Source organism: Paenibacillus popilliae ATCC 14706, assembly GCF_000315235.1.
GTDB lineage: Bacteria > Bacillota > Bacilli > Paenibacillales > Paenibacillaceae > Paenibacillus_B > Paenibacillus_B popilliae.
Window position 1 is genome coordinate 1 of the sequence record NZ_BALG01000289.1, and the last position, 57,671, is coordinate 57,671.

The 57,671-nt window shown below is 55.1% G+C and carries 52 protein-coding genes, 1 other RNA gene and 2 pseudogenes (1 of these 55 running past the window's edge); 25 read left to right on the forward strand and 30 right to left on the reverse strand.

Features of this window, described 5'->3' with window-relative positions:
- Positions 1-151 precede the first annotated feature (151 nt).
- Together PPOP_RS24565 and PPOP_RS16145 are read left to right on the forward strand one after the other, a co-directional pair.
- Positions 152-1,329 (forward strand): annotated as a pseudogene (locus PPOP_RS24565) (MFS transporter).
- 199 nt (positions 1,330-1,528) lie between these two features.
- Positions 1,529-2,959: an RsmB/NOP family class I SAM-dependent RNA methyltransferase gene (locus PPOP_RS16145; protein ID WP_006287705.1), complete on the forward strand. Its 1,431-nt coding sequence runs from the start codon at positions 1,529-1,531 to the stop codon at positions 2,957-2,959.
- 126 nt (positions 2,960-3,085) lie between these two features.
- Here the strand turns inward: PPOP_RS16145 and PPOP_RS16150 are convergent, their stop codons facing one another.
- Entirely contained in the window at positions 3,086-3,679 is a 594-nt protein-coding gene (locus PPOP_RS16150) for a hypothetical protein (RefSeq protein WP_006287706.1), read from the reverse strand.
- A gap of 245 nt (positions 3,680-3,924) precedes the next feature.
- On the opposite strand from PPOP_RS16150, the gene PPOP_RS20980 reads away from it, so the two are divergent.
- Positions 3,925-4,017 carry a sporulation protein YjcZ gene (locus PPOP_RS20980; protein ID WP_093471081.1) on the forward strand — a complete coding sequence of 31 codons (93 nt, stop codon included), beginning with the start codon at positions 3,925-3,927 and terminating at the stop codon, positions 4,015-4,017.
- A 70-nt stretch (positions 4,018-4,087) separates the two neighbouring features.
- Here the strand turns inward: PPOP_RS20980 and PPOP_RS16155 are convergent, their stop codons facing one another.
- Together PPOP_RS16155 and PPOP_RS16160 are read right to left on the reverse strand one after the other, a co-directional pair.
- Positions 4,088-4,900, reverse strand: coding sequence for a Cof-type HAD-IIB family hydrolase (locus PPOP_RS16155; protein ID WP_006287707.1), 813 nt, complete (start codon positions 4,898-4,900; stop codon positions 4,088-4,090).
- 26 nt (positions 4,901-4,926) lie between these two features.
- Complete coding sequence (locus PPOP_RS16160) at positions 4,927-5,679, reverse strand: pseudouridine synthase (RefSeq protein WP_006287708.1); 753 nt, start codon at positions 5,677-5,679, stop codon at positions 4,927-4,929.
- Positions 5,680-5,961: 282 nt separating this feature from the next.
- On the opposite strand from PPOP_RS16160, the gene PPOP_RS16165 reads away from it, so the two are divergent.
- From PPOP_RS16165 to PPOP_RS16175, 3 genes are read left to right on the forward strand one after another with little or no spacing between them, the layout of a single operon-like run.
- Entirely contained in the window at positions 5,962-6,687 is a 726-nt protein-coding gene (locus PPOP_RS16165; RefSeq protein WP_006287709.1) for an ABC transporter ATP-binding protein, read from the forward strand.
- Complete coding sequence (locus tag PPOP_RS16170; RefSeq protein ID WP_006287710.1) at positions 6,684-8,048, forward strand: ABC transporter permease; 1,365 nt, start codon at positions 6,684-6,686, stop codon at positions 8,046-8,048. The genes PPOP_RS16165 and PPOP_RS16170 overlap by 4 nt, the downstream gene beginning before the upstream one ends.
- 44 nt (positions 8,049-8,092) lie before the next feature.
- Positions 8,093-9,175 carry an efflux RND transporter periplasmic adaptor subunit gene (locus PPOP_RS16175; RefSeq protein ID WP_006287711.1) on the forward strand — a complete coding sequence of 361 codons (1,083 nt, stop codon included), beginning with the start codon at positions 8,093-8,095 and terminating at the stop codon, positions 9,173-9,175.
- A 267-nt stretch (positions 9,176-9,442) separates the two neighbouring features.
- On the opposite strand, the gene yjbM is transcribed toward PPOP_RS16175, so the two are convergent.
- Together yjbM and PPOP_RS16185 are read right to left on the reverse strand one after the other, a co-directional pair.
- On the reverse strand, positions 9,443-10,252 hold the full coding sequence (yjbM, locus tag PPOP_RS16180) for a GTP diphosphokinase (protein ID WP_006287712.1): 810 nt from the start codon (positions 10,250-10,252) through the stop codon (positions 9,443-9,445).
- 66 nt (positions 10,253-10,318) lie between these two features.
- Positions 10,319-11,413 (reverse strand): quinone-dependent dihydroorotate dehydrogenase, encoded by a 1,095-nt coding sequence (locus tag PPOP_RS16185; protein WP_199898988.1) that lies wholly within the window; start codon positions 11,411-11,413, stop codon positions 10,319-10,321.
- Between the two features lie 256 nt (positions 11,414-11,669).
- Here PPOP_RS16185 and PPOP_RS25195 point away from each other — a divergent pair, with 256 nt between their 5' ends.
- On the forward strand, positions 11,670-11,801 hold the full coding sequence (locus tag PPOP_RS25195) for a hypothetical protein (RefSeq protein WP_267879083.1): 132 nt from the start codon (positions 11,670-11,672) through the stop codon (positions 11,799-11,801).
- A 363-nt stretch (positions 11,802-12,164) separates the two neighbouring features.
- On the opposite strand, the gene PPOP_RS16190 is transcribed toward PPOP_RS25195, so the two are convergent.
- The 6 genes from PPOP_RS16190 to PPOP_RS16215 all read right to left on the reverse strand — a co-directional run bounded on the left by PPOP_RS16190 (position 12,165) and on the right by PPOP_RS16215 (position 21,119).
- Entirely contained in the window at positions 12,165-13,586 is a 1,422-nt protein-coding gene (locus PPOP_RS16190; RefSeq protein WP_006287714.1) for a L,D-transpeptidase, read from the reverse strand.
- 48 nt (positions 13,587-13,634) lie between these two features.
- Positions 13,635-15,362 (reverse strand): stalk domain-containing protein, encoded by a 1,728-nt coding sequence (locus tag PPOP_RS16195; protein ID WP_006287715.1) that lies wholly within the window; start codon positions 15,360-15,362, stop codon positions 13,635-13,637.
- 17 nt (positions 15,363-15,379) lie between these two features.
- A complete protein-coding gene (locus PPOP_RS16200; RefSeq protein WP_006287716.1) occupies positions 15,380-17,311 on the reverse strand; it encodes a FecR domain-containing protein in 1,932 nt (643 codons plus the stop codon).
- Positions 17,312-17,375: 64 nt separating this feature from the next.
- A complete protein-coding gene (locus PPOP_RS16205) occupies positions 17,376-19,259 on the reverse strand; it encodes a CHASE2 domain-containing protein (protein WP_006287717.1) in 1,884 nt (627 codons plus the stop codon).
- 249 nt (positions 19,260-19,508) lie between these two features.
- Positions 19,509-19,742 carry a ferredoxin gene (locus PPOP_RS16210; RefSeq protein WP_006287718.1) on the reverse strand — a complete coding sequence of 78 codons (234 nt, stop codon included), beginning with the start codon at positions 19,740-19,742 and terminating at the stop codon, positions 19,509-19,511.
- A 75-nt stretch (positions 19,743-19,817) separates the two neighbouring features.
- A complete protein-coding gene (locus tag PPOP_RS16215; protein WP_006287719.1) occupies positions 19,818-21,119 on the reverse strand; it encodes a DNA polymerase IV in 1,302 nt (433 codons plus the stop codon).
- A gap of 400 nt (positions 21,120-21,519) precedes the next feature.
- On the opposite strand from PPOP_RS16215, the pseudogene PPOP_RS24570 reads away from it, so the two are divergent.
- Positions 21,520-21,672: pseudogene (locus PPOP_RS24570) on the forward strand (alpha-isopropylmalate synthase regulatory domain-containing protein); the annotation flags it as partial.
- A gap of 47 nt (positions 21,673-21,719) precedes the next feature.
- Here PPOP_RS24570 and PPOP_RS16220 read toward each other — a convergent pair.
- A complete protein-coding gene (locus tag PPOP_RS16220) occupies positions 21,720-22,283 on the reverse strand; it encodes a TlpA family protein disulfide reductase (protein ID WP_006287720.1) in 564 nt (187 codons plus the stop codon).
- Positions 22,284-22,496: 213 nt separating this feature from the next.
- Here PPOP_RS16220 and PPOP_RS16225 point away from each other — a divergent pair, with 213 nt between their 5' ends.
- Both PPOP_RS16225 and PPOP_RS16230 read left to right on the forward strand, forming a co-directional pair.
- Entirely contained in the window at positions 22,497-23,705 is a 1,209-nt protein-coding gene (locus PPOP_RS16225; RefSeq protein ID WP_042229362.1) for an MFS transporter, read from the forward strand.
- Positions 23,706-24,076: 371 nt separating this feature from the next.
- Positions 24,077-24,760: a zinc metallopeptidase gene (locus tag PPOP_RS16230; protein ID WP_042229364.1), complete on the forward strand. Its 684-nt coding sequence runs from the start codon at positions 24,077-24,079 to the stop codon at positions 24,758-24,760.
- Between the two features lie 88 nt (positions 24,761-24,848).
- Here PPOP_RS16230 and gltC read toward each other — a convergent pair whose 3' ends face one another.
- Both gltC and PPOP_RS16240 read right to left on the reverse strand, forming a co-directional pair.
- Entirely contained in the window at positions 24,849-25,799 is a 951-nt protein-coding gene (gene gltC, locus PPOP_RS16235; RefSeq protein WP_042229366.1) for a glutamate biosynthesis transcriptional regulator GltC, read from the reverse strand.
- A 55-nt stretch (positions 25,800-25,854) separates the two neighbouring features.
- A complete protein-coding gene (locus tag PPOP_RS16240; protein ID WP_042229368.1) occupies positions 25,855-26,454 on the reverse strand; it encodes a rhomboid family intramembrane serine protease in 600 nt (199 codons plus the stop codon).
- Between the two features lie 170 nt (positions 26,455-26,624).
- Between PPOP_RS16240 and tpx the strand changes: the two genes are divergently transcribed.
- On the forward strand, positions 26,625-27,137 hold the full coding sequence (gene tpx / locus PPOP_RS16245) for a thiol peroxidase (RefSeq protein WP_042229370.1): 513 nt from the start codon (positions 26,625-26,627) through the stop codon (positions 27,135-27,137).
- A 101-nt stretch (positions 27,138-27,238) separates the two neighbouring features.
- On the opposite strand, the gene PPOP_RS16250 is transcribed toward tpx, so the two are convergent.
- From PPOP_RS16250 to PPOP_RS16255, 3 genes are all read right to left on the reverse strand, one after another.
- Positions 27,239-27,631, reverse strand: coding sequence for a DUF1499 domain-containing protein (locus PPOP_RS16250; RefSeq protein ID WP_006287726.1), 393 nt, complete (start codon positions 27,629-27,631; stop codon positions 27,239-27,241).
- A gap of 152 nt (positions 27,632-27,783) precedes the next feature.
- Positions 27,784-27,965: non-coding RNA, 6S RNA (gene ssrS / locus PPOP_RS20990), on the reverse strand.
- A 101-nt stretch (positions 27,966-28,066) separates the two neighbouring features.
- Positions 28,067-28,897: a YesL family protein gene (locus PPOP_RS16255; RefSeq protein WP_042229372.1), complete on the reverse strand. Its 831-nt coding sequence runs from the start codon at positions 28,895-28,897 to the stop codon at positions 28,067-28,069.
- Positions 28,898-29,089: 192 nt separating this feature from the next.
- Between PPOP_RS16255 and PPOP_RS20995 the strand changes: the two genes are divergently transcribed.
- Positions 29,090-29,191, forward strand: coding sequence for a sporulation protein YjcZ (locus tag PPOP_RS20995; protein WP_093471082.1), 102 nt, complete (start codon positions 29,090-29,092; stop codon positions 29,189-29,191).
- A 147-nt stretch (positions 29,192-29,338) separates the two neighbouring features.
- Complete coding sequence (locus PPOP_RS22915) at positions 29,339-29,491, forward strand: hypothetical protein (RefSeq protein ID WP_159101851.1); 153 nt, start codon at positions 29,339-29,341, stop codon at positions 29,489-29,491.
- A gap of 113 nt (positions 29,492-29,604) precedes the next feature.
- On the opposite strand, the gene cshA is transcribed toward PPOP_RS22915, so the two are convergent.
- Complete coding sequence (gene cshA, locus PPOP_RS16260; RefSeq protein ID WP_042229374.1) at positions 29,605-31,149, reverse strand: degradosome RNA helicase CshA; 1,545 nt, start codon at positions 31,147-31,149, stop codon at positions 29,605-29,607.
- A gap of 270 nt (positions 31,150-31,419) precedes the next feature.
- Between cshA and PPOP_RS16265 the strand changes: the two genes are divergently transcribed.
- A complete protein-coding gene (locus tag PPOP_RS16265) occupies positions 31,420-32,247 on the forward strand; it encodes a YitT family protein (protein ID WP_006287730.1) in 828 nt (275 codons plus the stop codon).
- A gap of 316 nt (positions 32,248-32,563) precedes the next feature.
- Here PPOP_RS16265 and pfkA read toward each other — a convergent pair whose 3' ends face one another.
- Positions 32,564-33,535, reverse strand: a complete 972-nt coding sequence (gene pfkA, locus PPOP_RS16270) for a 6-phosphofructokinase (RefSeq protein WP_006287731.1) — start codon at positions 33,533-33,535, stop codon at positions 32,564-32,566.
- A gap of 11 nt (positions 33,536-33,546) precedes the next feature.
- Complete coding sequence (locus tag PPOP_RS16275; protein WP_006287732.1) at positions 33,547-34,590, reverse strand: tetraprenyl-beta-curcumene synthase family protein; 1,044 nt, start codon at positions 34,588-34,590, stop codon at positions 33,547-33,549.
- A 320-nt stretch (positions 34,591-34,910) separates the two neighbouring features.
- Between PPOP_RS16275 and PPOP_RS16280 the strand changes: the two genes are divergently transcribed.
- Entirely contained in the window at positions 34,911-36,104 is a 1,194-nt protein-coding gene (locus PPOP_RS16280) for an MFS transporter (RefSeq protein ID WP_042229379.1), read from the forward strand.
- Positions 36,105-36,275: 171 nt separating this feature from the next.
- Positions 36,276-36,926, forward strand: a complete 651-nt coding sequence (locus PPOP_RS16285) for a nitroreductase family protein (RefSeq protein ID WP_006287734.1) — start codon at positions 36,276-36,278, stop codon at positions 36,924-36,926.
- Positions 36,927-37,114: 188 nt separating this feature from the next.
- Here PPOP_RS16285 and PPOP_RS16290 read toward each other — a convergent pair whose 3' ends face one another.
- Entirely contained in the window at positions 37,115-37,360 is a 246-nt protein-coding gene (locus tag PPOP_RS16290; protein ID WP_006287735.1) for a cold shock domain-containing protein, read from the reverse strand.
- Between the two features lie 156 nt (positions 37,361-37,516).
- Between PPOP_RS16290 and PPOP_RS16295 the strand changes: the two genes are divergently transcribed.
- From PPOP_RS16295 to PPOP_RS16320, 6 genes are all read left to right on the forward strand, one after another.
- Complete coding sequence (locus PPOP_RS16295) at positions 37,517-37,750, forward strand: hypothetical protein (protein WP_006287736.1); 234 nt, start codon at positions 37,517-37,519, stop codon at positions 37,748-37,750.
- Positions 37,751-37,801: 51 nt separating this feature from the next.
- The gene (locus PPOP_RS16300; RefSeq protein ID WP_006287737.1) at positions 37,802-37,981 is read left to right on the forward strand and encodes a hypothetical protein; all 180 of its coding nucleotides are present in this window, start codon (positions 37,802-37,804) and stop codon (positions 37,979-37,981) included.
- Between the two features lie 294 nt (positions 37,982-38,275).
- A complete protein-coding gene (gene pepF, locus PPOP_RS16305) occupies positions 38,276-40,072 on the forward strand; it encodes an oligoendopeptidase F (protein WP_006287738.1) in 1,797 nt (598 codons plus the stop codon).
- Between the two features lie 195 nt (positions 40,073-40,267).
- Entirely contained in the window at positions 40,268-40,615 is a 348-nt protein-coding gene (locus tag PPOP_RS16310; RefSeq protein WP_006287739.1) for a LapA family protein, read from the forward strand.
- Between the two features lie 60 nt (positions 40,616-40,675).
- Positions 40,676-41,752 carry a M42 family metallopeptidase gene (locus PPOP_RS16315; RefSeq protein ID WP_006287740.1) on the forward strand — a complete coding sequence of 359 codons (1,077 nt, stop codon included), beginning with the start codon at positions 40,676-40,678 and terminating at the stop codon, positions 41,750-41,752.
- Between the two features lie 152 nt (positions 41,753-41,904).
- Positions 41,905-42,915, forward strand: a complete 1,011-nt coding sequence (locus PPOP_RS16320; RefSeq protein WP_006287741.1) for an acrylyl-CoA reductase family protein — start codon at positions 41,905-41,907, stop codon at positions 42,913-42,915.
- A gap of 212 nt (positions 42,916-43,127) precedes the next feature.
- Here PPOP_RS16320 and PPOP_RS16325 read toward each other — a convergent pair whose 3' ends face one another.
- From PPOP_RS16325 to hemE, 6 genes are all read right to left on the reverse strand, one after another.
- Positions 43,128-45,056 (reverse strand): ABC-F family ATP-binding cassette domain-containing protein, encoded by a 1,929-nt coding sequence (locus PPOP_RS16325; protein WP_042229397.1) that lies wholly within the window; start codon positions 45,054-45,056, stop codon positions 43,128-43,130.
- Between the two features lie 166 nt (positions 45,057-45,222).
- Positions 45,223-46,059, reverse strand: a complete 837-nt coding sequence (locus PPOP_RS16330; protein ID WP_042229400.1) for a DUF92 domain-containing protein — start codon at positions 46,057-46,059, stop codon at positions 45,223-45,225.
- A gap of 100 nt (positions 46,060-46,159) precedes the next feature.
- Positions 46,160-47,524, reverse strand: a complete 1,365-nt coding sequence (locus PPOP_RS16335; RefSeq protein WP_234399875.1) for a CapA family protein — start codon at positions 47,522-47,524, stop codon at positions 46,160-46,162.
- A 115-nt stretch (positions 47,525-47,639) separates the two neighbouring features.
- Positions 47,640-49,124 carry a protoporphyrinogen oxidase gene (gene hemG, locus PPOP_RS16340; RefSeq protein ID WP_006287745.1) on the reverse strand — a complete coding sequence of 495 codons (1,485 nt, stop codon included), beginning with the start codon at positions 49,122-49,124 and terminating at the stop codon, positions 47,640-47,642.
- Positions 49,125-49,139: 15 nt separating this feature from the next.
- Entirely contained in the window at positions 49,140-50,111 is a 972-nt protein-coding gene (hemH, locus tag PPOP_RS16345; RefSeq protein ID WP_006287746.1) for a ferrochelatase, read from the reverse strand.
- 26 nt (positions 50,112-50,137) lie between these two features.
- Positions 50,138-51,196 (reverse strand): uroporphyrinogen decarboxylase, encoded by a 1,059-nt coding sequence (gene hemE, locus PPOP_RS16350; protein ID WP_006287747.1) that lies wholly within the window; start codon positions 51,194-51,196, stop codon positions 50,138-50,140.
- Positions 51,197-51,558: 362 nt separating this feature from the next.
- Here hemE and PPOP_RS16355 point away from each other — a divergent pair, with 362 nt between their 5' ends.
- Positions 51,559-52,770: an MFS transporter gene (locus tag PPOP_RS16355; RefSeq protein WP_006287748.1), complete on the forward strand. Its 1,212-nt coding sequence runs from the start codon at positions 51,559-51,561 to the stop codon at positions 52,768-52,770.
- Between the two features lie 43 nt (positions 52,771-52,813).
- Here the strand turns inward: PPOP_RS16355 and PPOP_RS16360 are convergent, their stop codons facing one another.
- From PPOP_RS16360 to PPOP_RS16370, 3 genes are all read right to left on the reverse strand, one after another.
- Positions 52,814-54,157 carry a sodium-dependent transporter gene (locus PPOP_RS16360; protein WP_006287749.1) on the reverse strand — a complete coding sequence of 448 codons (1,344 nt, stop codon included), beginning with the start codon at positions 54,155-54,157 and terminating at the stop codon, positions 52,814-52,816.
- A 41-nt stretch (positions 54,158-54,198) separates the two neighbouring features.
- A complete protein-coding gene (locus PPOP_RS16365) occupies positions 54,199-55,545 on the reverse strand; it encodes a sodium-dependent transporter (RefSeq protein WP_042229386.1) in 1,347 nt (448 codons plus the stop codon).
- 98 nt (positions 55,546-55,643) lie between these two features.
- Complete coding sequence (locus PPOP_RS16370) at positions 55,644-56,279, reverse strand: O-methyltransferase (protein ID WP_042229388.1); 636 nt, start codon at positions 56,277-56,279, stop codon at positions 55,644-55,646.
- A 98-nt stretch (positions 56,280-56,377) separates the two neighbouring features.
- Between PPOP_RS16370 and PPOP_RS16375 the strand changes: the two genes are divergently transcribed.
- Together PPOP_RS16375 and PPOP_RS16380 are read left to right on the forward strand one after the other, a co-directional pair.
- On the forward strand, positions 56,378-57,544 hold the full coding sequence (locus PPOP_RS16375; RefSeq protein WP_042229391.1) for a THUMP domain-containing class I SAM-dependent RNA methyltransferase: 1,167 nt from the start codon (positions 56,378-56,380) through the stop codon (positions 57,542-57,544).
- 119 nt (positions 57,545-57,663) lie between these two features.
- Positions 57,664-57,671, forward strand: partial view of an LTA synthase family protein gene (locus PPOP_RS16380; RefSeq protein WP_006287753.1) — the beginning only. The gene runs 1,975 nt beyond the window's last position; only the first 8 of its 1,983 coding nucleotides appear in the window; it begins with the start codon at positions 57,664-57,666; its stop codon lies beyond the right edge, outside the window.

Sequence of the window (57,671 nt, forward strand, 5' to 3'; positions counted from 1 at the left end):
TCGGTTCGTTTGTAAGGGTACAAACATTTTACCGAGTTGGCGGCTTTTTTTCTATTCTTAAATTGTATTTTGTTGGTTAATCAACAGGCCTGAAGTGCTAGAATAAATTAACTAAAAACAATAACATTAATAAACTTGGGGATTTATATATATGAAAAATTTAATCTACTTTGTAAATAAATGTTCTATCTCTTTCTTTGCTTACTTTGGCTCATTTGCTGTTGTATTACCTTTATCAGGCTTATATTTAAGTATGAATAACTTTAATGAGAGGGAAATAGGGCTTATTTTAGGGATTGCGATATTATCGAGAATACTTGGACCACTTACTTTCCCTATATTGAGTTTCAAATCAAAGAATGTATTCCATGTTGTTTATTTTCAATGTATTCTACTTCTTTCCAGCTCATTGTTAGGTGTGTTTTCAAGCGGGAAAGTGCTAACAACAATTGCATTGTCTTTGACAAATATTTTTTGGATATCGATACTCCCTAGTCTAGAAACATTAGCATTAACAGTTTTAAAAGATAACATGGAAAAGTATTCGAAAATCAGAATGTGGGGAAGCGTAGGTTTTATCCTGATTTCCGTAACTCTGAGTGAAATTATGATGAAAGCTGGTTCTAACTGGTTTTGGTATGTACTTATCCTGATGAATCTAACTTTGATTTTCTCCTTGAAAAGTTTGAACAACTTTGAAGTTATTAGAGAATCTTCTTCAAAAATCAGTTCTCCTTTAATTGAAAAAAAGTTGATATTATACTTCATTGTGTTCTTCTTATTTGAGTTAAGTCATGCCCCATACCATGGTTTTTTTCAATTCTATTGGTAAATGAAGGCTATTCAGGATTTGAGGTAGGCTCTCTTATCGCTTTGGCAGTAATTTGTGAAATAATCGCGTTTGGGAAGGCATTTTTTCTACTGAATAAATACAGTACTGATAAATTACTAATCGCTTGCGCAGCTGCAGCTGCTCTAAGGTGGGTGATAATGGAACTGTTCACTTCGAACATTATTTTGATTATCTTTGCTCAATTGCTACATGCACTAACCTTTGCAGTTGTACATGTATGTTCTATGAAAGTAATAAGTGAGAATTTTGACGAAGCTACAATTGCCAGAAACCAAACAACATATACGCTGTTTACAATGGGCCTTGGTGCTGCGGCAGGTTCATATTTAGCAGGGCAACTTTGGAATGCATCAGGAAATGAGATTAGTTCATTTATAAGTGTCGGGGCTTTTAGTTGCATTGTCATCATTGCAATAATGACTATCAAAGGAATTACCCAACATCGACATCCAAGGTCGAGAGATAAAGCATGTTGAGCAGCGCTTCATCCGAAGGGAAGATGCTCTTGCCTTTGGTCACCTTTATGAGCGGCTTTTTCTTGCCAGTGATGACTACGTTGGGTAATAATGATGACGTAGTTCGTAAAGGTGATCTCCCTCCGTGAATAGGAAAGAACCAACTCATAACCTGTTAACACCTTTTCGAAACCCATTTCTTATACAAGGAGTTCATGCGATGTCAATATCACTGCCTGATGAATTGCCTCTGGCATATCAAGAACAGATGAAGCGCCAATTCGAAGCGGACGGCGAGCCGTTCGAGCCTTTCCTCGACAGCTACAAGGAGCCTCGGACCTATGGCCTGCGCGTTCAACCCGGGAAATGGAGCCGGCATAAGACGGCCCGCCGGAATGCGGCCGCCCTCTTCGCGCTGGAGCCTGTCCCGTGGTGCTCGGAAGGATATTACTATGAAGAATCAGCCCGGCCCGGGAAGCATCCCTACCATCATACGGGTTTGTATTACATTCAGGAACCGTCCGCCATGTCCGCCGCCGGGCTGCTCGATCCGCAGCCGGGCGAGTTCGTGCTGGATCTGGCTGCGGCTCCTGGAGGCAAGGCGACGCAGATCGCCGGGAGGATGAAGGGCGAAGGACTGCTTATCGCCAACGAGATCCATCCGCAGAGAGCCAAAATATTGGCTGAAAATATGGAACGAATGGGCATCGTCAACTGCATCGTGACCCAGGCGGATCCGCATGCGTTGCCCGAGCGCTTCCCATACCGCTTCGATCGCATTATGCTGGACGCGCCCTGCTCGGGGGAAGGGATGTTCCGCAAAGATCCGGAAGCGGTTAAGGAATGGTCGCCCGAGCATGTGGAGGCATGCGCGCTCCGGCAGCAAGATATTATCCGGGCGGCTGTCCGCATGCTTCGGCCGGGAGGAAGCCTCGTCTATTCTACCTGCACCTTCAATCGCCGGGAGAACGAGGACATTATCGCCTATTGGCTGAAGACGTATCCCGAATTCAAGCTGGTGCACATGGAACGGCTCTGGCCGCACCGCCATCGGGGCGAAGGTCATTTCGTCGCGCTCTTGAAGAAATCTCCCGCCGCGCCAGACTCGGCGGTCGGAGCGGCCATGGCGCAATCGGGCCGCCGCAGCGGCCGCAAGCGCAAAGCCTCTATCGGATCGAATGCGGCGGCAGCCGCCTTCAGGCAGTATGCCGAATGGGCCCGCGAGCATCTGCCCGGTCTGGAACTTCCGCCAGGGAGGCCGCTGCTATTCGGAGACGAGCTATACTACGTTCCCGATGCTCACCCTGGAGCGCGGACGCTGCTTGACGACGCTGCCGTATTTTCCGGGCTGCGCCTGCCTCGCCCCGGACTTCATCTCGCGCATATGCGCAAGAACCGAATCGAACCGGCCCATGCGCTGGCGATGGCCTGCGCCGCCGCAGATCAGGCCGCGCTCCGCTTCGACGCCGCCGCGGACGATCCGCGGATTGCCGCTTATCTGCGCGGCGAGCCGATCGCGTTGAACCCAGAACAAGGCGCCGCCCAAGGCTGGACTCTCGTCGCGGTCGACGGACTGCCGATGGGCTGGGGCAAAGCGTCGGACGGCATGATCAAAAACCATCTTCCCAAAGGCCTCCGCTCGCCCAGGTAAGCAAAGGCTTGTCTGTCGCTGTTTGGCATGCCGCCCATTACGGTTCCTCTCGCCTTTGAGGGCCATTTGCTGTCTCGTCAAGCATGAACTCCCGCCCAACACAAAAATACCGTTACCCTTTCAGCTTCAAATGCCCCTCGGGAGCTTTCTCACTGCAAGGGTAACGGTTACCCCTGCCCGTTGGACGCGGTCCACGATCAATTCGTCAATCATCTCATTATGGAACATCATCGTCAGATGGAGCGACTGCACCTGCTTGTCCTTCGCCAATTGACAGGCGAGCTCCTGGCCGATGCAGGCCCGATCGGCACCCGTTCCCGGCACCCGAAAATCAATATACCCGGACATTTCCAGCCCTTCGGTACTGATGGTTGCCTCTCCGACAGGCAGAGAGCCGTTCTGATCGCGGTAAATATCATAGAGCAGCGCGCTGCCGTCATCCCGCGCCAAAATCACGTGAATCCGATCGTCTTCCCCTTCTGTCCCGTCTTCCCCCTCCGGAGCAAGCTCCAACCTGTCGTCCGTACCGTTGCCGAGCGGTCCTGCTTGTCGCCCCGGTGGCTCCACCCGATATTCCGCGACGTCTTCATTCGTGATGATGCGCCCCACTCGTCCCGTCACGAACAAGACTTCCAGATCGACGACGCCCAGTGCATTCGCCGTATGCCGGACATAGCGCTCAACCTGTTCCTCGATAGTGCTCCGGTGCCGCTCCTGCACATCGGTTCCGTCCAGGACGAAATTGAATCATATGCGTGTCCTCCCTTACCATTTCCGGTATATCCGGTATACGATAAGGTTGCCCGTTCCTTGCCTTTACATTCCCCCAGCGGTGCTGGATATCCGTCCAATCGAAGCCGGATTCCGCTGCATATTCTGTGGGTGTCGGAACAAGGGGAGGACCGTCCCGGCGGCACATCCATCCCGCTGGTCCGCTTCATCTCGAACAAGGGAGGAATTCTTCCATGGGTGCAGGATTATGCCATTTCACATCGACAGGCGTCATTCTCGTATTGTTCATTTTGTTGGTCATCGTATCCCGGTCGCTCATCTACTAGAAGACCTGCTGGAACATGCAAGGCGGGGATTTCCCCGCCTCGTTCCGCATTATCCATCCATCGCGAAAGCCTAACGCGCTCCCGCTTCCAGACAATACTTGACAAGCGCATCATGCACGCCGTCTTCATTATTCGAGTTCGTGACTTCGTGTGCAGCCGCCTTCACCTCAATCGGCGCATTGTTCATCGCGATGCCCATGCCCGCAAATTGAAGCATCGACAGATCATTATAGTAATTGCCGATGGCGAGCACCTGCTCCGGGGCGATGCCGCGCTGCTCCGCCAGCTTCGCCAGCGCGCTGCCCTTGCTCGCGTCCTGGTGCATAATATCGATGAAATAATCGCCGGAGCGGATATAGTGCAATCGATGCTCCCACAGGCCCAATTCCGCCTCCACCCGATCCATGTCTTCTTGTTGCCCGCTTAGCGTCATTTTGACCGGCGCATCCTCCAGCGCATCCCAGCTTGGAAACTGCTTCGGCTTGAGTAGGAACTGCCCGTAGAGATCCAGCATCTCCGGCATCATCCTCGCCCGGTCATCCACATATAAATCGAACACCGTATTGATATCGAAATGAACCCCGTTCTTGCGGCAATATTGGATATACGGCTCCAGTTCTTGCGGCGGAATATCGAACCGGTGCAAAATGCGCGGGCCTTTCGATGCCACAGTGGCCGCTCCGTTATGCGTAATAACAACCCCCTCCAGCCCCAGCTCGTCCAAATAAGGCAGCGTGCTCTGCGGGCCGCGTCCGGTGCAGAGCACAATCTCCGATCCTTGCTCAGCTACACTGCGTATCGTAGCGGCCGTTCGCCCCGTAATCGCGTGATCGTCATTCAACAGCGTCCCGTCCATATCCAATGCAATCATTCGGTAAGTCATAGGTCTACTCTCCCCTTCTGTCGTTTTTACCCCTCATTCTGTCCCAAGCGCAAACGTTCTATCTCTTCCAGACTGCATTCGCGCCATTGTCCGGGCTTCATCTGCGGGTCCAGTTCCAGCGTTCCCATCGAGAGACGCTTCAGATAGACGACCTTCTTGCCGACCGCGGCGAACATCCGCTTCACCTGATGGAATTTGCCCTCCGTAATCGTCAGCTCGATATCCGTCAAAACATTCCCTTCTCCATCCGTGCGGTGGCCGAGTATATTCAGCCGTCCCGGTGCCGTCACATAACCGTCATCCAACGTTACGCCTGCGGCGAAGCTGGCGCCGTCCTCCGCGGTCACTGCGCCTGCCACATGAGCGAAGTAGGTCTTCGGGACATGCTTCTTCGGAGACAGCAGTTGATGGGCCAACTGCCCGTCGGTGCTGATCAGAAGCAATCCTTCCGTATCTTTATCGAGCCTGCCCACCGGGAATGGCTCGAAATGCCGCAACGATGCCGGAAGCAAATCGAGAACCGTCCGCTCCCGCATATCCTCCGTCGCAGAGATGACGCCCTGCGGCTTGTTCATCATCACGTAAATATTTTCGCGATATAGCACGATCTCATCGTCCAGCCGGACGATATCCTGTTCCGGATCAACCTGATGGCCGCTATCCTTCACGCTCTTGCCGTTGACGGATATCCGTCCCGCCTTGGCCCATTTTCTAATATGCGAACGGGAACCGCGGCCCATATGCACGAGCAGCTTATCGATCCGCATCATTGTGCCCATGATGACAGGGTCACCTCCTCTGCCTGATGCCGTTCTTGTCCCTGCGGAGCGCATAGCCCTGATGCAGAACACGTCCTTATCAGCATACCATGTTGTTATCCGTTTTGGAAAAGAAACCAACAATGAAGGGTTGCTTCCCGTTTTTCCCGTCTATCCTCGCAGAAGACCTTACAATATTGTCATGTATTCCGCAACAAGGAAACTTTATTGTACAATATTCGTATGAAAACTTTGTTTTCACGATCATCCGGGACAACAGCTATGAGAGAGAGGAGGAGACGGATGTTACGTGTTGAAAATCTATCGCATGCCTTCAAGAACGGGCCGGAGACGACCCAGGTGCTGCACTCGGTATCGTTCCGTGTACAGCGCGGAGAGATGGTTGCCCTGCTTGGGAGCTCCGGCTCCGGCAAATCAACCCTGCTGAATCTGATGGCAGGTCTGATGAAGCCGACGGAAGGCAGCATATATATCGCCGATCAGAATATCGTCACGATGAATGAGAACCAGTTGGCCGAATTCCGGCGCGGTCATATCGGCTTTATTTTTCAAGCCTATGAGCTGATCGCGAATCTCACCGTACGGGAGAACGTGGAGCTGCCGCTCATCTTTCAAGGCGTCGCCCCTTCAGAGCGGAAGGCCAAGGCAGTGCGCCTGTTGGAGCAGGTCGGTCTTCCCGACAAGTCTGAACTGTTCACGTCCCAGCTCTCGGGGGGACAGCAGCAGCGGGTCAGCATCGCCCGTTCGCTTATCACCGATCCGTCCGTTATTTTTGCCGACGAGCCGACGGGGAACCTGGATACGCGCACCGAGGAGGAGATTATTGCGATTTTGAAGCAGTTGAACAAGACAATGAATACGACATTCATCATTGTGACCCACGAACAGGAAGTGGCTGCCCAGACGAAGCGCATTCTTACGCTGAGGGACGGCCATCTGCACGATGACAGCCCCGCTCCAGAGCAAGCTCGGGAAGAAGCGGTCCTGTCTGGAGGTGAGAACCGTTGAGAATCAGTGACTATATCCGGCTGTCCTGGGATCAGTTGAAGCGGCGCAAGGTGGTCACCGCATTGTGCGCTATCGGTATCTCCATTGGCTGCGCTTCGATCGTCGTCGCGATGAGCGTCGGGGAGTCGGCCCAGGTGTACGTGGAGAACCAATTGAATTCCTTTTTGAAAATGGACGAGATCAGCGTCTCTCCGGACAAGGGATTATCGGATGCGAGCGCAAGCAAATCCGATAACAGCGAAGCCGTGGAACGCGGGCAGATTACCCAGCAGAAGCTGGGGGTCATCCGCAATATTCCGCACGTCAAGGCAGTAGCAGCTTTTCAGCAGCTCGGTTATATGCAGATGCAGACGGCCGATGAGCACAAGTCCAACCTGGCGATTATCGGCACCGACCTGAATGCGCTGGCCGACTTCGGCTATGAATTTATGCAGGGCACGGCTTCCGATCTGACGGGAACCGTCATTCTGAGTTACGGGGCCACCCTCGGACTCGTCGACGAAGAGACAATGGACAAGCTCAAGAAGCAGGTGGACGAGAACCCGTTCGACGATGCGTTAAGAAAGCAATACCGCACACTGAGCCTTACGCCAAGCCCGCTCTATCAGAGCCAGATCCAGCTGCTCCCGATCGGAGAGGACAACAACCGGACGTTGGCTAGTTCACCGCTGCGCGTGTCCGCCGTGCTCAAGAAGCCGACCGGCAGCACGGATGACATGCTCATAATGGACAAGACAGCGTATGTCTCACTGGAGACCGCCGAATGGTTGCAGCAAGAGCTGGAGTTAGAAGGAGAGTCCGTCCCTAAGCCAGGTACATACAATTCGCTGACCGTCAAGGTTGACGATCAAAAGAATGTGGACTACGTCGAAAAGCAAATTAAAAAGCTTGTCCTGAACACAAGCACAAACCTTAACCAGATAGAGCAGTTAAAGGAGCAGTTCGCGATCGTGCGCACGATTGCCCTCGGCATCGGCTTGTTCGTCCTGTTCATCGCTTCCATCTCCATCGTCGTCGCCATGACGATGTCAACGTATCAGCGCCGCCGGCAAATCGGAATTATGAAGGTGCTGGGTGCCAACTTGAAGCAGATCCGCAATATGTTTATCATCGAAGCGGCGCTGCTCGGCCTGGTCGGCGGCCTGGTCGGCATTATGCTGTCTTATTGGATCGTTTGGGCGATCAACGGGGCGGCCGCAGGCAACATGTCGGATGGCGGCGGAGAGCCGATTATTTTTATTTCGTCCAACTTAATTCCGATCGGCATCGCCTTCGCTATTCTAACCGGGGTCATTTCGGGCCTCTATCCAGCGATTAGCGCATCGCGCACCGATGCGCTGACGGCCATCAAGCGCGATTGATCGCAATCGCACCACAACTTAGACTAAGGAGGCTCGCTCACCGGATGAAGAAAAAAATCAAATGGGCTATCATCATTCTCGTACTCGCCGGAATCAGCTACGGACTCTATTCGTTCGGCAATCCTCCCACCCAGGAGAATACAATGGAGAACAATGACGCTATCACCTTCTCCGTGACGAAAGAAACGCTAGTAAACAGTATCGAAGTCAAAGGGAAGTCCAGCTATGAGCAGGAAACGTTCGTGAACGCGCCGTTCGGCGCGGAAGTAAGACAGTGGGACGTGAAAGACGGCCAGCAAATAAAAAAAGGAGACGTCCTGTTCCAGCTCGACGCGACCGCCCTGCAAAATGAAATTGCGCAGTCGCAAGCGACAATTAAGCAACAGCGCCTCGAGATGAAACTGACGGAAGTCCAGAGCACGCTTGGACAAGAGGATCAAGCGCTTGGCGCAACAGAGGCGGATCGCAAAAAAGAATTCGTGCAGCGGGAAGTCAATAAGCTGAAAGCGGAATTAAGCGAAGTCACGCTAGAGATCCAAGAGCGGGACATTGCGGACAAGCAGAAGAAGCTGAATGAAGCAAACTATCAGGCGCCGGCGTCCGGCATCTTCCTGTTCGAGGATCCGAACAAAATTCCTTCCCAGGTGAACAGCAATGACCGCCTCGGTAAGATCGTCGATCTGAACAAGCTCCAGTTCGTCTCGCTTGTCGGAGAGCAGGATGTATTCCGCATCGCTGAAGGAATGCCAGTCGAAGTCAAAATCAACGCGCTGAAGCAGGTCAAGCTGACAGGGAAGGTCATCAAAGTATCCAAATTCGCCAAGGCGAGCACCGATCAGCAATATACGAATCAGGCCGCTCAATTCGAGGTGATTATCGGGCTGGAGCCGAACAAGCAGCTTATCGCCGGACTAAGCCTAACCGGCCAGATCGAGACCGAGCGCAAAGAAAATGTGATCGTCGTGCCTACCGTGGCCGTGTTGCGCGAGAAGGACCAGTATTATGTCTTCCTCGACAAGGGCAACGGACAGGTAGAACGGAGAGATATCAAGATTGGATTGGAAACTTCGGAAAAAACGGAAGTGCTGGAGGGTTTGAAGGAAGGCGATCAAGTCGTCCTGCAATAGCAGCCTGCCATAGCAAGAGCTCCCGGCATGAATGAATCATGCCGGGAGCTCTTCCGCTTCCTGCCGAGGCATGTCACGCCTTGACAAAATTTAATTTCATAATCATACCCGAAAATCCTCTTGTGTGTAGTACGAATTATTTTCATTTTGGAATGCCCCTGAATCATCAATGGGAATATGATTCTTGTATAAAACCGACAATATCCATTCATTTGAACGAGCTTCTAATCAAAACTTCTATCCAAATCGCTATCGCCGCCCAGCTGCTTACTCGCTGCCTGCTTCCAGTTGCTTCGCCTGCTGCAGCATAGCAATAATGTCTTCCTCCACGCGCTTGATTCCTGCCCGATCTTCCTGTTCCCACAACTCGTTGAAGCGCTGCTGGAACTGAACCGCTTCTGTCACTTTGTGATAGCAGTACAGCTCCTGAATCAGCGCCAAACATTGATGCACAAGACGCGACTGATCTTCGAAATCGCGCTGCGCCTCCAATATTTCCTGCCGGATATTGGACATCTCATTATCGAGAATAAACGCGGCTTCTGCCGCCTTCTTCAGGCGCAGCCTTACATCCTCCGGCAGGCTGTCCTTATATTTATAATTGAGTGAATGCTCGATCGTAGCCCAGAAATTCATAGCCAGCGTCCGAATCTGGATTTCCGCCAGCACGATCTTTTGGCCGATCGCCGTCTGCACAGGGTATTCCACGATCATGTGAAAGCTGCGGTAGCCGCTCTCTTTGTAGTTCGTAATATAGTCCTTCTCGTATAGTAGATTCATATCTTTGCGATGGCGGATGAACTCAGCGACTCTTTGGATATCATCCACAAATTGGCACATGATGCGAATGCCGGCGATATCTTCGATTCCGCGCTCCAACTGGTCCATCGGCACGTCCAGCCGCTTCGCCTTGTCCAGAATACTGGAGATGCGCTTCACCCGTCCCGTAACGAACTCAATCGGCGAATACTCTTCCCGTTTCTTCAGTTCCGAGCGCATCGACTTGAATTTGACCTTCAACTCTTCGACGGTCTGCTCATATGGCAGCAAAAACTTTCCCCAATCTCTTCCGTCCATTCAAGCGCCTCCTGTCATTCCCACCGTCCATTATCTATGTTCGTCCAAGCGGATGTCTTTATCATTCTACCGGTGATCCGCGCCAACGGCTTCGGATATATGCCGGTATCCGTCTCGTGCCAGCAAGCGGGCCAGACCCGCCGCCAAGTCCCGGTTAACGCCCGGGCCCCGGTAGATGAAGGCGGTATAGATCTCTACCAGACTGGCGCCGGCCCGAATCTTACGATAGGCGTCCTCTGCGCTGAACACGCCGCCCGATCCGATAATCGGTAACGAGCCGTTCGTCAGGCGATACAGTTGGGACACGACCTGGGTCGATCGCTCCTCCAGCGGCCGCCCGCTCAAACCGCCGGCCTCCAGCCGGCTGCTGTGCCCGGCTCCCATGCGGGATACCGTCGTATTCGTCGCGATAATCCCCTGTACGCCGCTCGCCATGATCGTATTTGTCATTTGCTCCAATTCGGCGTCGGACACGTCGGGAGCGATTTTGACCAGCACGGCCTTGTTCCGGCCATGCTTCGCATTCAGCCGTTTCATCTCCGAGACGGCCGCCTGCAGCAGCGACTTCAATTCGTCTCCATGCTGAAGATTGCGCAGATCCGGCGTATTGGGCGAGCTGATATTGATTACGAACAAGTCTGCTACCGGATAGAGTGTCCGGAGGCAGGACAAATAATCAGCCTGCGCCTGCTCGTTCGGCGTCGCCTTGTTCTTGCCGATGTTGACCCATACCGGAATCGGTCGCTTCCGCAGCGCCGCCAGAGACCGCAGCATGCTGTCCGTTCCCTTGTTATTGAAGCCCATCCGGTTGATAAGTGCCTCGTCCGGAGGCAAGCGGAACATGCGCGGCTTCTCGTTCCCCGGCTGTCCCTTGGGCGTAACGGTTCCCACTTCCATGAACCCGAAGCCGACCGAGGAGAGCCCGCTTACCGCCTCCGCGTTCTTGTCCAGGCCGGCCGCCAGCCCAATCGGTGTATGGAAGGATAAGCCGAATAGCTCGGTCTTCAAGGCCGGTACTTCACCAACCCCGTATCCTCCTCTCAGCAGCGCTGGCACGCCCGGAATGCGGCCCACTGCGGCCATCCCCCCGATGACGAGATGATGCGCCCGCTCAGGGTCCATTTTAAATAGCAATGGTTTTGCAATATATCGATACAACAACATCCTCACTCCGTTCATCCATGCCAGACAATCTGCCTGCTTCGGTACGATTTTGGCTCATCGCCAACCCCTTCTCCGGCACGGCAGCCGTCCCTTGATAGAACTGACGCTTTTGGTCCTAACCAATAGTTTAAATCTTTCTTCGGCAAAAGAAAAGCCTGTTTTCACTTTCAATTTGTCTGGCCTTTTACCCGGAAAACGATTACAATAAGGGCAGTGAACAAGCGATTTCCAAGAAAGGTGATGAACGATGGCAATGAAACGGAAACCTCCCGTTATCGCGACCAAGCCGCATGATGCCGTGAACAAGAAATCCATTTATTGGGCAGGAGGCATTGCGCTGGTTATTGTCATTATCGTGTCCATCTTACTAGTGGTGAACGGATAACATACCTGGCTGTTCAACAAAATAAGAGAGCCGTGCCCCTGATTGTTGAATGGTTCCCGCAAGATGGACACGTTACAAAGGCGACCCCTTGCGGGTCATTTGTGTTTTCATCAAACGATGGAGATAAGCGCGAGGTAAAATTTTATGGCAATAGGAGAGGCAATTTGAAGAGTTTTACTCAACAAGAGATCAAGCGGCGGTGCAATGCATATGCAACTCACGGATTACACAAGATGACTCCTGATAAATACAGAAGTCATCTTGTGTCCGCCTAAGCCAGGGGGTCTTATGAAAAGTGTCCACAACTACGGTCTCCGTTCACTTCCGGGGAACACGGCTCTCTTTTGTGTGCCGCCGTGCCGATTAATCCAGCCAGTGGTAGACCTTGCCCGGGTTATCCTGATTCGGCGTCAGATCGAGCCGGTAGCGTTCTTCCGGATCGGGAACCCGCAGCTCGTCGGGCAGCACGTCCGATTCAATGCTCACTTCCGTTCCGACCGGCACCATGTCGAACAGTTCCTCGACATCGCCCGGCAGCATGCGGATGCATCCCAGCGACTCGTCCCGGCCGATGCTGTCAGGCTCATTCGTGCCGTGAATCGCATATAGCGTATCCGACAGCGTCATCCCCCGGCTTCCGAAGACGCCTGTCGAGGAGCCGTTCGGATTCACCACCTTCTCCGAGATGACGAACTTCCCCTTCGGCGTACGGCTGCCTCCCAGCCCGATCTCATAGTTGCGAAGCAGGATGCCGCCGCTAACGACCCCCAGGCGATGCCGTTTTTTATCGATCACGATTCGAATCGGCTCGCGGAACGGATCGGTCTCATCCGCCCACATGAAGGAGAGCGCCTGCTCGGCTCGCTTCCGCTTCGCTCCACGGGCCAACCCGTTCCGGTAGACCTGGAGCACCTCCGCATATGCCTGCTCAATCGCCACCGATGTGCCGGATACCGAATTGGCCGGATAGGCCTTCGCCATGCCAGTCCACTGATCCGGAGCAACCTTGCCCTGCTTCACATAGGCCGTCAGGGCGGATTTGGCAATCAGCCGCTGCTCGCTCGCTCCCGCCCACAGCGCCGCGTCTTGCCGTGCCGCCTGCCTCTCCTCATCACACCGGCAATTCGGTTCGGCCAGCGGCAGCATCCCGATCGGCCCACCTTCGGGTGGCGTGTTGGCCAACAGAACGGGATCGGGCGTCCGCGACCAGATGAGCCACGCTTCATCGGACTCCAACCGAAGGACGACATCCTCCCCAGCCCGCTTCCGATCCTTCTCCAGAATTCGCTTCAAGACATGCGCATAGCCCTCGTCATCTCCTGCGGCCACCAGCCGGTAGAAGATGCCGCCAGAGATCTCCTCTTGCGGCGCTGGCGGATGGCCCTTGTCCTGCTGAACGCTGAGCCGCATTCCATCGGGAGCCGCAGCCTCTTCGCCGGGCAAGAGGACGAGCAGCAGAAGGAATAGAATGGCTAATAACCCGGCCCGCAGATGGCGCGCCTTCCTCCGGCGCCGCTTCTCGCGCTCCGTCCGCTCCTTCATTTGCTCCTTTATCTGCTCCTCTACTGTCTCCTGTGGCAGAGGCTCATTCTCGAACGCTTTATATATGTCCCCCGCCTGGTTGAAGCAGTAATTGGCTTTCCCTTGCTCCCCAGAACGCTCGTATTGCTTGCCTAGCAAATACCAGGCCATCCGGTTGTCCGGATGCGATTCCAGGTACTCCTTCATATACGCTTTGTCTTTACGGGACCATCGAGGGGCCGGGTGGTCGGAATGAGGGGGCATTCTGATTCCTCCCTTCTGCATCAGTCGTCTTCTGTTTCGAGTCATGCCTTACGATCCGGCAGCTTTACCTGATGTATCTTGCCGTTCAAATACAGTATCGCGAAGAATGAGCGTCCGGAGCTCCGGAACCCAATTCACATGCAGCCCGAATGGATTGAGCAAGCGCACCGGGATCAGCCACTGCCCGTCTTGCCTGAAGGGTGCTTCCGCCGCGCTCAGCGTCTGCATCCGCTTCGTCCCGTTGCGCTCCACCCGTACTTGCTGCACGTCCCGCTCCAGGACAATAACGGATGAGCCAACCGTTACCCGTACCTTGTCTGTATCCAGCTCTGCCACTCCGAATCCGAGCATCTTCTTCCATGGCTCCAGCGGAAGGAAGGCGCGATTGTTCCGAATGACCGCAGAAACAGGCGTCTCCACCCGCCGGTCGTTATACACGGTTATGACAGCGTCCCGTGCGTACGGGCTTGCGGCCGTCGAGGAGCGGGCCTCCTCCGGCAGCGTATAGCGGCGGATAAGGCGAATCGAATTATTGAATCCGTCCGCCACCGCTATTGTTCCGTTGCTGAGCACGGCCACATTCACCGGCTCGCGGAATGTCGCCTGTTCCGCCCACCCGTTCTGATGACCTGTCCCCCCGCCGCCGCCTAGCGTATACACCTTGCCATTAAATAAATAGCGGATGGCATGATTCCACCGATCGGCGACGATGATGCCGCCCTCGGCCGTAATCGCAATGCCTGCCGGGCCGTTGAACAGTGCCTCGCTCGCCTCGCTGTCACGGTATCCTCCTGCGGCATAGAGCTGCGCATCCGGGAACTTGCAACTGTAGCTGGCAACCGATCCGGCCCCGGCAAGCGTCGTCACGTACTTCTGCTTCAGATTCACTAAGCGAAGGCGTTGATTCCCCGTGTCGCTGACGACCAGATCACCGGACGAAGTGAAGGCGAGGCTGCTCGGCTCGTTGAACTTGCTCTCCCCAAGCTTGCCGTCTGCATAATCGCCTCCTGCGGCGACCGCGCCGGGGGCGTATTCGACAATCCGCTTCGATCGGGCATTCAGCGTCGTCACATTTCCGTTCGCATCAATGCGCCGAAGGACATGATTCAACGCATCCGCGACGTAGAGGGAACCGTCCTCCGCCACGGCCACATCCCGCGGCTCGTTGAAGCGCGCCTCCGATCCTGTGCCGTCCCTCCAGCCGGCCAGGCCGCTGCCGGCCACCGTCGTCACCCGGCCCGACTTGTCGAGCTTACGGATTACGTGGTTTCCCGCATCCGCAATATAGAGATTGCCCTGCCGATCCTCCGCCATCCCCATTGGCTGATTGAATCGGGCCTCCGTGCCCTTGCCGTCTGTCCAGCTCCCGTACTGCTGCCGCATCTTCGCGACCTGTCCGGCCAGCGTGCTCACCTGCCCTGCAGCGTCAGCCCGGCGGATCAGATGATTATAGGTGTCCGCGATGAGGAGCTCTCCGTTCTTCCCAGCCAGCAGACCGGAAGGATAGCGGAATTCCGCCCGTTCGGCGCGGCCGTCAACCGATCCGGATACGCCCGATCCCGCCCAATCAATCGTCTCGTACCAGACGGGGGATCGGCTCCAGGCGGCGAAGTTGAACGCAGGAGCCGATAAGCTGTCGAAGCGGCTCATTTCCTGTACCGGCGGTGTCAAAGGAGCAGGAGCGGACGACACGGCAGCCGTACTGGCCGCACCGATGCACAGGATAAGAAGTAGCATCTTGCTTGCCCAACGGAATTGCTTTACTTTTCGATTCATGTGTCCTCCTTTATGACTTATGGATTCACTTTAATTTCCAGCGGCTGCTCCATCGGGGCGATCGAGTGAGCCGTTCCTGCCGCGTCATAGAACCGGATGTCAGATACCGTGAAGGTCATCGTCTCACCCGGTTCGGCAATATATGGAAGCGAAAGCATCATGTCATCGCTGTCCAGCCGGATGGGTCCGGGCTTCGTGACGAGAATCCGGTACAATACCCGGTTACCGGTGACCGATACCGCGTCCACGCTGTTCTTTTCATGAAATTTATCCGGGCTCAACGCAATATTGAATTTACCGCTACCATGCCGGTATTGCCCGGCATTCTGATCAAGCGTGTACCGATCGATCGTCCCCCCGCTCGCATGGACAGCGAACTGGATGCCGACGACGTCAACCGCTTCCGTCAATCGCTTCAATACAGCCGTAATCTCGACTGTGGCTCCTGCCTGCACTTCCGTCGCGCTTGCAGTCAGCTCCAGCACATCCTTCTGCAGTTCTGGATCCGGATCAGGAGCCGGGTTAGGCTCTGAAGCCGGGTCAGGCTCTGGATCAGGTATCGGATCAGGCCCAGGGTTCGGGCTGGGCATCTTTTCATTCCCAGGCGAGTTCGCCGAAGTCCCCACCGTTGCGCTGCCTGTCTGTGGATCCTCGACGAACATTGCCGATGCCATCCCGTTCTCGCGCACTTCAATGCGGGCCTTCTTCAAGTCCTCGGCAAAGCGCTCACGTTCCTTTTTCTCTAGCGATACTGCATATTCTCGCTCCAACTGCTGCTGCCGTTCCCGATCGAGCTTCTCCTGCTGCTGTCGGCGCGCTTCCTCTTCCTTGGATAGATCCGGATCGGCAGCGGAAACGGCTTCCTCCAGGCGGCTATGCGCTTCCTTCTTCTGGGCGATGCGCTCCCGTTCGCCCTCCGTGAGCTGCAGGGCGGCGTCGCTCCAAGCCATGCCCGAAGCCGCCGCTTCGGCTGCCGTCAGTCTCCCTGCCTCAAGCGCCGCTCTGACGATGACGCCGTGGAACGCGACCAGATTGCGTAGAACCCGGTTTTCCGCCTCATTCCGCTCCTCGACCGAAGTTCTATGGCCCGCCTTATCCGTCCCGAGCTCTAGGAAGCTGTCAAGCAGGAGACATGATGTTCCGTCCGCCGAGGCCGGTTCAGCCGGGCAGGACGATTCCTGCCATTCCCGGAGCAAGCGGCCGTTCTCCTCGGCCGCGTCGCGGAAGCCGCTAACCATCGCCCGCAGCACGGCAGGATCAAGCTCTGCCGCGAGTGAACCGGGATCCGCATAGGCGAACAAGGCTTCCACTCCTCCAGACTTCAACGGAACGAAGCTGGCGGCCTGCGCCGGATACACATCCCGCTCGAACAGCCACTTCATTGGAGTGCCCCGCATGACGGAATTCGTATCGATGTTGCGGTACTGCGTGCGGACCACGCCGGCGGTAACATGCAGATCCGTCCATCCGGCGTCGGGATCGACGCGCACGGCGAACTGAGTGCCGCGGACAGCCATTACGGTCGTAGGAGTTTCCAATTCGAAGCGATCGTCCGCCCCTATAATCGACTTCACTTTGGCAAAGACGGAACCGGCCCATACTCCGATTTTCGTCTTAGCCCCTTTTTCCCCATCCAATTCCGTAAAGGCAACATTTGCCTCTTCTCCGATCGTCAGTTCATCCTCCTTATCCCCGCCGACCAGTTGAAGCTCGACGTGGGATTTCGATCCGGTGACAATCCGGTCCCCTTGGTTGATGCTCATATTTTTAAATATTCGCAGCGGTTTGCTGCCGCCTGATTTCTTCACTGTGGCCGTTCCTTTCCATGCCTTCACGAGAGCCACACGCACTGCTTTTTCGTCAGCCGCAGCCGGCACAGGCCGGATTAGTTCGACCAACAATAGGGAGCATGCGATGATGAGCATCAGACTCCATCTCCGTCGTTGCACGTTATCCCTCCTCTCTCTTTCTATCGGATGAAAAAGGCAGAATTGCGAGCATTTTATTACTTTCTCATCCTATTTGTGTTGGAAGTTCTTCCGTCCTAAAACAGGCCTCTTCTTGTTCCGTCAGCAATTCGTAGACGAGAACCGGCTCCGATTTGCCCTTCAGCTTGAGAAGCCCTACCTCGGACATCTTGAACCGGCTGCCAAGGCGGCGCACCGTTTCTTCTCCGACAAGCACCTGTCCCGGCTTGGCTTGGGATTCTAAGCGGGCGGCGGTGTTAACCGTGTCACCAATCGCCGTGTAATCGAGCCGGAGCGCTTCTGAGCCGATATTGCCGACGATCGCTTCGCCGCTCTGGATCCCGATGCCGAACTGAACGGCGATATCCTTCACTGCCAACGTTTGCTTCAATAGCTCGGCCCGTCTTACCAAGCTTAAGGCGGCTTGGAGCGCATGTTCTTCATGCCGTTCCAGTGGATAGGGAGCGCCGAAGATTGCCATGACGCCATCGCCGATGAACTTATCCAGCGTCCCCTGGTGGCAGAAGATGACGTCGGCGCAGGCATGCAAATATTGATTGAGCACCTGGATCGTCTCCTCCGGGGCCAACCGTTCGGAGAGTGGAGTGAACCCTCGAATATCAATGAACATGACGGTAATATCGCAGCGCGTTCCGCCGACCCGAATCGGCTCCCTGGAACGCAACAGATCCGTTACGACAGCGGGCGACACGTACCGCCCGAACAGCTCTTCCACCTGCTGGCGCGCCTGCCACTCCTCCCGGCTGCGATAGACGACAAGCAGTGTATAGGAGGCAGTCATCCCGCATATTTCCGTGAAATACGGAATGAATACCGAGCCGGTCTCATAGACCGCGATCCAGAGCAAAGTATATATGCTGGCGAGCAGCAGCACGCATCCTGCCCCCATCCGGACCCGATTCCCGCACCAAGCGGCAGCGGCAATACCAACTGCGAGCGCGAACACGTTCCAGCCGAAGAGAGCTTCCTTATAGAAGCGCCCCTCCATGAGCGATTGAACCATATTCGCATGGATCTCCACGCCGTGGAGCGTCATTGTCCGACTGAGCGGCGTCATATGCTTGTCGCTGAGCGAGGTCGCATACGGACCGATGAGGACCGTCGTGTCTTTGTAATACTCCGCATCGACGGCGCCGGTCAGCACATCGATGAACGACTGGCGATCGTATCCGTTCAGTTCGCTCTCTCCATAACCGTAAGCGGATGTAAAGAAATCGGTTGCCACTTGATGCCGGGCGTCCGTCGGAATCAGCTTGTCCCCCCGCAGCCAAACCTGCTTCTTCTCTTCCCAACGGATTCTTTCCCCTTCGGGCAGCATCCGGTTCGCGAGCAGTACGTCGAGCGATGGAATCAGTTCGCCATTCTTGCCGCGCAGCCCGAGCGTCATATGCCGGACGACTCCGTCCGGATCGGGAAGCACATTCACATGGCCCAGTTGCTCCTCCCGCACATGGAGAGAAGCGGTCGGCCGATCGACGCGATTGACGAGCAGCGCTTCCCCGTTAGGCTGACGGGATTGCAAGGTGACCTGCACCGGCAGGTAGACTTGGGGATAGCGCTGCAACTGTTCGGACAGCAGCGCATCATCCTGCTCATCCGCAGCCGGATCGATGAGAAGCAGGTCCAGCGCCACCGACTTGGCTCCCGCTTCCATCAGGTTCTTGATCATATCTGCATATACGCTGCGCGGCCAAGGAAATGGCCCCAACTGATTCAAGGACTCTTCGTCAATCGCGATAATTTTGATCCGATCGTCGGGAGCCTGCTCCGCCACGCTCTTGGTGCGCAGCGCATCACGAAGAGCATCCTCCGCCATCTGGAACGTGCCCCCGTTTCCGTAGCAATACATATACACCGCAATGATGGTGACGAGGGCCGCGATACCAAGCGGAACTCCGTAATTCTTCATCCCAGCCCTCCCCTGGTTGCCAAAATAAAAACGGTCCATCTTTTCAAGTGTTTAACTATAACATTGTAGAACGAGAAATGCATTCTTGGCAATGTCACTGACCCCGCTCGGTTTGCTTGTAGCGAAGCCGTTGTGAAAAGAAAAAGCCTGCCAGTTTACATGAATTTTATACCTATAGAAATCTTGCCATAAATAAAAAAATCCCCGCTCTATGCAGGGACGAGCTCACTCTATGTTGATGCGACGCAGTTAGTTGAAAGGCGCATCCGCGATCTTGATCGAATCCGTAGGGCAGCCGTCAGCCGCATCCTGCAGATCATCGAATAGATCTTCTGGAATCTCGGTGATTCCTTGGTTGTTGTCGCCTTCGTATATCACTTCTGCGATGCCTTCATCGTCGTAATCGTATATATCCGGAGCGGTTGCGCCGCACGCTCCACAAGCGATGCATGTGTCTTTATCTACCCAAGTATATTTTGCCATTGGTTCGTTCCCTCCTGATCAGAACAGTTCGTCATGGTTCCTCCGTAATTAATATAATACAAACAGGGTTCAAATTCAAACGAAATCCTCGCCTTTATCGCGTCTCACGCGGATTTCCGATGCCGGGGCAGCATGAATCGGAGCCGAAGGATCGTCTCCCAGCATGCCCAAAGTGACGAGCGCGTTCTCCCCGTACTTGTCCCGGATCTGGTCCATCACCTGGATTAACCGCTCCCGCTTCGGCTGCTGCTCGAAGTCGAATAAATCGAGTTGAATCGCCGCTGCCTCCTTCGCTACCATGTTCTGTCCCGTAATTCCGAGCAGCCGTATCGGCCGATCCTCCGGCCAATGCTGCTTATACAAGCGCCATGCTTCTTCCAGCAGGTAAGCCGCATCGTCGGTTGGCGATTCCATCGTCACCGATCGCGTAATCGTCTTCATCTCCGGCGTGCGGATCGTGATCTGAACGGTCTGCGCCATCAGTCGCTGGCTGCGCATGCGGCGGGCCACTTGATCGGCAAGATAGAGCAGCACACGGCGGACATCCTCCTTCGCGGTCACATCTTGCGGCAATGTCGTCGTATGTCCGACAGACTTGTTCGGCCCCCGTTCCGGGCGAACAGGGCCTTCATCCACCCCGTTCGCCGCCCGCTTCATCCAGTGGCCCTGGACGCCGAACAACGAGACGAGACGGTCTTCATCCGTGTGCGCCAGCTCGCCAATGGTGCGGATGCCCGATCGCGAGAGCTTCATGGCCGTCTTCTGGCCAATGCCGAACAGTTCGCCGCACGGCCTGTTCCAGAGCAGCTTCGGCACATCCCGGATGCGGAGCACCGTGATGCCGTTCGGCTTCTTCATATCCGAAGCCATCTTCGCCAGCAACTTGTTCGGCGCGATGCCGATCGAGCATGGCAGCGACAGTTCTCCGCGGATGCGCTGCTGCAGCTCGTTCGCGATCTCAAGCGGCGTGCCGAATAACTTCGAGCCGCTAATATCCAAATAGCATTCGTCAATGGAGACGACTTCAACCAACGGGGTATAATCACGCGCAATAGCAATAAATGCCTGTGAGTAACGCCGATACAGATAGAAATCCGGGCGAATCAAGACAAGCTGGGGACATAGGCGCAACGCCTGCTTCACGAGCATGCCGGTGCGGACGCCTCTTTGCCGGGCCGCATAGGAGCAAGTAACAATAATCCCTTTGCGCAGCTCGATGCTGCCCGCGACGGCCGTCGGCTTGCCCCGATACGTCTTTGGATCCTCGGCTTCATGAACAGAACAATAGAACGCGTTCATATCCACATGGAGGATGACACGACGCTTCGGCGGTTCATGTCGCTCAACCCGGTTACGTGCCTCTTCCTTATCGCCCATTTCTCTCCCCTTTCTTCCTAGATGGAAGTGTCCAACTACTCATGTCGGCAATAACTCCGATCCAGAACAACTGTTCCAGTACATTTTACTGCTTTCTTAACGCCAATACAACCGGACAATGATTGTACGTCTTTCTTTTGGATGTGATAATTAGGAAAAATATAGTTTTCGGACTATATCGTCCGTGCACGAAATTAAGGGGGTTCGAGCTGGACACCTTAGGGACTCAATACTGTGTTCTTCGAAGGCTACTAACATTATCCCGAGTACGCTGGCGACTGGAACACACGCGGAACCGTTCATCTTCGCTTCCTAATAAAATGCTCGTCGAGTCATCGGCCGATCGTTTGTCCATTCCGAAGCGATCGTGAAGCTGAATATTGGCAATGAGACCGTGTACATGGCTTACGAAAGCAGCGGTTCGGTGGATGCGCTTGACAACGCGCTTCGCAAAGCGTCCGCCCGCCACTACCCTTTTTTAAGATATGCATTCACCGAATATAAAGTACGTATATTGGACGAGAATGATACGACAGCCGCCAAGGTGAGGGTGCTCATCGAGTCGACCGATTCCCAACATACCTGGAGCTCGAGCCGGTCTCATTCTATCACCTTTTCGATGGCCTTCTCCAATTCCTTCAGCGGGCGCAGCCCGATGAAGAACTCCCGGATGACACCGTTTTTGTCGATCAAAATATTGGTCGGAAAGGCAATGCCGTTATACAGCTTATAGGCCTCTCCCTTCTCGTCCCACAGCACCGGGCTGACCATGTGGTAGTCGTTCACGAACTCCTTTGCTTTCTCCTTTGTATCATAATTCGACACATTGACCGATAGAAGATTCAATTTATCCTTATATTTGGCGTGCAATTTGACAAGATCGGGCGCTTCTGCCTGGCATGGCGTGCACCAGGAAGCCCAGAAATTCAAGAAGATCGGTTTATCCTGCTTGCCGCCCACCTTATATTTAGTTCCTTCGGTCGTTTCCAGCGTGAACGACGGCGCCAGCTTCCCCATTTGGGGTCCTGTCTCCACCGGCAGAGCGCTCCCGCCCGCGCCTTGCTTCATTTCGGTCGAAGAGGTGGGAGACGGGCTTAGATTCTGCCACACGCCGAAGAGAATGAACAGCACGCCAACAATAAGCACGCCTGCACTTTTTTTCATTTACGGCTTCTCTCCTTATATATGTTCTCGCATATATGTTCTCGTATGTTCTCGACGATATGTGCTTTTGTATGTATTATATCCTTTTTCTACATAAAATACGCTCCTTTCAGCCATCCGCCCGCGGGTATGACTCTATCCTCCCCTGGGAATAGTAACGACGTGCTTGCAATCATTGCCCCTTTAAAAATTACGCAGGAAAGGAACCTGATCATGGCCAAACAACGAAACTCCTCTCTATGGGTTGAGTATATGGCGATCGCCACCGTACCGCTTGTGCTCGTGCTGGGCAACTCCATGCTTGTTCCCATTTTACCGGAGGTCAAACGTCATCTGCATCTGACTCAACTGCAGACCAGTCTTATCATTACGTTGTTCTCCGTATCGGCGGGCCTGATTATTCCGATCGCAGGCTACTTGTCGGATCGCTTCGGACGCAAGGCGATCATCATTCCTTCCCTCATCATATATGGGGCAGCAGGTATCGTCACCGGCCTCGGTGCGTTATGGGAATCCTACGCCATCCTTATCGGTTTCCGTGCGGTCCAAGGGCTGGGAGCGGCAGGAACAGCCTCAATCGCGATGGCGCTGGTCGGCGATCTGTACAAGGACGCCCAGGAAAGCCAGGCTTTGGGCCTGATAGAAGCTTCCAATGGCAGCGGCAAGGTCATTAGTCCGATTCTCGGTTCGGCGCTTGCCCTGTGGACGTGGACAGCGCCCTTTTTTGCGTTTCCCGTATTTTGCGCCTTATCGCTGGTTGCAGTCATCTTCCTGATTAAGGAACCGGAACGGAAGCAGAAGCCGCAGCCGCTCACAACATATATCCGCAACCTCGGACAAGTTTTTAGGCAGCACGGCCGCTGGCTCGTGCCTGCCTTTTTTTCCGGGGCGCTGTCTTTATTCATCCTGTTCGGTATCCTCTTCTATTTGTCCGACACTTTGGAGGAAAAGCCATACCATTTGAAAGGCATTGTCAAAGGTCTTGTCCTTGCCATTCCGCTGCTTGGCATGGTGGCGACCGCCTATATTACCGGTTCGCTCATCAAGAAGAACGGCGTGCTGATTCGCTGGCTCATGAATATCGGCCTGCTGCTTATGGCGGTCTCGCTTGGATGCACGATTTTCTTCTATAAATATGTGTACGGCTTTATCGCGCTCATTACCGTGAGCAGTATTGGGACAGGCTTAGTGCTGCCATGCCTGAACACGATGATTACCGGAACGGTGAAGAAAGCGCAGCGCGGCATGATTATATCGCTCTATAGCAGCCTTCGCTTCCTCGGAGTCGCCTTCGGACCGCCGCTATTCAGTTGGATGATGGACAAGTCCCACCGCCTCATTTTTATCGTCGTTACGGTTCTGTCCGTCATCGCGCTTATCCTCGTGTTGTTGTTCATCAAGCCCGACAAAAAGGTGCGCTAACCGGCTTTTTCCTATTGTTCCCGGGGAAGGATGCTCCCGGTCCTTACAAACCATTCGTTCAAAAAATTTACCTTTTCGAAAAAACGTCACGTTTGACTGTATGGTTTGATTTTTAGTATCATAGTAATAAACAAGAGAGGTGAGGACGATAGGAATAAGCCGTTCATTCGGATCGGAGAACTTCCCCGTGCAGCGAAGATACGAACTATCGTCTGTACAGCCTGGAAGCGATCGGGCGGATGAAATGTATGCTTCAAATGAAGAGAGAAAAATATTGTGGAGCAAATCCTTTCTTGATAAGAACAATCATTTCATGATGTGACAGGTCCAGAATAAGCTCTGAGGATCTGTACTGGATAGGGGGTAACCATATGTCTTTATTTCATCCTATGAATTTTTTAATTTTTATTGCTCTTGGAATCTCGATCTGGGCCCAATTCCGCGTTAAGGGAACGTTCAACCGCTACGCGGAAGTACAGGCCATCAGCGGCATGACCGGCTACGAAGCGGCTCGGCGCTTGCTTGATGCGAACGGATTGCATAACGTTCCGATCGAGCCGGTGCAGGGAGCCTTGACCGACCACTATGATCCGATTCATCGGGTCGTCCGGCTGTCCGAGCCTGTCTATTACGAGAGCTCGATCTCGGCCATCTCGGTCGCATGCCACGAGGTCGGCCATGCGATTCAGCATCAGCAATCGTACCCGATGCTCGTACTGCGGCACCGCATCTTCCCGCTCGTCAATCTGACGTCAGGTGCTGCACCGTTCCTCATCATTGCCGGGCTGCTGTTTCAATGGTCGAACTTGCTCCTCGTCGGGATTTTGTTCTTCTCGGCCGCCGTACTGTTCCAACTCGTCACGCTGCCGGTCGAGTTCAACGCCAGCAACCGGGCGAGAGAGCTGATGGTGTCCGAAGGCTTCATTACGAATGAAGAGGAACGCGGCGTCGCCAAAGTATTGAACGCTGCCGCTCTGACATACGTTGCGGCCGCCCTCATCTCGCTTCTTGAACTGCTCAAGTTCATTATGATTTTTGCGAACAACCGGGATTAATCCCGCTACTAATTATTATTACAACAGCCCCTACCCCTGCGAAGCAGAAGGAAGGGGCTGTTCCATGTGCCGTCGGCTTCCGGCACGGCTACTGCAGCTCAAGCTCATCTGGCGCTGAGTCCGGCTTCCCCGGCCCGCTGACACCGCCCTCGTGTCCCCTAAAATATTGCAGCAAAAAGGTATGGAAGGTCTGCGCGACCAGCGGCAGCTTCTCGTCGATACGGCGAATAAGCCCGATGGAACGCGTGACCACCGGATCGATCACCTTTATGCGGGCCGGCTGAAGCTCCGATGTATGCTGGAGCGCCATATCCGGCAGCAGGCTGACTCCCATGCCGGCGGCCACGAGGCCTCGAATCGTCTCCGTCTCTTCCCCTTCGAAGCCGATATGCGGCGTGAAGCCTGCCTTCTTGCAAGCATCCCAAACGATCAGCCGCAGCGAATAACCGGGGCTGAACATGACGAACGTCTCTTCCTTTAACTGCTTCAGTGAAATCGTGTCCTCCCGGGCCAACGGATGGTTCGGCGGAAGGATGGCGAGCAATTCCTCGCTCAGGACAATCTCCCCGGTTACCATGTCGCTTTCCTTCGGATAGGGGGAGATGAAGGCGAGATCGACTTCGCCGGATACGATGTCCCGAATAAGAGACGGGTACATGCCCTGCTTGAACCGGAACTTCACATTCGGGTACTCCTTCCGGAACTCGGCCACCAGCTTCGGAATCAGATGAATCCCCAAGCTGTGCGGAAATCCGATTCGGATCTCTCCCAGTTCCGGATGCATGAATTCCTGCACCTCTTGAATTGCACGCTCCAGATCCTTCAGCACCACTTCCGCCCGGCTGCAGAACAACTGCCCTACCGGCGTCAGTTGGAGGTTGCGCCCTTTCTGAAGAAACAGCTTGACGCCAAGCTCCTCCTCTAGCTGGTGAATCTGTCGGCTTACGGCAGACTGGGCGACATGAAGCTCCTCCGCTGCCTGCGTCACATGCTCCTTTTGGGCTACCTTCACGAAGTACAACAATTGCCTAAGTTCCACGATTCTCTCGCTCCGTTCTACTCAATAATACAATTGTCGGGTGCATTGCCAGCCGTTACGATCGAACGCGCTGGAGTACGGCATACAACACGAATCCGGCCGCCATTCCGCCCAAATGGGCGCTCCAACTGATGCCAGTAATGACGAACGACTGCACAATCCCGATACCGAGAATAATCATTATTGTCTTCCGTGATGCCTGGTCGAGCGCCCACCGTTGAAAAATGGCTATGAACAGATAGGCTCCGTATACGCCATAAATCGCGCCTGAAGCTCCTACGGCCAACGTCCCCCATTCGGATAGGTACAAGGCCGCCGCATTGCCTAGCAGGCCGCTCAGCAGATACAGCACAGCATATTTGAATGAGCCGAGGATCCGTTCCATCGGCGGCGCGAACACAAAGAGCGAGAACATATTGAATAAGAGATGCTGGAAACCGGAATGCAGGAACATCGCGGTCGCCAGCCGCCAAGTCTCGCTTGCATACGGCTCCCACTTCAAGACGGCACCGAAGCGGAACAGGGTCATGTCGTCCTGACTTCCCCCATTCAACGCGAGCACGATGAACATCGCCACATTCGCGATAATGAGGAGCGTCGTTACCGGGAACTGCTTGATATAACTTCGCCAATTTTCATATCGGATAAATATCACAGGTAATCTCTTCCTCTCTCTGACGCCGGATTGAACTCTCCAATCGTTCTCATGGATACGGGGAACCTATCGCGAGCGGACATTGGACAATCGTACAAGCCAAGCTTTATAATGAAAAATAAGGTAAATCTCTATAGGTTTATGTTGCAGTATTGAAGGAGGCTAACTATATGTCGAATGAACGTCAAGCTACGCTTAAGGGCGATCCCATCACGTTGGTGGGGCCGGAATTGAAGGCAGGAGATAAGGCTCCTGAATTCCAGTTGAACAAATCGTTGACGGAGGTAGCTGGCCTTAACGATTTCGCAGGCAAGATTAAGCTCATCAGTGTCGTTCCTTCGATCGATACGGGAGTATGCGCTGCCCAGACCCGCCGCTTCAATGAAGAAGCAGGCAAGCTTGGCGACGATGTCGTCGTACTGACTGTCAGTGCCGATCTTCCGTTCGCGCAAGCCCGCTGGTGCGGCGCGGCAGGCGTAGAGAATGTCGTCATGCTGTCCGACTACAAGGGCAACACATTTGGTGAAGCCTATGGCGTTCTGATCAAGGAGCTTCAGCTCGATATGCGCTCCATCTTCGTCGTCGATGCAGACGACACGATTCGCTACGTCGAAGTGCTTGGCGAGATGACGGAGCATCCTAATTACGAGCAAGCGATCAAAGCAGTCAAAAGCTTGCTGTAATCCTCCGCTTCCTTGGAGAACAAAAGCGAGAGAAGAGTTTCGGCTCTCCTCTCGCTTTATCATCAGGCAGTGCCCACTGCCTCTATACGCTAGGCCGCTTCCTAACCATTTACTTTGTATGCCGCCAGCTTCTTGTCCAAGACAGCGAACAAATCGAGTACTACACGATAATTGGCGCCCAAATCACCTAATCCCCCGCGTGAAGCCGAGTAAATATCAACCGCCGTTCTCATCGGTCCCACGTTGATGACAGAGATAGTAATATCCATCGTCCGTCCGGTCATCGTCCGTTTCTCCATCGTGATTTCACCAACAGAAGCAACCTCATGAAGTATTTTGTACCCCTGAATCTTCTTCAATGTCGATGCGATTTCTCCCCATGCTTTATCCCGGGGCATTTGATAGTAATGCGTTTTCAATTTGGGATCTTTGGCATGATCACCGCTGGATTCAAAACTGCGAAGAATGCCGACCAATACTCGTTTGAGTGACAAGAGCGTGTTCCTCCTTTTCATGCCAACCGTTGCTCACTTATCTATAGTGTATCACTGTCCCGGAATTAACGGAAGGAAAAATGTGTCCAATAAAGAGAAACACACCTTCCATGCGAAGGGTCATTCACATGAAAGGTGGCTGAATGTCAATAGGAAAACCCGCCTATGCCGTTTGGCTCTAATGCTTCTGAACCTGCTCTGGCAGGTGGGTGTCCGCAAAAATGCTTTTGACTTCCCTTCGAGAGGGCTTGCCAGCTGCACTTCGATCTAGGACTCCCAAAGAAACAAACATTGGTTCAAAACAATGAAGCCGACACGTACATCGCAGGAAGTATTTTTATTATATAGCGCCGAGCATCAAATGTAAACTGGTACTTTGTCCCCATCATGTTAAGCGCGTACGGCAGCTTCCCGACACCTGGCAAGTCGTGCGGACTATGGACGGGAATGACGGTTCTTGTCTTCATGCTCCTGGACCAGAGTATGCTCGACTTCGTCGAAGGGCACTTCCTTGTCGGCATCCTTCTCCGGCTCTTCTTCCGCTTCCTCCTGCTCCTGCATGCGCTGATGCTGGTCCTGCATCTTCTGATAGATCGCATAGAAGTTGAAGAAAGCATAGTAAGCGATGACAGAGCCTGCGAAGAAGATGAGCAGGAACGGCCACTTGAACAAGCTGAAATATAAGATGGCACCGCTGACGACGGTCGTCATGATCATGCGGAACGGACGGAGCAGTGTCAGCAGGATGCTGTTCTTGACTAACTGAACCGTTTTCATACGATAGTGTGCCACCATCGAGAAAAAATGAAACAGCGACACGAACAAGACGATGAGCAGTCCAAGCATGATGAACCCGATCATCTGCATGGACTGGAGCTGCTTCATGTATACGGTATAATCCACATACATGATAACGAACAGAAGCGTATAGAAAATGCCGCCGACCATGGCTTGCTTATAGTTATCCTTATAACACTTGAAAAAGGTTGTGAACAATTTGACATCCGTATCTCCCATGACCCACTTGCGGCCTACCGAGAACATGGCGGCTGTCGCCGGGAAGAGCGTGAATGGGGCGCTAATCCCCATCATCCAGTTCATCGTAATCGATTCATTCGGCATGTTTTGCTGTAGGACTAGCAATTTGACCAGCAAAAAAAAGAAAAACGGGGCCGAACAGAGCAGCCATAGCACGTTCGTGACCGAAAATCGCATAATCCATTCCGAAATGCGGTAAAAGCCGCCCATTATCCCTCGAAATTCCAAGGTCATTCCCCCTCAAATACATCATGCTGTCCTATCTACTATAATACAAAGCTCCCCTGCTATGCCAGTGCCTATTTCCAGTACTCTGGGTGGTTGCCTCAGTCGCAAATGTCCCCCCGGCATATGATACTATTGTAATCCAAAACCTTTGAATGTTGTTTAAATGAATGTTGTATTAAAGGAGGTTGTAACATGAGCCACGTAGGAGGATACGGCGGTTACTGGACGTCGACAGGTACGATTCTCGTGTTGTTCATTCTGTTGGTTATCGTTAGCCGCGCCCTTATCATCTGATTCGGCGCCATAAACACAAAGAGACCGCAGTATAAGAGGCCACTGAAAAAGTCCTTCTCATGAAAAAAGGTACGGCTCCTCAAGAAAATTGAGGAGCCGTACCTTTTTTCGTTTATAATTAATGCATCATGGAAAGCAGGTGAGCGGATGATTCGACAACAACAAACCTTGGTTCTGAGTCCTTATGCGGCACTGTATGACATCGTTGTACCGAAGGACAATATGCTCCGACAAATCAATGAACTGGTTCTACTACTGCGATTAAAAGATATGAACCTGCTCGACATGCTCATCGGGTAGACAGTAGCTCTCGCGATCGAGCAGGGTATCTTAAAGAGTGTGGCCTCCAGTATAATGCGGTCTCTTTGTGTTGTCGTAATCGCATTGGCGGCTTCGGCCGTCCCAATTGACATCTATTCGTCGCGCTGGCGGCGTCCTCCATCGTTGGAGCGGCGCGGTCTGCGATCGCCGTTGCGGTCCCGGTTCTCTCCGCGGCTGCCGCCCCGATTGTCGCGGCCCTGTCCGCCACGGTTGTCCCTGCCGGAGCCTCCGCGACGATCCCCTTGGCGTCCACCCCGGTTATATGGCGCGGACAGCTTGCGTCCGCTGGAGCGCAGGTCCGGCTTGCGACGCTTCACGCGAATCGGCTCTTCCGGCGTTAGTGAAATCTGGACATCCTTCTTCTCGCCCGTCAGCAGCTTGAAGGCTGCGGACAGCAAACGCACTGAATCATACTGCTCGAGCAGATGAATCGCAATGCCCTTGTATTCGTTCAAATCGGTATCCTTCAGCATTTCCATCAGGCGTTCGGCAACGACGCGCTGCTTGCCCTCGATCGCATCCGCCAGCGTCGGTATCGGCTTGCGCGGGATGCGGTGCCGGGTAACCCGTTCGATGAAGTTCAGATGATCGATCTCGCGCGGCGTAACGAACGACCAGGCGCTGCCTTCCTTGCCCGCTCGGCCGGTACGGCCGATGCGGTGCACGTAGGATTCCGGATCCTGCGGCAGGTCGAAGTTGATGACATGGGTAACCCCGGAGACGTCCAAGCCCCGGGCAGCCACGTCGGTAGCGACAAGCACATCGATGCTGCCGTCGCGGAATTTACGCATGACGTTGTCACGCTGGTTCTGGGACAGATCTCCGTGCAAGCCGTCAGCGGAATAGCCGCGCTTCTGCAGTGCTTCAGACAGTTCGTCGACACGACGCTTCGTGCGGCCGAATACGATCGCCAACTCCGGCGACTCCATGTCGAGCAAGCGGCTCAACGCATCGAACTTCACCCGTTCAGGCACTTCGATATAGGCTTGTTCGATCAGCGGAGCGCTTACCTGCTTCGGTATGACGGAGACATGCTCGGGATCACGCAGGAATTGATTCGCCAGCTTCTGGATGTTCGGCGGCATCGTGGCCGAGAACAGCATCGTCTGGCGCTCTTCCGGCACGAGACTCAGAATCGACGTGATGTCTTCCATGAAGCCCATGTCGAGCATCTCGTCCGCCTCGTCCAATACGACGGTCTGGACATCGTTCAGACGAATCGTCTTGCGGTTAATGTGATCCAGCAAGCGGCCCGGCGTTCCGATAATAATCTGCGGGTGCTTCTTTAGTGCCCGTATCTGTCGGCCAATATCCTGTCCGCCGTAAATCGGCAGGGAACGAACTCCTTTGAATCGGGTCAGCTTGCCGATCTCTTCGGCTACCTGAATGGCTAGCTCGCGGGTAGGGGTCATTACGAGAGCAACCACTCGCTCTTCCGACGGGTCAATTTTAGAGATAAGCGGAATTCCAAATGCGGCGGTCTTGCCTGTTCCTGTCTGAGCCTGTCCAATCAAGTCACGTCCCATCATTGCTACCGGGATCGCTATTTCTTGAATCGGAGTGGCTTCTTCAAACCCTAATTCCGTAATCGCTTGAAGCAATTTCGGCTCCAGGCCGAGTTCTACAAATGTCTTCAATATATTCATACTCCTTCATTGTGGACAATCCACAGCCTTGTATGTATTCTTAAGTAGCGAAACAATGGTGACGAAAGACACTTCCAGCCATTCGTCTTCTCATATACAATGCGGAGGGGTCCTGCACGGCGGACCTCCACCCTGTAATCATATTATGGACATCGTGGGTAACATAAGCCTACTCAAGAATATCCAGCATATTATAACACAAATGATTGAAAGAATACCAGTTCCGAACTAACCAATACTACCTCATGAGGTGACATCACGTTGAAGCGAATTTTTCACTGCATCATCATCATTATCGGCGCCGCCTGCATCGCCGCCTCCTTCAATCTGTTCCTGCTCCCGCACCATTTGCTCAGCGGCGGGTTATCGGGCGTATCGCTCGTAACGAATTACTTGACCGGCTGGAATACAAGCGTCTTGTATTTCACCTTTAACCTTCCGATCCTGACCTGGGGCTGGTTCGTACTGGGCAAGCGATTCATCGGGTACAGCATTCTCAGCGTCACCGCCACGACCTGGCTGCTGACCGTCATTCCCGTCCATTCGGTGACCAATGAGCCGCTGCTTGCCGCTGTATTCGGCGGGACGCTCGTCGGGATCGGAAGCGGAATCTCGCTGCGCGTCGGCGGCTCGTCCGGCGGCTTCGACATCATCGGATCGATCGTGACCCGCTATCGCGATTTCTCGATTCAGAACATCCTGCTCGTGTTGAACGGCGCCGTTATTTTCTCGCACGGATACATAGCTCAGGAATGGGAACTTGTCCTCTATTCCATGGTGTCCATCTTCACGACGGGCAAGGTCATCGGCACGATTTACATCAACCATTACAAGGTGACCGTCTTTATCATTACCCGGGAGAAGGAAGCGCTTATCAACAAGCTGCTCTGTCTTCCGCATGGCGTAACCGTGATCAAAACGCGGGGCGCGTTCACCGATATCGAGAAGGATATGCTCATGACCGTGACGACACGCTACGAGCTGCCCGATCTGAAGCGCAGCATCATGGAGATCGATCCGAAGGCGTTCGTCAATATCGTGGAAACGGTCGGCGTTATCGGCAATTTCCGCCGCCCGCAGTCAAAGTAATCGTCCTGCGTCCAACAATGATCGAAGCCTGCCCCTAACCGAGGGCAGGCTTCGATCATCTTATGAATCCATCCGGACAACCTGCGATTTTAGAGGGCGCGCCGTTTTTTTCTCGAATACGCGGTACTCGTCGCGAACCCATTCTATCCGTTGTTTATGAACAGGCGATATCGCTGTTCCACCCTCAAAGTTATGGAAGACGTCAATTTCAGGCATTTCCGTCTCCAGCGCAATAACAAAATCCGGCTAACCGCATCGGATACAGTCAGCCGGATGTAATACGAGAGCCTAAGAGACGGATATGCAGCCCGTTCCCTTATTGAGACAGGCGGGTTGCCAGGTCGTACAGCTCCATATTGAATTCTTTCTTCGTATTGACAACCTTGTCGATGTCGGTCGCCACCAGTTCGCCGCAGATCATGCCGCACGCCTTGCCGGAGTCGCCCTCCATCAGCTTGCGGACCGCGAAGTCGCCAAGGCGGCTTGCCAGAATCCGGTCCGAGGCGGTCGGCGCTCCGCCGCGCTGGATATGTCCCAACACCGTAACGCGAGGTTCGACAGTCGGACATCGCTCGATGATGCCTTGGGCCACGTCTTCACCGCGTCCTACCCCTTCAGCGACGATAACGATGCTGTGGCGCTTGCCTGCTTCGAAGTTATACTTCATCCGCTGGGCCACTTCATCGATATCGAACGGCACTTCCGGAACTAGAATGGATTCCGCGCCGCTGGCCACACCGGCATACAACGCGATGTCGCCGCAGTGGCGGCCCATAACTTCGACGACAGAGGAGCGCTCATGGGAACTCATCGTGTCGCGCAGCTTGTTCACCGCATCTACCACGACGCTGACGGCCGTATCGAAGCCGATCGTATAGTCGGTATAAGAGATGTCATTATCAATCGTTCCTGGAAGGCCCATCGTCTTGATTCCCAGCTTACTGAGCTTGTTCGCGCCTTGATAGGAGCCGTCACCGCCGATCACGATCAAGCCGTCGATGCCGTGAGCGCGCAGAATGTCTGCTCCCTTGCGCTGGCCTTCCTCCGTACGGAATTCCTGACAGCGTGCCGATTGCAGAATCGTGCCGCCGCGCTGGATAATATCTCCGACGCTCCGCAGATCCATCGGACGAATATCCTGATTCAGGAGGCCTTGATAGCCGCGCTGAATACCGAACACCTCGATTCCATTGAATAAGGCTGCCCGCACCACTGCGCGAATCGCCGCGTTCATACCTTGGGAGTCTCCCCCACTCGTCAGGATAGCAATTTTTTTGACATCAGACATGTTGTTTCCTCCTAGTTCTCCTTATGCGTATGCGTATGTTTACGTATCCAACGACTGTTCACCCAGAAGAACAACCGCATCAACGGACTATTCCGCATCAATCGCCGGCATACGTCCTGCACCTCAGCTTGGTCTCGTACTTTAGGATCGGACAGATACAGCGCCAGAAGTCCTTCAATAATCATCCGGTGGAACCGTTCCTCCGGCAGCTTCCTCACCTGCTCCTTCGCCGCTTCCGCGATATGGCCAATCCGGTTCACGACCGTAGATTGGTTCGGGTAGTAATGGCAGAAATTCAGATCTCCGCCCACCCGGTCTTCCTCCTGATCAATCAAATAATCGAGCAGAATGTGAAGCCCGCATACATATGGAAAATAAGCTTCCCGGATGAGTCCGGCATCCTCCCTCGAACGCAAGCCATCTAAAGATGCGGCGAACAATTGGAACACGCCAAGAGTAGAGCCCGTCGCTGCGGCGAACTCATTCCACGTCAATTCCGGGAACTTAGTCTCATAGTCCCGCCACCAAACGAGCAGCGCTTCTTTCCGCTTCGCCGGATCGATATGCTTGTACACCTGAAGATCGGTATACAACCCAACAAGCCAGATGATATCCGCGCGGGCGGCTTCGTAGCCGGGAAGCTGAGCGATACAGGTCCGGCACTTCTCCACCAGTCCCAGCAAATACCCGCCGTCATCCTTGTCTTCTCTCAGAGCATAGTAGTCTGCAAGCGGGCGCTCGGGCTGAACTGCATCCAGCATCGATTGGTGTAGAAGCCGGAAATCATCCGGATCCAGTGAGGTGCTGCGGTCACACAGATTATCTAAATAATCGCTTATCGTTTGAAAAGCTACAATCAACGGAATCATGATACCACGCTTCTCCGGCCGGATGGCAGCGTATACCGCGCCGCCCTGACAGTGAAACTGCTTCGTGGCGATGCTGGCCAAGGCCTGTCTGCGCAGTTCTTCGTTCGGAATATTCTCTGCCCACGCCCGCCAGGTATCCAGTTCGGAACGTACCCCCGGCAGTATGTATTTATATACGCGGTACATGAGCCGCAACGGCCCTCTTGGAGCCACTGAACGGCTAAGCTTGTGATGGTCCAAGAATAACCTCCCGTTCTCCAGTCCTCCACCAGTGGATGCACTCATTTTAGCCAAAACTATTATATTACGAAGTGACTCATTGCACAAACCTTCCCGCGCCGATTTGACTAACTGTGCAGAAGCGACTTTTGCAGTTACTGTATCATTACGGGCCTGGAAAGTAAATGTCATCTGTCGTGAATCTCGCCCCGCATCCCGTAAAAGCATGATATACTATAGCATGCTTTTACTGATGTAATGCTCTTGACTTCGTGGAGGGAACCATCATGTCGCAACTGGTTGTGAAGAACCGTGACGCCCATTGGCTGCGTGCCTTTACCTTTTCCATCTATATGGCGTCATCTGTAGTCGTATCCTATTTGCCGCTTTATTATCAGGCACTTGGGTTTACAAGCGTTCAGATTGGATTGCTCTATTCCATCGGACCGCTTATCTCCATCGTATCCAATCTGTTCTGGGGCTTAATCAGCGATCGGCTCGGCACCTTGAAAAAAGTACTTATTCTGTTGCTGTGCGCCCAAATCATCCTGTCGCTTATACTTAGTCAATTCGCTTCTTTCGGGGCAGTTGTCCCGATTCTTATTCTGTTCTATTTCTTTTATTTTCCGATATTCCCGCTGAACGACAGCTTCTCTATCGTGACGGCGCAAGATCAGGGCAAGAGCTTCATCGGCATCCGGGTGTTCGGCTCGATCGGATTCGCCGCCGCCGCCCTGCTGTTCGGCATGGTGCTGCGTGCAGCAGGCGCCATCTATACGGTATCGGTGGTCGTATTCATCGGCGTCTTGTCGCTCGGCACCGCCTTCTTCCTGACGGACAAGCGGTCATCGATGAAAAAAATGGAGTTCTCCGGGCTGTGGGCCGTCCTCAGACAGCGCGAGGTACTGTTGTTCTTCCTGTTCGTGCTGCTGCTCGCGATCGCGCACCGGTTGAACGAGGCGTTCCTTGGAGTGACGCTGACCGGACTCGGCGCAGACGAATCGCTCGTCGGCTGGGCCTGGATGCTGTCGGCCGTGAGCGAGATTCCGATCTTCTTCCTGCTCAATGCCTTCGGCGATCGCTTCAAGGAGCTCCCGCTGCTCGCTTTCTCCGGATTGGCCTATGCGATCCGGCTGCTGCTCGTGGCCAATCTGCAGGTCCCTGGCGCAATCGTGGCGACGCAGTTGATGCATAGCGTGTCCTTCGGCATTTTTTATTTTGTCGCCGTCCGTTATATTAGCCAGGTTATTCCCGAAGAAACCCGTTCCACGGGACTCGCGCTCTATACGATCGTATGGTCGAGCATCGCCGGTCTGCTGAGCGGCACGTTCGGAGGCATGCTGCTTGAAGCGAATGGCAAAGACATGGTCTTTCATGTCGGAGCGGCATTCGCTGTCGCCGCCTGTACAGGCTTCCTCGCGATGGCTGTTCATTCCCGCTATGCCGAGACAGGGACACGATGGCCGAGGAGCCGCCGATAAGTTAAGGCAAGATGGCGAATTCCACTGCGCAGACCGACGGCCCCAGGAAGCCGGAAATCGTTGCAATCCGACATAGCGGCCCGTATAATATGTTCAGGCCTTAGTACGTGGTACTAAATGATATATGGACGTTTTAAACAACCTCATATGAAGCGAAGGAGAAATGATACGATGACGTTATATGATACTGTGAAGGAAGTCATTCACAGCCGCCGAAGCGTCCGCCGCTTCACGGAGCAAGCCGTCGCCGTCGAAGACGTGAAGGAACTGATCGACTGCGCGCGGTATGCCCCAAGCGACACGAACTCGCAGACATGGGAATTCATTGCGGTCATGAACCGGGAGCGGATTCGGCAGATAGAGCAACTGACCTGGGCCGCGCTGCACGCCAAGGCGGCTGAAGCGGAAGTGCGGGGCCTGTCCAAGGAAGCGCGCCTGCTCGTCAAATCGTTCGGCCCCTATGCCACCGCCTTCTCCGACGCGCCCGTCCTGATCGTTGGAGTGGCGACGCCTTATACGTCCAAGTTCCGTGATCGGATCTTCGATCCGGTTCAACTCGTTCCGAAGACCGTATGGGAGGAAGAGGGCATGAAGAGCAGCTGCCTCGCGCTGCAAAATCTGATGCTTGCCGCCCATGCCCGCGGATTGGCGACCTGCCCGATGACCGGACCCGTGCTGCTCGCCGCCGAGCCGATGAAGTCGTTGCTCGACATTCCGTCGGACCGGCAGGTCAATATGGTGCTCTCGCTTGGTTATGCCGCAGATACGCCGGCCAAGCTTCCACGTAAGCCGGTGGAAGAGATTCTCCGCATTGTCGAGTAACCGGGCGCGATGGTTCCAGCCTTCTATATCCAATCGGTCGGGGCCATAACGTTGCATCGAATCCGGCAGCAGCATTCGTTCCTGCTCATCAAACCGATCAAAAAACAGTCCTGACCTCTCCGGTCAGGACTGTTGGGTAGTGCTATTGTACACTATTTATAAATGAAGGGCCCGCCGAGGGCATCTCATTATAATTTAATGACATTAGCAGCTTGTGGACCACGGTTTCCTTCGGAAATTTCGAATTCTACCGCTTGGCCTTCATCCAAGCTCTTGAATCCATCGCCTTGGATTGCGGAGTAGTGCACAAATACATCGTCACCGTCTTCCACTTGAATAAACCCGTAGCCTTTTTCTGCGTTAAACCATTTTACAGTACCTTTCAAAGTCAAAACCTCCTCACATAATCCACCCTTACAGGTGAATAATGTCATTATACTGGAGGCATATATGGAACGCAACTTTTTTTTGCCAATTCAATTTGATTTTCGCTTACGGCCTGGGTTATCATGATCCATACAAGGATGCGACACGTTGGCAGGCGCTGAATGAAAGCCCTGTCCCCGCGACGTAGAAATGAGGTTTTCATTATGATAAAGAAGCATGTCATTTACAAGCATGATAAATGGAACATGATGACGGTCGAAGTGCAGGGCCGTCATATCGTATTGCGCGAGATATCCGATCAATGGGGAGAAGAGTGCCATAACTTCCTTAGCCGTCCATCACTGATGCAGTGGGTAGAGCGGCGCTTCCCGAAGGAAGACTATCCAGGCAAGGAAGAAGAGTGGCAGGGCATCATGGATGCGTTCAAGCAAGTCTAAGCTTACTTCGCTTCCTAGGCATGATATCCGTTCGATAAAGGCAGGTCGCTTATGAATTCGTCAACCCATATTATTTTCATCATTTTGGCATTCTCGCTCGGAGCGATAATTGTATGGAAAAAGGAGAGCGTGCCGCCTGCCCTTCGCCGCCCGATGGCTATCGCGGCACTCCTGTTCCTCGCCTTTGCCTTTTTCCTGATCGTGTATTCCATCTGGACCGCCGGCGCCTAGACCAGCGACATCCGGAAGAACGTGTTAGACTCTCCCCCTGCCGGCCATACTATTGAAGTATGTTCAACAAGTCACGTTACGCTGGCTTTGTGAACCACAACGACAAGTATGAATCCGGAATAATTCAGGGGGGTTCGGATGAATCGGCAACGTATCCTTAGTATGCTCACCGTCATCTCGGTATTGAGTTCGACATTGGTTCCGGCTTCCGCCATTTCCCGTCGGGAAACGATGGCCCGCACAGCCGCCAATTCATCGAATCCATCGCAACAACCATTTATGAGGAGGCTACATATGCAGCAATTGATGAAACGCTCGGAAGTTCCGCAGGAATACCGCTGGAAGCTGCAAGACCTGTTCGGCTCCCGGGCGGAATGGGATAAGGAATACGAACTCGTGCTTCAATTGGTCGATAAAATGAAGCAATACCACGGCAAGCTGAATGAAGCCGCCGCGCTCAAGGCATGCTTTGAGCTGGAAGACGATATTTCCCTACATGTAGAACGTTTATATGTGTACGCTAACATGAGACATCACGAGGATACTGCCGATCCAGTCTATCAGGCGCTATCTGAGAAATCGAAGCAGTTGTCCGTCAAGCTCAGCGAAGCGCTGTCCTTCCTTACGCCAGAGGTTCTGTCCTTATCCGACGAGGAGTTGGATCGCCTGATTGCCGATCCTTCCCTGGCCGCCTACCGCTTCACGCTCGTCGAGATGAAGCGCCAGAAGTCCCATGTGCTGAACAAAGGCGAAGAAGCGCTGCTCGCGCAGGTCGGCAATATGTCGAAAGCGCCGGAGACGATTTATAGCATGCTGAACAACGCAGACATGAAGTTTCCGAAAGTCAAAAATGAAAAGGGCGAGGAAGTGGAAATGACGCATGGCCGTTACATCCAATTCCTGGAGAATCCCAACCGCGACGTGCGCCGGGCCGCTTTTGAAGGCGTCTACACTACATACCACAAGCAGCGCAACACGATCGCGGCGACGCTAAGCGCCAACGTGACCAAAAACTTGTTCTACGCGCGGACGCGCAAGTATTCGTCCGCCCTGGAAATGTACCTGTTCGGCGACAATATTCCGAAAGAGGTATACAGCAATCTGATCCATACGATTCACAAGCATTTGCCGCTCATGCGCCGGTACATGAAGCTTCGCAAGCAGCTGCTTCAGGTCGACGAGCTTCATATGTACGATCTGTTCGCGCCGGTGGTCGAAGAGTTCGACATGAATATCACGTTCGAGGAAGCGAAAAAGATCGTCAGGGAGAGCCTGAAGCCGCTCGGCGAGAATTACCTAGCGACGCTCCAGGAAGGCTTCGACAACGGCTGGATCGACATATACGAGAATGAGGGCAAGCGAACGGGCGCTTACAGTTGGGGCGCTTACGGCACCCACCCGTACGTGCTTCTGAATCATAAAGACAATCTGAACAGCATGTTCACGCTCACCCACGAGATGGGCCATGCGCTGCATTCGTACTACTCGGACAACAATTTGCCATACCGCGACGCGCAATACACGATCTTCCTCGCGGAAGTGGCATCGACGCTGAACGAGGCGCTGCTGATGGATTACATGCTGAAGAAGACGAATGACAAGAAAGAAAAAATGTATTTGCTCGCCTACTATATTGATCAATTCCGCACAACGGTGTTCCGTCAGACGATGTTCGCCGAATTTGAATTGCTCATTCATGAGCATGCCGAGAAGGGCGAGGCGCTGACGCCGCAGCTCCTGTGCGAAATCTACTATGATCTGAACAAAAAGTATTATGGCGACGATATGATTGTCGATCAAGACATCGAGATGGAATGGGCTCGTATCCCGCATTTCTATACGAGCTTCTATGTGTACAAATACGCAACCGGCTTCTCGGCGGCACAAAGCTTCGCGAAGCAGATTCTCGATGAAGGTCAGCCGGCGGTTGACCGCTACCTCGGCTTCTTGAAAAGCGGCGGAAGCGATTATTCGATCAACATTCTTCACAAAGCCGGAGTGGACATGTCTGCGCCTGCGCCGATCGAGGAAGGCATGAGCCTGCTGGAATCTCTGATTGAAGAAATGGAAAAGATGGCGGCGGAAACATAAACAGGACGGAATGGCGGCTTCCCTTTGGCGAATCCGCCATTTCCTTTTGGCTATAGACGGCTTGTCTATCTGCCGAAAATGCCTACATACGTTTGAACCCAGGAGCCGGGAGCAAGTGAGAACTCGCCTTGTTACAGAAGGAGTCGAATATTATACTGGAGGATAGATATATAGAAATCATGAGGAGGATGCCTGATGCGCATTCAATGGTCCTTGATAGCAGGGCTCATCTTCGCTTTGATTACCGCCATCTTCGCCGTAATCAACGTGAATCCGGTACAAGTCAATCTGTTGTTCGGCACCTTTGAAGTGCCGCTCATCTTATTGATTCTCGGCTGCACGCTGCTGGGCGCCATCATTGTTGGCTCCTACAGCATCTATCTTCAATACCGATCGCAGAAGAAAATTCAACAGATGGAGCAGCAGCTTGCCCGACTGGCACCGGAGGCAGAAGTAACGGAAGCGGAAGTGCCGCTCCCGCCGGCCAACGAGGAGGTTCGAGGATCTGCCGCCGAGAGGCAAAATCAGGATGACTTGACATAGCGGCTTGCTTTCGGCTAACCGTTCCGGCTTATTTCCCAATATTGAGGAGGCATTCGTACGATGAATCAACACTCCCTGTCATCCCAACCACTGCGCGCTGATATTGATGAGAACTATGTCGCTTCCGTGCTGATGGAATTGCTGAACACCCCGTCTCCGACGGGCTACACCCATCACATCATGAAGCGGATTGAAGTTGAAGCTGCGCAGTTCGGTTACTCCTTCGAGCTGACGCGCAAAGGTTGTGGCCTCATTCGCGTTCCCGGAGCGAACCGCGACAGCGGCAAGGTCATCGGCCTGTCCGCTCACGTCGATACGCTGGGCGCCATGGTCCGTTCGGTTCATAGCGACGGCACGCTTCGCCTCACTTCCATGGGCGGATTCATGATGCAGTCGATGGAGAATGAATACTGCCAAATTCATACCCGCAGCGGCAAAGTCTATACGGGTACAATCATGAGCAATCATCCGTCCGTGCACGTATACTCCGATGCCCGCGACTACCGCCGCGAGGAAGCGAACATGATCGTGCGTATCGACGAACCGGTGAACTCGAAGCAGGATACGGAGCAGCTCGGCATCCGCACCGGGGATTACGTATCGTTCGACGCCCGCTCAGTGCGGCTTCCGAACGGCTATATCAAATCCCGCCATCTGGATGACAAGGCGAGCGTCTCCGCCCTGTTCGGCATGCTGGAGAGCATGATGCGCACAGGTTGGAAGCCTCTCCATGACACCGTCATCTTCATTACGAATTATGAAGAAATCGGCCATGGCGCTTCGTACATTCCCCAGGAAATAACCGAAATGATAGCCATCGATATGGGGTGCATCGGCAATGATCTCGCCTGCAAGGAAACCGACGTATCGATCTGCGCCAAGGATTCGTCCGGCCCTTACGACTACATGATGACGGGCCGGTTGATTGCTTTAGCTGAACGGGAAGGAATCGATTATGCCATTGACGTCTACCCGCACTACAGTTCGGATGCGTCCGCGGCGCTGCGGGGGGGCAACAATATTCGCGCCGCGCTTATCGGTCCGGGCGTGCATGCGTCCCATGCGATCGAGCGCACGCATATGAAGGCTGTGCTGAACACGGCCCGGCTCTCTGCCGCGTATATTACCGAAGCATAAGACTGGGGACGGACGCTGCGGGAGGAGGGTGCTCTCCCCTGTCTTCGTTCGGGGTAGGGCCCGCCTGCCCGAGCGCTACCGACATTCCGGAGCACGCAATCTGCCAGTAAGGATGCTGGCACATGAGAAACCTACATGAAGGAGGAATTGGGATGAAAGAACAATTCTCTGCCCTGGTCGTCGACCGGACTGCGGACGGCAATGTCCTCGCAGCCGTTCGCGAGCGGACGCTTGCCGATCTGCCGGACGGTAGCGTGGCGATCCGCGTGGCCTATTCCAGCGTCAACTTCAAGGATGCCCTCGCCTGCTCGGCAGACGGGCATATCGTCAAGAGCTACCCGTTCGTGCCGGGCATCGACCTATCCGGCATCGTCGCCGCCAGCGACGATCCGCGCTTCACGCCGGGACAACGCGTCCTCGTTACCGGATATGAACTCGGTGTGTCGCATTTCGGCGGACTAAGCGAATATGCGCGGGTTCCCGGCGATTGGATCGTGCCGGTGCCGGAAGCGCTAAGCCTGCACGATGCGATGGCCTTCGGCACAGCCGGCCTGACGGCGGCAATGGCTGTCGAGCGCCTGGAGCGGCACGGCTTGCGCCCTGACAGCGGCCCAGTGCTCGTCACCGGCGCCAGCGGCGGCGTCGGCTCGCTGGCGATCGCCATGCTGGCGCAGCTTGGCTGCGAAGTCGTCGCAGCCACGGGCAAGCCGGAGCGGAGCGATGCGCTCCGGCGCCTCGGAGCCGCCAGCGTCGTATCCCGCGACGATTGGCGGCCGGAACGCCCGTGCGCGCTGGACAAGCAGCGCTGGGCGGGCGTCGTGGACGTCTGCGGAGGCGGCATTCTGGCCGCTGCAGTCGCTTCCACGAAGTATGGCGGCGCTGTAGCCGCCACGGGCATGACGGCTGGCGGGGATTGGCCCGCCAGCGTATTTCCGTTCATCCTGCGGGGCATCACGCTCTACGGCATTGATTCCGTCTATGCGCCGCATGAGCTGCGGTTGAAGCTGTGGAGCCGCATGGCCTCCGATTGGCTCGATGCCGTACGCTTCGATGGCTGGGTGCAGGAGCTCCAACTGGAGGAAGTGCCGGTCTACGTGCGAACCATGAAAGAAAGCGGCATCTATGGCCGCGCCGTCGTCCGCCTGAGCGGAGACGGGGAATAGAACGTGAACCCCGGGCTGATGGTTCGCGTTCCTTTCACAACAAGCAACAGATCGAGCGAATCCCCTGCTCGGTCTGTTTTTCGATATGCGTGCCATGGCTAGCATCGGGCCTTCGGCAGTCGTCTACGCCCGGCCCTGTTCATACAGGATAAGGGAAGGGCGAGGCGCAGGATGCGCCACAGGGAATAGGCGGGCGTTGCCTCCCTTTGCTTCTATTTCTCCTTCTGCTTCTCCGCCTCGATCTGTTCCGCCAACTCACTCAAATAAGTCCACCGCTCCAGCAGAGATGCAAGCCGCTGCTGAACCTCGCTTACTTCCTTCATCAATTCCTGCAGCCGTACCGAATCGCTGAACGCCAACTCCATATCCCGCTGGGTCTGCTGAATGCGCTCCTCTGCCTCCATAATATCGTCTTCAATCCGCTCATATTCGCGCTCTTCCTTATAGGACATTTTCAGTCTCGGTTTCCGTTCCGGCCGTTCCGCTTTGCCGGCTGAGGCTGATTCCGTCGGCGTCTGCGCCTTCGGCTCGCCGGACTCCTTCCCGTGCCGCGACTTCCATTCGATATACTCGCTATAGTTCCCGACATGCTGGCGGACGGCGCCATGTTCGAACGACCAGATCCGTTCAGCAACCCGATCAAGGAAATAGCGATCATGAGAGACCGCGATGACGACGCCCGGGAACTCGTCCAAATAATCTTCCAGTACGGCGAGCGTCTGCACATCCAAATCGTTCGTCGGCTCGTCGAGCAGCAGTACATTCGGCGCTTCCATCAGCATCCGAAGCAGCTGCAGGCGTCGCTTCTCTCCCCCGGACAGCTTGCCGATCACCGTCCACTGCATCGCAGGCTCGAACAGGAACCGTTCCAGCATTTGGGCCGCCGTAATCACATGGCCATCGGCCGTGTGAACCGTCTCGGCCGCTTCGCGGATATATTCGTTCACCCGCAGCGACTCGTCCAGCTCCGCATGCTCCTGGGTGAAGAAGCCGATGCGGACGGTCGGCCCAAGCACGATCGAACCGCCGCTAGGCTCGCGCTCGCCGGCAATGATGTGCAGCAACGTCGACTTCCCGCTTCCGTTCGGGCCGATAATGCCGATTCGGTCCTCCGGTACGGCGATATAGCTTAGTCCCTGGAACAGCGACCGATCCGGCAGTCTGGCCTCGAGTTCGTGCAGCTCCATTATTTTTTTCCCGAGCCGGGCGGAGGCTGCCGAGATGTCCACTTGCCCGTTCTGCCCCGGTCCCTCCTGCTTCTGCAGTGCCTCGAAGCGATCGATCCGGGCCTTCTGCTTTGTCGTGCGCGCTCTCGCGCCGCGCCGGATCCAGGCCAGCTCCTGGCGAAGCAGGTTCTGACGCTTGTCCTCTGACGCCGCTTCCCGCGCCTCGCGGTCTGCCTTTAGCTCCAGAAAGCGCGAATAATTGGCTTCATATAAGAACACCCGTCCTCGATCCAGCTCTACAATCCGGTTCGCTACCCGATCCAAGAAATAGCGGTCATGCGTAATCATCAGCAGCGCACCGCTTCGCTTCTGCAGCATCGTCTCCAGCCACGTGACCGTGTCGTTGTCGATATGGTTCGTCGGCTCGTCAAGCAGAAGCAGATCCGACGGATGGATCAGCGCCGCCGCGAGGGCGACGCGCTTGCGTTGGCCGCCAGACAACTCCCCCATCTTGGCTCCGAACTGATCCAGCCCAAGCCGGGACAGAATCGACTTCGCCTCGCTCTCCAACTGCCATGCCTGCAGCCGATCCATATCATCGGTCGCCCGGATGAATGCAGCCTGCGCCGCTTCATCGTCCGGCCGCTCAGCAGCCCATTCCAGCGCTTCTGTATATACGCGCACCGCAGTCATGTCGGGAGCATCTCCGCCCAATACCTGATCCAGAATGGTCGCCTCCGGATCGAATTCAGGCTCCTGCGGCACGAAGCGGATCGTCATCCGGCTTGCGGCCAGCACTTTTCCTTGCTCGGGCTGCTCCCACCCCGCTATTGTACGCAGGAAGGTCGATTTCCCCGTCCCGTTGACGCCGATAATGCCGAAGCGATCCCCTTCTTCAATGCCGAAGGATACGTCCTGGAACAATATTTTATCGCCATAGCTTTTGCCCAGCTCTTCAATCGTCATGATGTACATCTTGCGTTCCCCCATTCCCGTCCTATCTGCTTCCCCTGGCGCTTCGGCATGCCCCGCATGCCACAGCCAAAGGGGAGAACCGACGGTTCTCCCCATCATCTACTGCTACGAATATATCACGAGATCGGCAAGTTGTCGATTTGGCTCCCCCCTGCCTAACGGCGGCTTAGCCTCCGGCCAGCAACCAGATGAGACAGGAGACGGCCGCGCCGGCGCAGGAGCAGAGTAGATTCACCCGATCGTTGTTAAGCCGGCGGTAGCCGCGCACGAGCTTCGTTGCACTTCCGCAATGCGAGGTCCGTTCTGTGTTTGCATCGCATTGCGGACAGCGGTAGCCTGCCTGCCATGTCGCGCCCAGCAGGGAGTCGAGCAAGGACCCGGCCAATCCCCCCAGCGTCCCGGCAATCAGCAGGACGGCCAGCGTACGGAAAGACGTCTCCGATCCAATCTGTAGCGGATCGAACAGCAGGAAGACGACTGCGGCCACCCCGATAACGAAGGCGCCCGCCGCCGACGCCGATGTCCCAAGCAGAGACATGCCGCCGGACGTCCCCGGCGGAACGACCCGGCCGGTTGCGATCGATCGCGGCGGGCGGCGGCTCAGACTGCCGATCTCGGTCGCCCATGTATCGGCGTTCACCGAAGCCATCGCCCCGACGAATAGGGCGACCCAGACGGGATGGGGCGCGATAATATCGGCAAGACAAAGAAGCAGCCCCAAGCCTCCATTGGCGAGCACCTGCCCTGCATCCCGGGTCCCTGATTTTTCATAATTGTCCTCGAAGCGCCCCTTCGCCTTTTTCTTCCACTTGGACCATAGCGTTGACGTCACAAAAAAAGTAAGCAGCAATCCGCCCCAGATAATCGCCCCGCTCCCGCAATAGATCGTTCCCATCACGATGGCTGCTGCGGCGCCGGATCCGGTTAACGACTGCTTCCACCATGCAACCCCGGCCACCAGCAGGCTCCCCAGCAGCCCGATGATCCAGGGGTACCAGCTCATATGCCATCCGACTGCTTCTTGTATCAATCGCACTCCTCCTAGCCCGCCGGTCCATTCTGCGCCGCGATGACGCAGGAGCCAAGCAGTTTTCCGTCCCAGCTTACTTCCAGGCGATCCCCTGCCTGCACCGGTCCGACCCTGCCGGCGTTCCCGTGAAGAGGAGATCTCCTTCTCCGAGCCCATAATGACGGGCCGTATATTCAATCAGCGTATCGAGAGAGAACAGCATCTCCTCAACGCGTCCCTCCGCGTCGATGGATACTTGCTCCGATAGGTTCTCCAGCCGCTGCAGCACGGCCTGCCCCGCTTCCCCTTCAAGCGGAACGGCTTGCCCCAGTTCGGTATAGAACGGAATGACGGCCAGCTCGCATTTCCCCTGATCCGTGCATTCCGCCTGCAAAATGACTGTCTCCCAGGTCGCGGGCTGCATGGCCCGTGTAAAAATAAAGTTTCCCAAACTGTATGCGATCCATTTGCCCTTGTACTGCTCCAGACCTTGTAGGACGTGGGGATGTCCTCCCACGATCAGATCGGCGCCCGCATCAATATACAGGCGGGCCAGTTCCCGCTGGTAGTCCTCCGGGAAGTCCACCTTCTCCTTCCCCCAATGCGCAATGACCACGACGAGATCGGCCTCCTCCTTCGCCTTCGCAACCGCTTCAGCTGCCTTCTCCTTCATCCCGTCATAGGTCGTCGCCAGCCCCGGCTTGTTCTTGCCCGCATACCAGCTCACTTCTGGAACGACGCGGGTGAAGCCGAGGAAGGCGAGCTTGATGCCCTGGCTCTCGAACATGACCGGCGTGAAGGCTTCCTCGGCATTATGCCCTGCCCCGACGTAAGGAAGATGAACGTCCTTCAGCGCGGCGAACGTATCCAGCAGCCCTTCTTCCCCTTGATCCATCGAATGGTTGTTGGCCAGGTTAACGACGTCAATGCCTGCTTCGATCATCGCCTGTGCCATCTGCGGCGATGACTTGTAGACGAATTCCTTGTCCTTAGCCGGGACTCCCCGCACCGTCAGCGGCGTCTCCAGATTGACCGCGGCGATATCCGCTTCCTGGAACCATCGCTTGGCGTGTACAAAAGGAAAGTCGTATCCATGCACCTTCACGACATCTTCGACGCGTCCGGCCGTCATCACGTCGCCGGCGAAGGCAAGGCGGACGCGCGGCTCTTCCTTTGGCTCGCTCCCTGGAAGAGACGCATCCTGATCGGGATGCTCCGTATCCGCGCCCGCCCCTTGGTTGGCGGCGGCGCCGGGGGACGAACCATCTGACGCATCCGCCGGCAGCCCGCGCGCCGGCGGATGCGGCCATGTCGCCTGTTCGCTAAAGAGCCATCCCTGCTGCCAACCGGCGTAGGCCGTGCCGGCGACGATGGCCGCCAGCACGATATTCAGGACAAGCAGCGGGCGGCGCCGTCTCTTTCGCGCGCGCCCTTCGCGTACCTTCCGCGATGGTCTCAATGTTTTGCCCCTCCGCCCGATTTTTGCAAATATATCTCATTATAACGCGTAGCCGTGCTTCCGCGCGGCTTCTCTATTGAAATCTGTCACGTTCCCTCTGGTCCGGCATGTCCGGTTATCCCGCCGTTCCAGCAGCGGCATCTTGGGCTGGCGCCTCTACTTCCGTACTCATGGCCTGCATCGCACTAACAACCGCCGCTTCCGCCGCATCGCGGCCGCTACGGACGCAGTCAGGCATGCCGACACCTTCATACGGCTGTCCGGCCAGGAATACGCCCGGCAGCACGCGCCCAACCTCGTCCCTCAACGAGCGGATCGCTTGCACATGGCCGACCGGATACTGTGGCATCGAGTGGCGAAGGCGCGTAATCTCGACGAACTCCGGATCGATATCGAGTTCAAGCAGTTCCCGCAATTCGCTCTGCACCGTGCGCTTGAGCGCCTCATCCGGCCAATCCACCCGCTCCTCGTCACCGGCCCGGCCTATGTAGCAGCGGATGATCAGCTTGTCTCCGCGGCTCGTATGCGGCCACTTCACCGAGGTCCACGTGCAGGCGGTAATCGCCCGGCCTTCCCGGCGCGAGATGACGAACCCTGTACCGTCGAACGTATTCGTCACCTGCTTGCGGTCGAATACGCTGACGACGTTCGCGACCGACACATGACGGATTGCCTTCAAGGCGCTCGCGTCGACATGCTCCTCAAGCAAGGAAGCCGCATGATAGGATGGTATCGTTATGATGACCTCATCCGCCTCCAGGCTGCTCCCATCGCACAGGCGGACCAGATACGTTCCGTCCTCCCGCTTCTCCAGTCCTTCCGCGCCGATGCCGAGTCGCAATTCGGCCCGGTCCCGCAGCGTCTCCTCCAGCCGTTCGACAAGCGAGGTCAAGCCGTTGCGGAAGGTCAGGAACATCGTTCCTTTGGCGACATCCGGCAGTCCCGGAACCGACTGGCCCGCTTGGCGGCTCGCTTTCATTCCGCGTATCAGGCCGCCGTGCTTCCGCTCCACCTGCGCGAATTGCGGGAAGGTGGCCTGCAGGCTCAGCGCCTGCAAATCTCCGGCATAAATGCCGGCAAGCAGCGGCTCGGCAATACGCTCCGTCACTTCCCGTCCGAGACGTCTATCCAGGAACGCGCCGACAGATTCATCCTCATCCGACGAACGCGGATTGATGAACAGATCCATAGCCGCGCGAAGCTTCCCCCACGGAGTGATGAGTCCGGTCTTCGCGAACGGCCCCAGCTCCGTCGGAATGCCCAGCACGAGGCCGGGCGGCATCCGGTACAGCTTGCCCTGGCGCAATATATATGTTTTTTGGGCATGCGGATTCGTTGCGACCAATTCGGATTCCATTCCGAGGTCGCACGCCAAATCGATCATCGGCAGCTTTCGGGCAAGGAAGGAGTCCGGGCCTTTTTCAAGGATACACCCTTCCTTGCACAGCGTCTGAATCTTCCCGCCGAGACGGTGTGATTGCTCTATGATGGCAACGGAGATGGGCTGCCCCTCTTCCTCCGCCCGCTTCAGCGCATAGAACGCCGCGCTCAATCCCGTAATTCCTCCACCGATAATGACAAGTTTCCGCAGAGCATTCATGTTGTGACCTTCTTTCTAGTTACTCTCTTCCGACATTGCCTTCATTGTAACATCGGCCAATGTCGCCATATACTTCGGATCATCGTTCAGCATGCGAATCCGCTTGAAGCGGATGCCCAGACGCTCGGCTTCCTGAACCGCCTCGATATCGAGATCATATAGCACTTCCAGATGGTCGGATACGAAGCCGATCGGCGCCGACAGCACCCAGCGGATGCCTTCCTGCTGAACCGCGGCGAGCGTGTCCAGAATATCCGGCCCCAACCAAGACGTTGCCGTTCGGCCTGCGCTTTGCCAAGTGATTCTCCACTGCCCCTCCGTCCGTCCACAGCGCTCGGCAATCGCGGCCGCTGTCGCGTTCAATTCATCCACGTACGGATCATTCATCTCCAGGATACGTGCAGGCAAGCTGTGGGCGCTGAACAGCACTTGGATCTCCTCCCGCTTCGCCCCTTCGGCGACGAAAGCGTCCAGTTGCTCATTCACCCGTTCGGTCCACGCATCCAGCAGCTCAGGATGAAGATGATAGCTGTTGACGCAGCGAAGCTCGATCCCGTGCTTCGCCGCCGCTTCCTTCGCCCGCGCATTATAGTCGCCGACGCTGATCACGGAATAATGCGGCGCTAGTACGACGGACACGGCTTCCTTCATGCCATCCCCGGCCATCGTGGCGACGCCGTCCTCGATATACGGCTGCGCATGCTTCAAGCCCTGATAGCACACATACTGAACTTCCGTGCCTTCGGTACGGCGGTTCAGCGTCTCCTGCAGCGCTTCAACTTGGCGGTTCGTATGCTCCCGCAGCGGGAACACGCCTCCGACAATCGCCTTATACCGGTCTGTCAGCTTCTTCACCTGCTCCCCGGTAGGCGGATTGCCCCGCCGGATATGCGTGTAATAAGACTCGATTTCTTCGAGGCTGCGGGGAGTTCCGTAGGACATCACCAGCACACCGATTTTACGCTTGGACACTTGCTGTTCCTCCATTCGGTCTCGTTGCCACATTCTGTTTCTTATTTCTTCGCCAGTTCCTTCGCCAGCAATTGGCTGGAATATTCATGTACGAACTCGGTCAGCCGCTGTAATTTGTCCAGCGAGGCTTCTGGGAACAGCCCGTGACCGAGATTGAAAATGTATCCCGGCTCCTGAATTCCCTGCTCCACGATGTGGGCGGCTTCCCGTTCGATCACGCTGAGCGGCCCTGTCAACACATAAGGGTCCAGATTGCCTTGCACGGCGAAGCGGCCGTTCAGCCGGCGGCGTCCTTCCGTTACGGACACCCGCCAATCCAAGCCAATCACATCCGCCTTCAGCTCGCGGAGGGTCGGAAGCAATTCGCCGGAGCTAACGCCGGGGAAATATATTTTCGGAACGTCCAACGCGGACAGTTCCGCAAAAATGCGCGTCATCGTCGGCAGCACGTATCGCTCGAAATCTCGTGGAGACAAGGAGCCGACCCAGCTGTCGAACAATTGGAACGCTTTGGCCCCGCTCGCCACCTGGGAACGCACATAGGCGATGACCATATCTCCCAGCTTGTCCATCAAGGCATGCCATACGTCCGGAGTCTCATACATCATCATCTTCGTAAGGATATAATTTTTAGAAGGCCGGCCTTCGATCAAATAGCTTGCAATCGTGAACGGGGAGCCCGCGAACGTGATGAGCGGAACCTTCAGCTCCGCGTCAAGAATGCGGATCGTCTCCAGAATATGGCCCAGATCGCCTTCCGGATCGACCGGCGTCAGGCGCTCGACATCAGCCGCGCTTCGTATCGGATTGTGAATGACTGGCCCCACATTGGCCACGATATCGAACGCGATGCCCATCGAAGCGACCGGATTCATAATATCGGAATAGAGAATCGCCGCATCCACGCCTAGCTTGCGGACGGGCATCATCGTAACTTCGGCAGCCAGCTCCGGCTGACGGCATATTTCTAGCAGACTGTATTTTTCTTTTATCTTGCGATAGTCGGGATCATAACGCCCGGCCTGCCGCATATACCATACCGGCACGAAGTCTACTTGTTCCTGTCGACACGCTTTCAGAAAACGATCATTATAAGTCATTATAAGTCATTCCTTTACCCCGCTTTGACGGTATTGTGTTTATAGACTAATCGTCCGTTTTGGACACGCACTTTTTTATAGCTGACGCTTCCATTATCCCCCTTTTCTCTGCTTCTCACAACCTCGCCGTTCCGGTTAGCTATGACAATCTGTTGACAAAAAACGTTCGCATCGAATGGCTTTTCGACAAATTGTCAACATAAAAAGATGAAATGACCAGAAATTCCATAACCTATCCTGGTAAGCTATCAAGTGCATCCACACCCCCGGTTTCATATGATAATTGATATATATATGTATGGTATAATAAAACTCGTTGCTGATCTATTGTACGGACCGTGACAGAAAGTGGTGAACATCTTATGCAGCAATGGAAACTAAATCTGATCATCCTCTGGCTCGGATCATTTCTGGTCATGTCGGGCATGACCATGGTTACGCCATTCTTGGCGCTGTATTTACAGCATGAAATCGGAATGAGCGATCCGCATCAAATTGCAGTCTGGACGGGACTTATCTTTGCAGCGAATTTTTTGACCTCATTTATTTTTCAGCCGATCTGGGGCAAGTTCTCCGATAAGTACGGCCGCAAAGTCATGATTATCCGTTCCGGCTTAGGTATGGCCATCGTGACGGTGCTTATGGGCTTCGCGCAGACGCCGATGCATTTGCTGCTGCTTCGATTGCTGAATGGTACGATCTCCGGCTTCAATCCGGCCGCGGTCGCGCTTGTATCTTCGACAACGCCGCGGGAGAAGACCGGCTTCGCGATGGGAATCCTGCAATCCGGCGTCGTCGCCGGCACCATTTTCGGGCCGCTTATCGGCGGGATACTGGCGGACTGGGTCGGCTACCGGCCGATTTTCTATCTTACCGGAACACTGCTGTTCCTGGCCACGATGCTGACGCTGTTCATGGTGAAGGAATCGTTCGACCGCGAAAAAGCGGCGAAAGAGCCGCAAATCTCGGTTCTCGCCGGCTTCAAACAGTTGTCTGGCATTCCACAGTTGCTGTCTCTGTTCGCGGTAACCTTCCTGCTGCAATTCGCCATGCTGAGCCCAATGTCGCTGCTGCCGCTATATGTTCAGGACCTTCATGGCTCGGCACAAAATCTGGCCTTTCTCGCCGGACTCGTTAGCGCGGTCACCGGCCTGTCCAACATGATATGCTCTCCGATACTCGGGAAAATAAGCGATAAATACGGCTCCCACCGGATATTAACCGTATGTCTGATAGGCGCTGCGCTAACCCTGATTCCGCAGGCCTTCGTCGGCACGGTATGGCATCTGCTCATCGTCCGCTTCCTGCTCGGTATATTTATGGGCGGCCTGCTTCCATCCGTCAATGCGCTGATACGGAAATATACGCCGGACGGCATGGAGAGCCGCGCCTATAGCTTCAATACGAGTACGCTTGCGCTCGGCAATATGATCGGTCCCGTATTTGGCGGAGCAATGTCCGGACTTATCGGCATTCAAGGCATTTTTATCATTTCCGGCATGTTACTGCTCGTGAACACGGCATGGGCCCGTTACTCCTTGTATGGAAGAAGAACGAGTCATCGACATCCGTAATGCCTTCAGCGGGCCATGTCGCCTTGCTTCCCCTACCGGCATCTTACAGCCGCAACAGGCCGAGCACGTGAAGGAATACGATGGCGATGACAACCGGAATGACGTAGCGCAGCAATATGATATAAAGTGCCAGGCTTTTGCGCCACCAAGACGCCTCAGTCGCGAATTCCTCGTACAGCCGCTGCCGCGGAAAACGGTAGCCGACGAACAAGGCGATGAGCAGCGCCCCGACGGGCATAAGCACATTCGTCACGGCGAAGTCAGCCGCGTCGAACAGAGACAAGCCGAAGATGCGCGCATCCGACCAGACGCCGAACGACAAGGCGGACGGGATGCCGACGATGAAGATAAGGATGCCGAACAGCCAGCTCATCCGGGAGCGCTGTTGGTCGTTGTGGGACAATTCCGAGACCAGAATCTCCAGCATGGAGAAGGCCGACGTTAAGGCGGCGAACAGGAATAACGCTAAAAATAACACGATGAAAAGGCCGCCGAACGGCAGCTTTTCAAACAAGGCCGGCAAGGTGCCGAACAGCAGCCCCGGGCCTTCCTGTGGCTTCATGCCCAGCGCAAAAATGGCCGGGAAGATCGCAAGCCCCGCCATCAGCGAGGTCAGGACGTTCAGGCCGACGACCGAGACCGAAGATTTGAGCAGCGATTCCTGGCGGCTCAAGTAGGAGCTGTAGGTTACCATGACGGATACCCCGACACTGAGACAGAAGAATGACTGCCCTAACGCATTCAGCACAGCCTGTCCCGTCAGCTTGCTGAAATCAGGCTGAAGAAAATAACGAACGCCTTCCCCCATCCCGGGAAGGGTCAGGGAACGAATAATCAGTACAAGGAATAAGACGAACAGGCCCGGCATCAAGATGCGGCTTGCCCGTTCAATTCCTCCCTTGATTCCGCGCGCGACCACCGTGATGGTAATCAGCAAGAATACGAATTGCGCTGTGACCGCATACCATGGATTGGCTACCGTCTCTGCGAACAGCACGTCGTAATCCCAGCCGCTCGCGAGCAGGCCACCCGTAATGCCGCGCCCAACATAGAGCACGATCCAGCCGCCGACGACGCTGTAGTAGGACAACAGCAGAAAGCAGGTTCCCATGCCCAAGTATCCGATCCAGTGCCATTTCGAACGCGGCGCAAGCTCCCGGTAAGCGGATACGGCTCCCCGACCGGTGCTGCGCCCGATGGCGAACTCCGCCAGGAGCAGAGGCAGTCCGATGCCCAGCGTAAATAGTAGAAAAATAATAAAAAATGCGCCCCCGCCGCTCGTCGCGACGACATTGGGGAATTTCCAAATCGCCCCCAGCCCGATCGCCGATCCGGCTGACGCTAGTATAAATCCGAGTTTTGAAGTCCACTGCTCTCGAGTCGTCATGACTGCCTCCCGTTATCCATTTGTGTGTGCATACCGCCCATTTACACCGGCAGCCAGTTCATCCCGTGCAAAAACACGAAAAGGACGATAAGCGGCAATAAGTAGCGGAGCATGAAGACGTACACAGCCAATCCCTTCTGCCAGCGGCTGCCGAGCATGTCCCATTCCTCCTGTAGGCGCCGCCGCGGATACCGGAAGCCGACGAATAACGAGATCAGCAGCACGCCAAGCGGAAGCATGACGTTGGTTACCGCGAAGTCGGCCCAATCGAATAGATTGCGCCCCAGCCATTGCAGATGGCTGCCCACACCGAAGGAAAGAGCCGATGGAACGCCCAGGGCGAAAATAACGCCGCCGAGCAGCCAGCACATGCGCGCCCGTTGCTCCGCCTTGTCCCGGGTGAATGCAGCCACGACGATTTCCAACAGGGAGAACGCCGATGTCAGCGTCGCGAATAAGAAAAGCGCCAGGAACAGCACGATGAACAGGCTGCCGAATGGAAGCTGATCGAAGACGGCCGGAAGCGTAATGAACAGCAGCCCGGCCCCTTCCTGCGGCTTCATGCCGAGCGCGAACGAAGCGGGGAAAATCGCGATGCCCGCCATGAACGAGGTCAGCACGTTCAAGCCGACGACAGACAGGGCCGGCTTCCCGATAGGCTCCCCCTTGTTCAGATAGGAGCTGTACGTCACCATACAGGAGCCGCCCACACTCAGGCAGAAGAAGGATTGTCCGAGCGCGTGCAGGAGCGCTTGCGGCGTCAGTTGGCCGAAATCCGGCTTCAGGAAATAGACAAGTCCTTCGCTCATCCCAGGCAAAGTGAGCGATCGCACGATCAGGACGAGGAACAGAATGAACAAGCCGGGCATCATAATACGGCTTGCCTTCTCAATGCCCTGCTTCACTCCCCGGGCCACGATAACGATCGTGATAAGCAGGAACAGCGCTTGTGCCAGCACAGCCGCCCAAGGATTGGCGGCAGTCGATTCGAAGATCTCTCCGTAGTTGCGTCCATTCTGCAACAGCGAACCGCTCAGGCCCTTGAGGAAATAGAGCACAATCCACCCGCCGACCACGCTGTAAAAAGACAGCAGCAAGGAGCACGTCGCCATGCCCAAATAGCCGACGCCGTGCCACTTGCTCCCCGGCGCCAACTCACGGTAGGCGGATACCGCTTCCTTGCCCGTATTGCGGCCGATCATAAATTCGGCCAGCAGCAGTGGCAGGCCGATGCCGAAGGTGAAGATAATAAATACAAGAAAAAAAGCGCCGCCACCGCTGGTAGCGACGACATTCGGGAATTTCCAAATCGCTCCAAGCCCGATGGCCGATCCGGCCGAGGCGAGCACGAAGCCGAGTCTCGAAGTCCATTGTTCTTGCTGTGTCATCTGTTCTGATCCATCCTTCTCTATCAATTGCTGTCATCCATTATAGCATATCTCCGGAATCATGCCCCTGCTTCCACATCATTAGTAAGCTGGCCATCTTATTTCACGATAGCAAGCGCCAGTCCATCATAGGCCGGAAGCAACGTGCTGAGCAATCGTTCATCCTGCGCGATCGCGGCATTGAAGGCGCGCATCGCCTGAACGGATGGACCCTGCTTGTCCGGATTGAGCGTTCTGCCGCGGAGCATGAGATTGTCTCCTGCGATTACGGCCCCCGGTCTCGCCAGCCGGATTGCGTATTCGAGATAGTGCAAGTAATTTTCCTTGTCCGCATCGATAAAGAACAGATCATAGCGGGCCCCTTCCCGCTCCAGTTCCGCAAGGGAATGAAGCGCTTCTCCCACTCTATATTCCACCTGCTCGCCGAAGCCCGCTTCGGTGAGATTGCGCTTCGCTAGATCGGCATAGTCTTGACGCAGCTCGAGTGAGACAAGCCGCCCTCCTGGTTCCAGCCCCCGCAATATGCAATAGCCGCTATAGCCGCCCAGCGCGCCGATCTCTAGCGCATCCTGCGCATGCGCCAGGCGGGCCAGTACCGTCAACAGGCGTCCATACCCTGCCGGCACGGAAATGTCCGGCATGCCTTGAGCATGGATGCGCTCCTTGATTCGATCCACAGCCGGATCCGCCGGATATAATTGGTCCAAATAGGATTCTATAGCTTCCCTCAACATTTTCCACCCTCCTTGCATTTTATGATATGATGAATGCCATACAAGTACAAGTCAGACAAGTAAAACGGAGTACAAGTAGAACGGAGTGTGGTTATCGAATGAACCGACCTTGGACGTTAATCGCAACCGCCCCGATGGGCCTGGAGGCTGTCGTCGCTCGTGAATTGAAGCTGCTAGGATATGAGGACACGCGGGTGGAGAACGGCCGCGTGCTGTTCTCCGGAGGGCCTATCGACGTATGCCGGGCCAATCTGTGGCTCCGTACTGCAGATCGGGTGCTCGTCAAGATGGGCGAGTTCCGCGCGCGAACCTTCGAGGAACTGTTCGAGGGCACCAAAGCCATCCCATGGCCGGACTGGATCCCGATTCACGGCGAATTTCCGGTTGACGGGCGTTCTCATAAATCCCAGCTTTCCAGTGTCCCTGCCTGTCAGGGCATCGTGAAAAAGGCGGTCGTGGAGCGGATGAAGCAGCGGTACCATACGGACTGGTTCGAAGAGACTGATCCGCTGTATCGGATCGAGGTCTCCCTGCTGAACGACTTGGCGACGATTACGCTGGACACGACCGGTCCCAGCTTACATAAGCGCGGCTACCGCAAGCTGACCGGAGCCGCGCCGCTCAAAGAGACGATGGCGGCCGCCATCATTTTACTGAGCCGGTGGAATCCGCAGCGGCCGCTCTATGATCCGTACTGCGGATCGGGAACCTTGCTGATCGAGGCGGCGATGATCGGCTGGAATGTCGCTCCCGGACTCCGACGCTCGTTCTCTGCGGAAGCATGGGGCATCGTCGGCGAACAGGCATGGGTACAAGCGCGTGAGGAAGCGTTCGATGCCGTCCACGACGACACGGAGCTCCGGTTGAGCGGATCGGATATCGATCCGGAATCGATTCGCCTCGCGCAGGCGGCAGCGAAGAGCGCCGGCTTCGCCCGCGAGATCGAGTTCCGCATCTGCCCGGCCAATCAAGCGAAGCCGCATGGAGATTACGGCTGCCTCATTACAAACCCGCCATATGGCGAACGGTTGAACGAGAAGGATGAAGTCGAGCGGATGGTGAGAGACCTTGGCTTTATGGCGAAGACGCTGCCGACCTGGTCGTTCTTCGCAATCAGTCCGAGCCGCCAGTTCGAGCATTACTTCGGCCGCCCGGCGGACAAGCGCCGCAAGCTGTTCAACGGCAATATCGAATGCCAGCTCTATCAATATTTGGGTCCGCTTCCGCCGCGCAGCACAGCGCCGGCCTCGCCTTCCGAATCATAATCACGCTCGATCGGACACCGTCTGCCCTTGCTCGGCAGACGGTGTTTTTTCATGTAACATTTTATATGAAAATCTGATAAGATGGGAGGTACGATTACAAGTCAAGGAAGGGACATGCAATGAATCC

What these genes read in the sequence shown, in the direction of transcription:
- PPOP_RS16215 (WP_006287719.1), bottom strand. Translation starts at nt 21,119, where the DNA reads ATGGGCGATAAGGAAGAGGCACGTAACCGGGTTGAGCGACATGAACCG.
- PPOP_RS22915 (WP_159101851.1), top strand. Translation starts at nt 29,339, where the DNA reads ATGATTCGACAACAACAAACCTTGGTTCTGAGTCCTTATGCGGCACTG.
- PPOP_RS16320 (WP_006287741.1), top strand. Translation starts at nt 41,905, where the DNA reads ATGAAAGAACAATTCTCTGCCCTGGTCGTCGACCGGACTGCGGACGGC.
- PPOP_RS16330 (WP_042229400.1), bottom strand. Translation starts at nt 46,059, where the DNA reads ATGAGCTGGTACCCCTGGATCATCGGGCTGCTGGGGAGCCTGCTGGTG.
- PPOP_RS16205 (WP_006287717.1), bottom strand. Translation starts at nt 19,259, where the DNA reads ATGAAGAATTACGGAGTTCCGCTTGGTATCGCGGCCCTCGTCACCATC.
- PPOP_RS16225 (WP_042229362.1), top strand. Translation starts at nt 22,497, where the DNA reads ATGGCCAAACAACGAAACTCCTCTCTATGGGTTGAGTATATGGCGATC.
- PPOP_RS16165 (WP_006287709.1), top strand. Translation starts at nt 5,962, where the DNA reads ATGTTACGTGTTGAAAATCTATCGCATGCCTTCAAGAACGGGCCGGAG.
- PPOP_RS16220 (WP_006287720.1), bottom strand. Translation starts at nt 22,283, where the DNA reads ATGAAAAAAAGTGCAGGCGTGCTTATTGTTGGCGTGCTGTTCATTCTC.
- PPOP_RS16160 (WP_006287708.1), bottom strand. Translation starts at nt 5,679, where the DNA reads ATGGGCACAATGATGCGGATCGATAAGCTGCTCGTGCATATGGGCCGC.
- PPOP_RS16295 (WP_006287736.1), top strand. Translation starts at nt 37,517, where the DNA reads ATGATAAAGAAGCATGTCATTTACAAGCATGATAAATGGAACATGATG.
- PPOP_RS16360 (WP_006287749.1), bottom strand. Translation starts at nt 54,157, where the DNA reads ATGACGACTCGAGAGCAGTGGACTTCAAAACTCGGATTTATACTAGCG.
- PPOP_RS16275 (WP_006287732.1), bottom strand. Translation starts at nt 34,590, where the DNA reads ATGTACCGCGTATATAAATACATACTGCCGGGGGTACGTTCCGAACTG.
- PPOP_RS16285 (WP_006287734.1), top strand. Translation starts at nt 36,276, where the DNA reads ATGACGTTATATGATACTGTGAAGGAAGTCATTCACAGCCGCCGAAGC.
- PPOP_RS16315 (WP_006287740.1), top strand. Translation starts at nt 40,676, where the DNA reads ATGAATCAACACTCCCTGTCATCCCAACCACTGCGCGCTGATATTGAT.
- pfkA (WP_006287731.1), bottom strand. Translation starts at nt 33,535, where the DNA reads ATGTCTGATGTCAAAAAAATTGCTATCCTGACGAGTGGGGGAGACTCC.
- PPOP_RS16290 (WP_006287735.1), bottom strand. Translation starts at nt 37,360, where the DNA reads ATGACATTATTCACCTGTAAGGGTGGATTATGTGAGGAGGTTTTGACT.
- PPOP_RS16195 (WP_006287715.1), bottom strand. Translation starts at nt 15,362, where the DNA reads ATGAATCGAAAAGTAAAGCAATTCCGTTGGGCAAGCAAGATGCTACTT.
- pepF (WP_006287738.1), top strand. Translation starts at nt 38,276, where the DNA reads ATGCAGCAATTGATGAAACGCTCGGAAGTTCCGCAGGAATACCGCTGG.
- PPOP_RS16210 (WP_006287718.1), bottom strand. Translation starts at nt 19,742, where the DNA reads ATGGCAAAATATACTTGGGTAGATAAAGACACATGCATCGCTTGTGGA.
- PPOP_RS16190 (WP_006287714.1), bottom strand. Translation starts at nt 13,586, where the DNA reads ATGCCCCCTCATTCCGACCACCCGGCCCCTCGATGGTCCCGTAAAGAC.
- PPOP_RS16355 (WP_006287748.1), top strand. Translation starts at nt 51,559, where the DNA reads ATGCAGCAATGGAAACTAAATCTGATCATCCTCTGGCTCGGATCATTT.
- PPOP_RS16230 (WP_042229364.1), top strand. Translation starts at nt 24,077, where the DNA reads ATGTCTTTATTTCATCCTATGAATTTTTTAATTTTTATTGCTCTTGGA.
- tpx (WP_042229370.1), top strand. Translation starts at nt 26,625, where the DNA reads ATGTCGAATGAACGTCAAGCTACGCTTAAGGGCGATCCCATCACGTTG.
- PPOP_RS16310 (WP_006287739.1), top strand. Translation starts at nt 40,268, where the DNA reads ATGCGCATTCAATGGTCCTTGATAGCAGGGCTCATCTTCGCTTTGATT.
- PPOP_RS16370 (WP_042229388.1), bottom strand. Translation starts at nt 56,279, where the DNA reads ATGTTGAGGGAAGCTATAGAATCCTATTTGGACCAATTATATCCGGCG.
- PPOP_RS16375 (WP_042229391.1), top strand. Translation starts at nt 56,378, where the DNA reads ATGAACCGACCTTGGACGTTAATCGCAACCGCCCCGATGGGCCTGGAG.
- PPOP_RS16155 (WP_006287707.1), bottom strand. Translation starts at nt 4,900, where the DNA reads ATGACTTACCGAATGATTGCATTGGATATGGACGGGACGCTGTTGAAT.
- PPOP_RS16300 (WP_006287737.1), top strand. Translation starts at nt 37,802, where the DNA reads ATGAATTCGTCAACCCATATTATTTTCATCATTTTGGCATTCTCGCTC.
- hemE (WP_006287747.1), bottom strand. Translation starts at nt 51,196, where the DNA reads ATGACTTATAATGATCGTTTTCTGAAAGCGTGTCGACAGGAACAAGTA.
- PPOP_RS20995 (WP_093471082.1), top strand. Translation starts at nt 29,090, where the DNA reads ATGAGCCACGTAGGAGGATACGGCGGTTACTGGACGTCGACAGGTACG.
- PPOP_RS16145 (WP_006287705.1), top strand. Translation starts at nt 1,529, where the DNA reads ATGTCAATATCACTGCCTGATGAATTGCCTCTGGCATATCAAGAACAG.
- PPOP_RS25195 (WP_267879083.1), top strand. Translation starts at nt 11,670, where the DNA reads ATGAAACGGAAACCTCCCGTTATCGCGACCAAGCCGCATGATGCCGTG.
- hemG (WP_006287745.1), bottom strand. Translation starts at nt 49,124, where the DNA reads ATGAATGCTCTGCGGAAACTTGTCATTATCGGTGGAGGAATTACGGGA.
- PPOP_RS20980 (WP_093471081.1), top strand. Translation starts at nt 3,925, where the DNA reads ATGGGTGCAGGATTATGCCATTTCACATCGACAGGCGTCATTCTCGTA.
- PPOP_RS16175 (WP_006287711.1), top strand. Translation starts at nt 8,093, where the DNA reads ATGAAGAAAAAAATCAAATGGGCTATCATCATTCTCGTACTCGCCGGA.
- yjbM (WP_006287712.1), bottom strand. Translation starts at nt 10,252, where the DNA reads ATGGACGGAAGAGATTGGGGAAAGTTTTTGCTGCCATATGAGCAGACC.
- PPOP_RS16280 (WP_042229379.1), top strand. Translation starts at nt 34,911, where the DNA reads ATGTCGCAACTGGTTGTGAAGAACCGTGACGCCCATTGGCTGCGTGCC.
- PPOP_RS16365 (WP_042229386.1), bottom strand. Translation starts at nt 55,545, where the DNA reads ATGACACAGCAAGAACAATGGACTTCGAGACTCGGCTTCGTGCTCGCC.
- hemH (WP_006287746.1), bottom strand. Translation starts at nt 50,111, where the DNA reads ATGGAGGAACAGCAAGTGTCCAAGCGTAAAATCGGTGTGCTGGTGATG.
- PPOP_RS16325 (WP_042229397.1), bottom strand. Translation starts at nt 45,056, where the DNA reads ATGTACATCATGACGATTGAAGAGCTGGGCAAAAGCTATGGCGATAAA.